Here is a 57,671-nt window from a genome sequence, read left to right on the forward strand (position 1 = left end):
GCCACGCTGTTCAGTCGGGTATCATACTGCAGACCGCCGCGCAGACCCCAGCTATCGGTCAGCTTAAGGTAGCTGTCTCCGGCCCATACCAGGCTGCCGGTGTTATCGTGGCGATCGATAGTGGTGGTTTCATCGCCGGTACGCGACGGTGAAAAGTAGTAAATCTGCCCGATAGAGGCGTTGAAGCGTTCGTTCTGCTCATCATCGTACAGGCGGGTCGTCAGGCCGGTGGTGACCTGATTGGCCGAGGCGATACGGTCCAGACCGCTGTAGCTGCGGTCGCGGAACAGGCCGGTATAGTCGGTCTGCAGCAGGGTGGCGTCGTAAGAGTAAATGTCGCTCTGGTCGCGGTACGGAATATACAGATACTGGGCGCGCGGCTCCAGCGTCTGGGTATAGCCGCTCAGCAGGGTGGCGTCGCGCTCAAAGATCATCTTACCGTCGATCTTAAACTCCGGCATCACGCGGTTGACGTTGTCCTTCAGCTGCGTCAGGTTACCTTGGCTGGGGACATCCTGCTGATAGTGGGTCGCCATCAGCTTCGCTTCTGTATTGATGCTCCCCCAGCGGTTGGACAGCGGCAGCGACAGGACCGGCTCGACGTGGTAGCGGTCGGCCCCGGGCAGGTAGACGTTGTCGTTGGTGAACTTGACCGCCTGACCGTACAGGGTGAAGTCGAACGGGCCCAGATCGTTTTTGTAGTAGTTCAGATCCAGCTGCGGTGCGGTGCGGTAGGCATTGACGTCCCCCGCGTTGGCGAATACCTGGAACTGGGTGGTCGAGAGCGTCGCATTCCAGTTGGTCTCGGCATAGCCCAGGGTAAATTTCTGCGTGGCGTAGCCGCTGGTGCTGGATCCATAGGAGGAGCTCAGGTCGGTGAAGTAGTAGGGATCGCTGACCTTGGTATAATCGACGCCGAAGCGCCAGTGGTCGAGTACGCCAGAGTGGCGCCAGTAGAACAGCCAGCGATCGCGGTTCTTCAGATCCTCCAGCTCCTGTCCGGTGATCCCCTGATTTTTACGATCCTGCTGGAACTGCCGGTCGTTGCCCAGCCAGTCAAATTCGACCTGACCCATACCAAATTCACTCAGATAGCGGAATTCGTTTTGCAGCTGCAGACCGCGTTTTTCCATGTAGTGCGGAGTAAAGGTCGCGTCAGCCTGCGGGGCGATGTTCCAGTACCAGGGCAGGGTAAACTCTATCCCATCGCCGTTGGAGTAGTTTACGCTGGGGATCAGAAAGCCGGAGCGGCGCTTGTTGCCAGTCGGAAACTGCAGATAGGGGCTGTAGAAGACCGGAACCGGCCCGATCTTAAAGCGGGCGTTCCAGATCTCGGCCACCTGCTCCTTACGATCCTGAATGATCTCGGAGCCGGCGATACTCCAGCTGTTGTCACCCGGCAGACAGGAGGTAAAGGTCCCATTATCCAGGATGGTGTAGCGGTTAGCGTCGCGGGTCTTCATCAGATCGGCATCGCCGCGCCCCTGGCGACCGACAAACTGATAGTCGCCGCGCCAGACGTTGGTATCTTTATTATTCAGGTTGGACCAGGCGCTGGGGCCCTGCAGCCGGATCTGACTGTCCGCGTAGTGTACATTGCCTATCGCGGTCACGGTGCGCAGCGGATTGGGCTGCCCCTGGATCGCTTTCTGATCCAGTTGAACCTTATCGGCGGTCAGGGTGCTATTGCCCTGCTGAATATCGACGTTGCCGTGGAACAGGGCGTTGTTCGGGTAGTTGGCTTCGCTCTGATCTGCGGTAATGTGCACCGGAAGGCTATTGATATCGCCGGAAACCAACGGTTTGTCATACACGGGAACGCCGATCAGGCACTGTTCGGCGAGGGAAGCCAGCGCATGCTGACTGTAAAGCGCTGACCAGACGAGGGTGGCTATCAGCGTGGGTATACTTTTTTTCATACGCGGTGTCAGGGATTCCGTCATCAGAGGCGTCTTGCCGCAATCGGTCAGAGACTATCTTACCCGTCAGCGTGGCGCTAGTGTTAAATTGTGGCTCAGCGTCGCTGCCATTAGGTGTCAGAATAAATGACAGGTATGATAAAGCAAATTATGTCCCACGACATGATGAATTGAGGACGATATGCGCTATTGGGGTAAATTCGTAGGGGTGTTGCTGGGGCTGATGTCCGGGATCGGTTTCTGGGGTGTTGTTCTGGGTTTTTTGATTGGTCATATGTTTGATAAGTCGCGCGCGATTAAGCGTCAGGGCTATTTTGCCAATCAGCAGCAGCGCCAGGGGCTGTTTTTCCGCACCACCTTTCAGGTTATGGGACATCTGACAAAGTCGAAGGGGCGGGTGACAGAGGCCGATATTCAGGTTGCCTCCATGTTTATGGATCGCCTGAATCTGCATGGCGATGCCAGGCTGATGGCGCAGCAGGCTTTCCGCGAGGGCAAGGAGCCCGGCTACCCGCTGCGGGAGCGCCTGCGCGAACTGCGCAGCGTCTGCTTTGGCCGTATCGATCTGATCCGTATCTTTTTGGAGATCCAGCTGCAGGCGGCGTTCGCCGATGGGCAGCTGCACCCGAATGAGCGGGCGGTGCTGTATGTGATCGCCGAAGAGCTGGGTTTTTCACATGCGCAGTTCGATCAGTTTCTGGGCATGATGGAGGGCGGGCGCCAGTTTGGCGGCGGCTACCATCAGGCGGGAGGACAGCAGGGGGGATTCTATACGCCGCCCCAGGGGCCGACGCTGGAGGATGCCTGTAAGGTGCTGGGGGTGGCGTCGAGCGCCGATGCGACCACGATCAAGCGTGCGTATCGTAAGCTGATGAGCGAGCATCACCCCGATAAGCTGGTGGCTAAAGGGCTGCCGCCGGAGATGATGGAGCTGGCCAAGCAGAAGGCGCAGGAGATCCAGGCTGCGTACGATCTGATTAAGAAAGAAAAGGGATTCAAGTAGCGTATAAGACGCCGCGTTTGCTGTTAGCTCACGATGATACGGCCCGCGAAAGCGGGCCGTATGTTTCTGGATACGGCTAAAAGTCCGCCTCGCAGCGGAAGTGCATCGGGGTGGTGAAGGCCGGATGCACGATGCGTAGCTCCTGGGCGTGCAGCAGCAGGCGGGAGGCTAACGCCAGCGCCTGCGGCGGTGCATAGAAGCCGTCGCCAAGGATCGGATGGCCGAGGGCCAGCAGATGGACGCGCAGCTGATGCGAGCGGCCGGTGATCGGCGTTAGCAGAACCCGGGCGGTACCGTCGGCGTCGTGCGCCAGCACCTGGTACTCCGTTTGCGCCGGTTTGCCCTGTTCAAAGCAGACCTTCTGTTTGGGGCGGTTGGGCCAGTCACAGATCAGCGGCAGGTCGATCACCCCCTGGTCCTGCGGTGGGTGTCCCCAGACCCGGGCGACGTAGTTCTTTTTCGGCTCACGCTCGCGAAACTGGCGCTTGAGCTCCCGCTCGGCGTCCTTGGTCAGCGCGACCACCAGTACCCCGCTGGTGGCCATATCCAGACGGTGTACCGATTCGGCGTCAGGAAACTGTGCCTGAATACGGGTAATGATGCTGTCCTGATGCTCGGGCAGACGCCCTGGCACCGACAGCAGTCCGCTGGGCTTATTAACCACTATGATATGTGCGTCCTGGTACAGTATGTGCAGCCAGGGCTCGCGCGGCGGATCATAGTGCTCCAGCGCCGGAGTGGCGCTGGGCGGGAGTGCGCCGCCTGCGGGAGTGCGTCGTCCCATTACTGGTGCGACACCACAATGAGGCGCAGGGCATCCAGACGCCAGCCGGCCTGGTCCAGCGTCTCCAAGACCTTACGGCGGGTGAACTCCAGGGTCTCCAGCTCATCGTCACGGATATTGGGGTTTACCGCCCTGAGCGACTCCAGACGTGCCAGCTCGGCGCTCAGCGCTTCATCGGCCTCACGCTTGGCAGCGTCGATCAGCGCCTGCGCCTGGTCTGCTATCAGCGCCTCTCCAGACTGCAGCATGGCGTGTACGTTGGGCTGTACCGCGTTGACCAGCTTGCTGGCGGTATGGCGGTTGACGGCGTTGAGCTGGCGGTTGAAGCTTTCGAACTCCACCTGAGCTGCCAGGTCGTTCCCCTTGGCGTCCAGCAGCATACGCACCGGCGTCGGCGGCAGGAAGCGGGTCAGCTGTAGCTGCTTCGGTGCCTGGGCCTCGACCACGTACACCGCCTCCAGCAGCAGCGTACCGACCGGCAGCGCCTTGTTCTTCAGCAGAGAAACCGCGCTGGAGCCGGTATCGCCGGAGAGGATCAGGTCCAGGCCGTTGCGCATCAGCGGGTGCTCCCAGCTGATGAACTGGGCATCTTCGCGCGACAGCGCCTGTTCGCGATCGAAGGTGACGGTGCAGCCATCCTGCGGCAGCCCCGGGAAGTCAGGCACCAGCATGTGATCCGACGGGGTCAGCACGATCAGGCTGTCGCTGCGATCCTCCTGATTTATACCGACGATATCGAACAGGTTCAGCGCAAAGTTGACCAGATTGACGTCGTTATCCTGCGCAGCGATGCTCCCGGCCAGCGCCTGAGCCGCCTCACCGCCGTTGGAGTGCATCTCCAGCAGGCGATCGCGTCCCTTCTCCAGCTGGATTTTCAGCGTATCGTGGTCGGTGCGGCAGGTTTTGATAAAGTCGTCAAAGCCATCCAGCTGAGCCGGTTTGGCCAGGAACGCCAGCAGGGTTTCATAGTAGCGGTCATAGATGGTCCGGCCGGTGGGACAGGTGTGCTCAAAGGCGTCCAACCCCTGATGATACCAGCGGATCAGTACGGATTGTGCGGTTCCCTCCAGACAGGGAACGTAGATCTGAATGTCGCGCGCCTGGCCGATGCGGTCCAGGCGGCCAATGCGCTGCTCCAGCAGATCCGGGTTAAACGGCAGATCGAACATCACCAGGTGGTTGGCAAACTGGAAGTTACGCCCCTCGGAGCCGATCTCCGAGCACAGCAGTACCTGAGCACCCTCTTCCTGCGAGGCAAAGTAGGCCGCGGCGCGGTCGCGCTCAATCAGCGACATCCCCTGATGGAAGACGGCGGCGCGGATCCCTTCACGCTCGCGTAGCAGCTGCTCCAGATGGATGGCAGTGGCTGCCTGGGCACAGATAACCAGCACCTTCTCGTCACGCTGGGTCAGCAGGAAGTCGAGCAGCCATTCGGCGCGCGGGTCAAAGTTCCACCAGGTGGCGTTTTCCCCTTCGAATTCCTGGTAGATCCGCTCCGGATAGAGCATATCGTTGGCCTGTGCCTCGACGCTCTTCTTGCTGCCCATAATGCCGGAGACTTTAATCGCTGTCTGATACTGCGCCGGCAGCGGCAGGGTGATCTGATGCAGGGTACGCTGCGGAAAGCCTTTAACCCCCTGACGGGTATTGCGGAACAGCACGCGGCTGGTGCCGTGGCGATCCATCAGCATACGCACCAGTTCAGCGCGGGCCTGCTGGCTGTCCTCGCCGTCGGTGTTGGCCGCTTTCAGCAGCGGTTCGATATCCTGTTCGGCGACCATCTCGCAGAGCATATTGAGCTCATCCTGCTGCAGATGACCGTCGTTCAACAGCAGGGTAACGGCGTCCGCCACCGGGCGGTAGCGCAGCTGCTCGGCGACGAACTGTGCGTAGTCGTGAAAACGGTTGGGATCCAGCAGGCGCAGGCGGGCAAAGTGGCTCTCCTGACCCAGCTGTTCGGGGGTGGCAGTCAGCAGCAGCACCCCGGGGATCTGTTCGGCCAGCTGCTCGATGACCTGGTATTCACGGCTGGGCGCCTGTTCGCTCCAGGCCAGATGGTGAGCTTCATCGACCACCAGCAGATCCCAGCTGGCGTCGGCCAGTTGCTCCAGACGCTGCCTGCTGCGGCGGACGAAGTCGAGGGAGCAGATAACCAGCTGTTCGGTTTCAAACGGGTTGCTGCTGTCCTGGGCGGCCTCCGCATAGCGCTCATCGTCGAACAATGCCACGCGCAGGTTAAAGCGGCGCAGCATTTCGACCAGCCACTGGTGCTGCAGGGTTTCCGGTACCACGATCAGTACGCGTTCGGCGCGGCCGGAGAGCAGTTGCTGATGAATAATCATGCCGGCTTCGATGGTCTTACCCAGACCCACTTCGTCCGCCAGCAGGACGCGTGGCGCGTGGCGTTGGCCCACATCGCGGGCGATATGCAGCTGGTGTGGGATCAGGCTGGCGCGCATGCCGCGCAGGCCGCTGCAGGGCAGACGGAACTGCTCGCTCTGGTATTTACGCGCGCGATAGCGCAGGGCGAAACGGTCCATACGGTCGATCTGGCCGGCAAACAGGCGATCCTGCGGTTTACTGAAGGTCAGACGGCTGTCGAGCAGCACCTCGCGCACCGCCACCGAGTTTTCACCGTTGTCGCAGCGGTTGCCGATATAGGTCAGCAGACCCTCATGCTCCTGTACCTCTTCAACGCACAGCTGCCACCCTTCGTGGGTGGTAATGGTGTCTCCCGGGTTAAACATCACGCGGGTGATGGGGGAGTCATTGCGGGCATACAGACGGTTTTCGCCGGTCGCGGGAAACAGCAGTGTCACCATGCGCGCATCCAGCGCCACCACGGTACCCAATCCAAGTTCGCTTTCCGTATCGCTGATCCAGCGTTGACCTAAAGTAAAAGGCATAGATTATCGACTCAACTCTTTGTTCTAGTTTACATAATGGTCTGGAGGCTATCTCAATGGGCTGTGTTGTCACCCGGGCCGATTGGGATAGGTTCCGTGGCGACCGCCGCGCAGCGGGCGCCTGCATAATTTGGGCATAAATCAGCCGCATCACGGCCTGTCGGCAGTGAGGTTGGCGTTGTATGGGGGAAAGGGCGATATGGTAATGGATGGCGATGCATTCGTCACCCCCTGAGTGGGAAGATTCTTATATTCCCCCGACGTTAAAACAGCCCCAGTTGACCGGTTAGCAGGGTCTCAAAGTCATCGCCGAGAAAGGGCAGAATAGCGTCGGCGACCGGCTGCAGCTGGCGTTCCAGATAGTGCTGATAGTCCGCTGGCGCATCGATACACTCCAGCGGCTGTGGGCCGCTGCGGGTGATGATATAGCTTATCCAACCGCCGTTCTGATACTGCAGAGGGCGTTCCAGCTGGTGGTTGTATTCATCGGCCAGGCGCGCGGCGCGGACGTGCGGTGGAACGTTGCGCTGATACTCGGCCAGTGGGCGCCGCAGGCGCTTGCGGTAGATCAGTTGGTCGTCAAATGCTCCCGCCAGCAGGCCGTCGGCGTAGCGGCGAATCACGTCGCGGTAGCTCTGGCCGAGAAACACCCGGCGATAGAGTTCCTGTTGAAACCGCTGCGCCAGCGGCGTCCAGTCGCTGCGCACCGTCTCCAGCCCTTTAAACACAAGTCGCTCGCCGCACAGCCCGGCATAGCGCTTTTTGCTGCCGAGATCGGCGCCGCGCAGGGTGGGCATCAGAAAACGGCGATAGTGGCACTCATACTCCAGCTCCAGCGCGCTCTCTAGACCATATTGCTGTGACAGGTGCTCGCGCCACCAGGCGTTGACCCGCCCAGCCAGCGTCTGGCCAATAGCTTCGGCCTGGGCCTCATCGTGCGGCTTACCCAGCCAGACAAAGGTGGAGTCGGTGTCGCCATAGATCACCGTATAGCCCAGTGCTTCGATCAGGCTGCGCGTCTGGCGCATGATCTCATGGCCGCGCAGGGTAATGGATGAGGCCAGGCGGGGATCGAAGAAGCGACAGGCGCTGGTGCCCAGCACGCCGTAGAAGGCGTTCATCAGGATCTTCAGGGCCTGCGCCAGCGGCGCATTGTCCAGGCGTTTGGCCGCCTCGCGTCCCTGCCACAGCTGGCGCACAATCTCCGGCAGGGCGTGGCGGGTGCGTGAGAAGCGGGCACCGAGAAAGCCGGGCACGCTGTGGGCGTCATCAGGCTGCTCTCCGCCGCTGGCCAGTCCGACGGGGTCGATCAGAAAGGAGCGGATGATCGCCGGATACAGGCTCTTGTAGTCTAATACCAGCACGGAGTCATACAGCCCCGGGCGTGAGGCCATGACAAAGCCGCCGGGGCTGGCCTGTGGCGCCACCTCGCCCAGGGAGGGGGCGACATACCCCAGCCGGTGCATGCGCGGCAGATACAGGTGGTAGAATGCGGCCACGGAGCCGCCGCTGCGATCGGGGGCCAGCCCGGTAACGCTGGCCCGCTCCAGCAGGAACGGCATTAGGGCGGTGTGTGCGAAGATGCGCGTCACCAGTTCGCAATCCCTGAGGTTATAGTGTGCCAGCGCCGGTTTGTCCTGACGAAAGTGCCGGGTGATCTCCGCCATGCGCCGGTAGGGGTCATCCAGCGCCTTGCCTTCGCCCAGCAGGGTCTGCGCCACGCTGTCCAGGCTGTAGGAGGGAAAGTGCCAGAAGGCGCTTTTCAGCGCCTCGATACCGTCGATGATCAACCTGCCGGGGGCGCTGGCAAAAAAATGGCCGGCGCGAAAGCCGTGCTCTCGCCACTCCAGCGGCGTCGCCGCGCGCCCCAGCAACAGAGGGACGCCCTCGCGCTCGGCGTGGCGCTGCAGGATCTGCAGATCGAACTGCACCAGATTCCAGCCGATGATGGCATCGGGATCGTGGCACGCCATCCAGCGGTTGAGGGCGTCGAGCAGCGCGGCGCGGCTGGCGACGTACTCCAGGGTGAAGTCCAGCGCCTGCGCGTCGCCGTTGGCGGGGCCCAGCATATAGACGATGCGTTGGTCGCAGCCATGCAGGCCGATCGAATAGAGCTCTCCCCGGGGGCTGGTTTCAATGTCCAGCGACACCGTACGCAGCGTCGGGCGGTAGTGAGGGTGGGGTTTAATCCGGGCCTCTGCGCCCCCTGCATCGCTGCAGAACCACAGCGGCGCATTGATAAAGCGTTCCATCAGGTAGCGGTCCGCGGGCCGGATATCAGCCTCCAGCAGCGGGATCCCCTGCGCCTTGAGGCGCCTTTCAATCTGCTGAAGCTGACGGTAGCCACGGCAGTATAGCGCCAGTACCGGCTGATGGTGGAAATCGCGCAGCGTCACCGGTCGCAGCTCGACGTCGGGAAAACCGCGCAGGAGATGCTGCGCGGCATCACGCTGTGCGGCGTTCATAAAGGCCACCGCCGGCTCCGGCGGCAGGGTAATGCAGCGGGGGCCGCGCTCCGTGGCCAGCCATAGCGTAACGCAGACGCCCTGTGGCGTATCTCGCCAGTGACGGGTGAGGATAAAGCCAGGTTGCGGCGTATTCACAGGGTGGACTCCCGGAGCAGAGGGCTGGCGGTGGCAAGATCATGACCCGGGCTGCATTCCGCTATGTGTTGAAAGCCGCAGCGCCGCACACCGTCGGGTTATTGTGCCGGGGATGGCGTTTTCTGTCCAACGCCGGGTGGTCTATTCAGTCAGTCCCAGCACCTCTCGTCCCAACAGACGCGCTGCGGCGACCGACCCCGCCAGCAGGGCGACGGTCGGACCGTCGTATGCGACACACCCATCGTCAATCACCAGGGTTCGCGGTGCGATGCACGCCGCATCGTCCAGGTTGTGCGACACCATCAGCAGGGTCAGCTGCCGCTGGCGGCAGATATCATCCAGCAGCGTGAGCATCTCAGCCCGCAGGGCGGGATCCAGGGCAGAGAAGGGCTCATCCAGCAGTAAAATTGGCTGACGACGCAGCAGGCAGCGCGCCAGCGCGGCCCGCTGACGCTGGCCGCCGGAGAGCTGGCCGGGCAGGCGCGGCAGGTAGTCGAGTATGCCGACCTGTCCGGCTATCTCTTCCAGTTGGCGGCGTTGGTCAGCGTTCAGGCGTAGGGCGGGGTTCAGCCCCAGTCCCAGATTTTGGGCGATGGTCAGGTGGGCGAACAGATTATGCTCCTGGAACAGCATCGATACCGGGCGTTGAGAGGGGGGCGCGCGGTGGCAGTCGATGCCATTGAGGTACAGATTGCCGCTGCTCGGCGCCAGAAATCCAGCGATGAGGCTCAATAGGGTACTTTTCCCTGCGCCGCTCGGGCCGAGGATGGCGATACGTTCGCCGACGGCAGCGTGCAGGCTGAAGCTCAACGTCTGTCGTTGATAGCGGTAGTTCAGATTATCCAGACGGATCATGGCGATTTTCTCCCGGTGGGCAGGCGCTCCAGCAGGCTGAAGAGGGTCAGACAAAACAGCAGCAGCAGCAGGGCGGTGACCGCGCCGTCGGCGCTGCGGTAGGCGCCGAGCTGTTGATAAAGATAAAAGGGCAGGGTGCGGAACTGTTCGCTGCCAAACAGGGCGACGACGCCAAAATCGCCCAGCGAGAGGACGCAGGCAAAGGCCAGCGCCTGCGCCAGCGGGCGGCGCAACGCGCGCAGCTCAATCCAGCGCAGGCGATTGAGGCCGCCGATGCGTAGCGACAGACACAGTGGGTCATAGCGTTCGGCCAGATCGCGCATGGGGTATTCGAGCACCTTCATCGCGTAGGGGATCGCCATCAGCGCGTTGGTCACCATCACTAACAGCCCTGGCGATGTGGGCAGGCCGATCGTGGCGTTGAGCAGCAGGAAAAAACCGGTCGCCAGCACGATGCCCGGCATGGCCAGGATCAGCATGCCGCATAGCTCCATTCCCTGCGCCCGCCAGCGCTGGCCACGCAGGATCAGCTCGCGGCTGCTCCACAGCAGCATCATAGTCAGCGAGACCGTCAGCGCGCCGGCGCCCAGTGCGATATACAGCGAGGTTCCCAGCGCCTGCCACAGGGCCGGCTGTCGCAGGACGCTGCCGAGCGCCTGGTTTAGCCCATCGACGATCACCGCCAGCAGCGGCGGCAGCAGCAGCAGCAGGGCGAGCCCTATCGTCAGCGTATCGCTGAGTTTCAGCCTCAGCGAGTCGCGTGTGTCGCGCCACCGCATACGCCGGGTGTGCCCGACCGGCAGGATGCCGGAAAGCCGTTGGCTGAGCACCACCAGCCCCAGGCAGCATCCCAGCTGTAGCAGGGCCAGCTGAGCAGCGCGCGCCGGGTCATAGTCGTAGCTGAGCGCCTGATAGATGGCCAGTTCGATGGTGGTGGCCTGGGGACCGCCTCCCAGCGAGAGCACCGTGGCAAAGCTGGAAAAGCACAGCATGAAGATCAGTGCCCCGGCGGGCGGCAGCTGGCGGCGCAGGTAAGGCCACTCGACGAAGCGCAGGATCTGGTGGGGCGACATGTCCAGCTGGGCGGCGAGCTGGCGCTGTTCAACCGGGATGGACTCCAGCGCCTGCAGCAGCAGGCGGGTGGCCAGCGGTAGGTTGAAGAACACGTGGGCCAGCAGGATCCCCTGCAGCCCGTAGGGGCTGAAGTGGTAGTCAATGCCCAGCGTCTGGCACAGTAGCGCCAGCCATCCCTGACGGCCATACACGCTCAGCAGCCCGAAGACGGCCACCAGCACCGGCAGCACCAAGGTCATGGCGCACAGGCGCAGCAGCAGCGCCCGCCCGGGAAAGCGGCGGCGGAATAGCGCCAGGGCCAGTGCGATGGCTGGCAGCAGCGACAGCAGCGTCGAGAGCAACGCCTGCCAGAAGCTGAAGCGAACCACATGCCACAGGTAAGCATCCTGCCACATCGCTACCGGCGCACCGGACGGCGCGCTGTGGTACAGCGCACCAAAGGCTAACAACGCAATGCTAAGCAGTAGTGCGGCAGCGAGTAGCCCCGGCCATAGCCAGCGGGGGATCAGCGGCTCAGGGCGCTTTGCCATGCGCGGATCCACTCAGCCCGGTGCTGTGCGACGTCGTCGGCGGTAAAGCTGAGTGTCTTCTGCGGCCTGGGCAGGGCGGCGAAGGCCGGCGGCAGCGGTACCGCTGTCGCCGGATACATCCAGTTGCCGGTCGGGATGGCATTCTGGAACGCCGGGGTGGTAATGAACTGCATAAACTGGTGCGCCAGCGCTGGCTGACGGCTGTGTTTTAGTATCCCGGCCACTTCGACCTGCAGATAGTGACCTTCGTCAAACATCGCGGTGGCATAACGATCATTATGCTCTTCTATGATGTGGTAGGCCGGCGAGGTGGTATAGCTGAGCACCATATCCGCCTCTCCCTTCAGGAATAGGCCGTAGGCCTCGCTCCACCCTTTGGTGACGGTGACGGTTTTTTGCGCCAGCTTCTGCCAGGCGGCCGGCGCCTGATCGCCATACACCTTCTGCATCCATAGCAGCAGGCCAAGCCCCGGGGTGCTGGTGCGCGGGTCCTGATAGATGACGCGCCACTTTTCCGGGCCCTCAACCAGCTGTTTCAGGCTGGAGGGCGGATTTTTAACCTGCTGGCGGTCATAGACAAAGGCGAAATAGCCGTAGTCGTAGGGGACAAAGGTGGCGTCGTGCCAGCCGCCGGGGATCTGCTGTCCGCGGGTGTCTATCTGGCTGGGGCTGAATAGCCCGCTGTGCCGGGCGGCGGTCAGCAGGTTGTTATCCAGCCCCAGCACGAGGTCGGCCGGGCTGTTTTTCCCCTCCATCCGCAGGCGGTTAAGGATAGCGACGCCGTCCTCCAGCGGGACCAGCCTGAGCTCACAGTGGCAGGATTGTTCGAAGGCCTGCTTGATCTTGGGCCCGGGTCCCCAGTCGGCGGCGAAAGAGTCATAGGTGTAGACGGTCAGGACAGGCTTGCCGGCCGCCTGCGCCAGCAGCGAGACCGTCAGTAGGGCCAGAATGGAAAACAGTTTTTTTAACACTTTGCACTCCCTTGGTGGCGGTGGCAAAGGTCTTTGAGCAGCAGCGGGCTCTCTCAAATCCCTCCGCCGGCATTAACCGGATCAGGTTCGACGGGTATGCTCTCAGCCCGGCGATCCGCCGGGCACCCCGTTGAGACGGTGCTTATTGTAAAGAGCGCGTGCGTGATTAGAAAGACGTTTGTTAACGGGAGGCGGCCGGAGGGGGCTACGGTGGGGCAAACCAGGCTGATTTGAAATCAAACCAGCCCAGCGTATTCATCCGTACCCCGCGGATGCTGTGCTGGCCGTGCAGCTTGAGCCAGTGATGAAACAGCGGATGCAACTGATGTCGCTGCACTAACTGCTGACTCCACTCCGCCACCGGCAGGCGCTGTTCACGCCAGCGGCGGGCCTCTCTGGACAGATCCAGCCCGGTGCAATGGCTCAGCAGCGGCAGCTCGAACAGCATGGCAAAAATGGAGAACTCCAGCGGCAGATAAAAGTTGGCGCTGCCCAGCCACAGATCGCTTTCGGCGGCACCGTCGTGCCAGCGGGGATACTCGATCTCCTGCATTTCCAGCGTGACGCCGTGCGCCGCCAGCAGCGGCTGTAGCGCCTGATAGAGGGCGTGGAACTCCGAATGCTCGCTGTAGAAGGTGATACGCAGGTGAGTCAGCTGCGGGGGCTTGGGGCGATCGCTGAGCATCTTGTTGTGGTGCCAGCGCGGCAGCAGGCCATAGGCTGGAGACCAGTAGCGCTGGTGCAGATGGCTGGCATTGTTCAATAGGGCTATGGGGTTGATCGTCTGACACAGCCAGGCGCGCACCGCCGGATCGCGCATCTGTGCGCTGCGCTGGTCGAACAGCATAAAATAGCAGCCCTCCTCCAGGCGACTCTCCAGCTCGTCACCGCCGCTGCCGTCGGCCTGCAGCTGCACGCCGGCGTGAACCAGCGCCTCGGCGATTTCCGGCAGTACCCAGATATTGACCTCATCGATCAGCGCCCGGTAGCCAAAGTAGCCGTCAAAGGCGCGGATCTTCAGCTGGCTTTGCGTATTGCGTACCACCTGATAGGGGCCGGTGCCGACGGGGAGACGGGCAAAGTCGCGCATCTCCTGCCACTCCTGCGGCAGGATCATGGCCGGGACGCTGCCGAGCAGCCAGGGGAGCCAGGCATCCTCCGCCAGCAGATGGATATCGATGACGTGCGGGGTGGGGGAGGCGACCTGCGCGATATGGCGGAACAGCGGCAGCGTGCGCAGGCGCTCCAGCGAGGCGATCACGTCGGCCATCGTCAGCTCGCGCCCGTGGTGAAAGTGGATCGCCGGGCGCAGATAGAAACGCCAGTGCAGCGGGGTCAGCGGCTGCCAGTGGTGGGCCAGATCCGATTCCAGTTCCCCGTTTTCCTCATTTATGCGGGTGAGGCCGCTGAAGATCTGTCGGGCCAGATGGGTCTCCGAGCGGCGTAGCGGCGAGGCGGGCTGTAGCCCGAGCAGCGGGCGGTAATAGAGGATTCGCAGGATATGGCGCCCCTGGCGGAAGCTACGCCCCAGCTGCGCCAGCAGCATCTGGCGCGCGCTGTCGCGATCGCCGACCAGCTGCACCAACTGCTCAAAGTGATCCTGCTCCATCAGCTCTTCGGCGCGCCGCTGCTGCACCTCAAGGGCGCTGCAGAGAAAGGCGAGGCGCGAGCGTTTTCCGCGTCCACTGGCGGCCTTCCAGCTCAACCAGCCTTGCTGCTGCATGGCGTTGAGCAGGGTGCGTACATGGCGACGTGAACAGTTTAGCGCTGCGGCCAACCCGGCTAGCGTGGTATCACAGCCGTTGCCCTGACAGTGTTGCCACAGGCGGATAAATTGATGCTGCAGGCGTGGAGTGGCCATAAATGGGGATCTCTTGTCTGAAAGGCATCTATTTTTCTTTCCCTATATTACGCAGATACTGTCGACAGAGGAAAGAGGGTATCTCTCCGACATCGAAGCGTGTTTCTGAGTAAAGGTGCTTTTCACCGGCCAGCGATCGTCGATCGCTGGTTTTTTCTGTTTTCAGTCGGTTGTGGCGGGAAAACAGGGTACTCTGTGGCGGCGTTGATGTGATAGCGCCCGCGCGGTGCTTCGGCTACGGCGTCGGCGTTCGCGCAGCGCGCGCGACCTGCGCCGGGCCGACGCGGCGTGGGCGGATTCCCACAGAGTAAGAGAAGAAAAGGATGGCACCCTATGGATAAACTGACGCCGTTAAAGCCCCTGCCCGCCCTGATTGCGCTGGCGATTACCCTGACCCTCTGGTTTATTATCCCGGCGCCGGCCGGCGTGAGCGCCAATGCCTGGCAGCTTCTGGCGCTGTTCGTGGGCACCATTGCCGCCATTATCGGTAAAGCGCTGCCCATCGGCGCGGTTTCGGTGGTGGCGATTGCGCTGGTGGCCCTGACCGGGGTGACCGCACCCGGAAAACCGGCGGCGGCGCTGAACGACGCCCTGAGCGGTTTTTCCAATTCGTTGATCTGGCTTATCGGCATTTCAATCATGGTCTCGCAAAGTCTGAACAAGACCGGGCTGGGGGAGCGGATCGGCTACTGGTTTATCGCGCTGTGCGGCAAACGCACGCTGGGTATTGCCTATGGCCTGGCGCTGGCGGAGACCTCTCTGGCGCCGGTAACCCCGAGCAATACCGCCCGCGGCGGCGGGATTATTCACCCGATCATGCGCTCGATCGCCGATAGCTTTGGTTCGTATCCGCAGCCGGGATCGACGGAGAAAATCGGCCGCTATCTGTCGCTGGTCAACTACAACATCAACCCGATCACCTCGGCGATGTTTATCACGGCAACGGCACCCAACCCATTGATTGTAAACCTCATCGCTAAAGGAACCGGCCATGACTTTGAGCTGACCTGGGGCGCCTGGGCGCTGGCGGCGCTGTTGCCGGCGCTACTCTCGCTGTTGCTGATGCCGCTGGTGGTCTACTGGCTTTATCCGCCGCAGATCCGCCATACCCCGGATGCCCCACGCTTTGCCCGCGAACGTCTGCGGGCGCTGGGGCCGATTTCTCTGGCTGAGAAGATCACGCTGGCGGTATTTCTGCTGTTGCTCGTGTTGTGGGCGGATATTCCGGCCTGGCTATTGGGCGATGGCTGGTCGGTCAATGCCACCACGGCAGCCTTTGTCGGCCTGGCCATCCTGCTGTGCAGCGGGGTGCTCAGCTGGGATGACCTGCTGAAGTGCAAAGGGGCGTGGGATACGGTGATGTGGTTCGCCGCGCTGGTGATGATGGCGACCTTCCTCGGCAAGCTGGGGCTGATAGCCTGGCTTTCCCAGAGCGTCAGTGTCCTGATCGATGGCATGGGGATGCACTGGGTCGGCGGTATGCTGCTGTTGACGCTGGTGTATGTCTACGCGCACTACTTCTTTGCCAGCACCACGGCACACATCACCGCCATGTTTGCCGCCTTCTTTGCCGCCGGCCTCGCGCTGGGCGTGCCGCCGGCGCTGTTTGCGCTGGTGCTGGCCTTCTCCTCCTCGCTGATGATGTCGCTGACCCACTACGGCACCGGCACCGCGCCGATTATCTTTGGCTCCGGCTATGTCACGCTCGGGGAGTGGTGGAAGACCGGGTTTATCTTAAGCGCGGTGAACCTGGCGCTGTGGCTCAGCGTCGGCAGCCTGTGGTGGCACTGGCTGGGCTATTGGTGATGTGCTTACCCGCCGCAGGTCTGCGGCGGGCGGCTTTTCCCTATTAGTCGTTGCCAATAAAGCCGCCGGTCTGGTGAGCCCACAGCCGGGCATAGATACCGTTTTGCTGCAGCAGTTCCCGGTGGCTGCCCTGGGCGACTATCCGCCCGTGGTCCATGACGATAAGGCGATCCATGGCGGCGATGGTCGAGAGGCGGTGCGCGATGGCGATAACCGTTTTCCCGGCCATCATCTGCGCCAGATTGTCCTGAATGGCGGCCTCGGCTTCGGAGTCGAGTGCAGAGGTTGCCTCGTCCATGATGAGAATCGGCGCATCCTTGAGCAAGACCCGGGCGATGGCGATACGCTGGCGCTGTCCACCGGACAGCTTGACCCCGCGCTCGCCGACCTGGGTGTCATAACCGCGATTGCCCACATCGTCCGCCAATTGGCTGATAAAGTCATGCGCCTCTGCCCGCCGACAGGCCGCGATCATCTCCGCCTCGCTGGCCTGCGGATTGCCATACATCAGGTTTTCGCGGATGGAGCGGTGCAGCAGGGCGGTATCCTGGGTGATCATGCCTATCTGACGGCGCAAAGAGGTTTGAGTAACCTCCGCGATATTCTGGGCATCAAGGGTAATGCTACCCGATTGCAGGTCATAAAACCGCAGCAGAAGGTGCATTAAACTGGATTTCCCGGCCCCGGAGCGGCCGACAAGAGCGACCTTTTCGCCGGGTCGGATGTGCAGATCCAGCCTATCGAACAGTATCTGCCCCGCGGGATAACCAAAGCATACGGTATTGAAGCGAATCTCGCCGTGCGTCAGGCGCAGCGGCGCAGCCCCCGGTTTATCGGCGACGTCGATGTCGTTGGCGACGGTATGGATGCTGTCGATGACCTGCCCGATGCTTTCAAACAGTGCGCGCACCTCCCACATAATCCACTTGGACATGCCCTGTAGACGCAGGGCAAGACTGATGCCGATGGCGATAACGCGCCTGCTGCTGCCACAGGGCGATAGACAGTGCCGCCAGGGAAAACAGCAGCAGATAGTTGATGACATCCACGCTGAACAGCAGCCCGGTCAGGGTGCGCATCTGACGGTATACCGTGGCCAGATAGCGCTGCATGGCGTGTCGGGCATAGTCGCTTTCGCGCTGATCATGGGAAAACAGTTTGACGGTGGTGATGTGGGTATAGGTGTCCACGATGGTGCCGCTCATCATGGACTGCGCGTTGGCCTGCTCACTGGCGATGCGCCGTAGGCGCGGCAGGAGATGGATCTGAATCAGGGTATAGGTCGCCAGCCACAGCAGTAAGGGGATCAGCAGTAGTGCATCGACGCTGGCGATCATGACCAGCACCGAGAGCAGATACACCAGAATATAGATCAGCAGATCGACCATTTTCATCACCACTTCGCGCACCGATTGGGCACTTTGCATCACCTTTGCCGCCACCCGCCCGGCAAAATCACGCTGAAAAAACGCGATGCTCTGACCGAGGAGATAGCGATGCACCTGCCAACGGACGGCCATGGGGTAGTTTCCCAGAATACTTTGGTGCAGCAGGTTTGAGTGCAGCCAGGCCAGTAAGGGCATGACCACCAGCACCAGAATCGTCATGCCTATCAGGCTGGGGCGTTGATCGGCCCAGAAGGTGGCGCGCTCGGCGTGGCTCAGCAGGTCGACCAGCTCGCCCAGGTAGCGTAACAGTATGACCTCGCAGACGGCGACGGCGGCGCTGAGCAGCGCCATGGCGCAGAGCGGGCGCTCAAAACCGCGGGTGTAGTGGCGGCAGAAACCGAACAGCGTCGCCGGCGGCTTTTGGGGATCCTGTGACGGAAACGGCTCCGTCAGTCGTTCGAACCAATGAAACATGGATAAACCCTGGATGGCACACAGAGTTGCCAAGTGGAAAAGGTGAATATAGAATGCAAATGATAATAAAAAAGGTTATCAATTGGTATTAATTCATCACAAGGGAATGCCATGTTTTCGCTAACCAACCTAGAGGTTGTGCGCGGGGGACGCGAGGTCCTGGTTATCGAACAGTTGACGATCCCAACGGATCGTCTGACGGTAATTCTGGGACATAACGGGTCCGGTAAATCGACGCTGGTCAGCCTGCTGGCCGGCCAGCTGCGCCCCGACGGCGGCCAGATCGCTCTGGATGGGCAGGCGCTGTCATCCCTCTCCGCCGGTGCACTGGCGCGGCGGGTGGCCTTTTTACCGCAGAAGCTGCCCACCAGCGCCGGGCTGACCGTGAGGGAGCTGGTGCGCCTGGGGCGTTTTCCATGGCGTGGCATGCTGGGGCGCTGGCGCCGTGAAGATCGGCAGCTCATCGACGCGGCGATGGCTGAGACCGGGGTGACCCCCTTTGCCGAAACGCTGGTGGATACGCTGTCCGGCGGGGAACGCCAGCGGGCGTGGGTCGCCATGCTGCTGGCGCAGGCCTCGCCGCTACTGATCCTTGATGAACCGACCTCGGCGCTGGATATCCAGCATCAGTACCAACTCATGGCGCTGCTATCGGCGCTGCCGCGCGGTGTCTTGGTCATTCTGCACGACCTGAATCTGGCGCTGCGCTATGCCGATCACGTGATTGCCCTGAAGCAGGGGCGCGTGGCCTTCGCTGGCCCGGCGGCGGCGTTGGCCGACGAGCGGCGCCTGTCCGAGCTGTACCAAACCCCGATCCGCCTGACGGATCACCCGCATCCTGCCCCCGGGGCGCCGCCTCATAAAGTTGCTATCGTATGTGCTTGATTTTTAATTTTATTTTTAGATTTTTTGCGCCGTTGGCGCTGCTGTTCTCCCTGTTTTCACCCAGCGCTCAGGCGCTGACGGTCAGCGACAGCCGCGGTACTCATCAGCTACCGGCCGTGCCGACGAGAGCCGTGGTGCTGGACTGGGATCTGCTGGAGCAGACCATTGAGCTGGGGGTGACGCCGCTGGCTGCCACCGATCTGGACAGCTACCGCGAATGGGTGGCACAGCCGCCGATACCGGCGCAGACGCAGAGCGTCGGCAGCCGTGAAGAGCCGAATCTGGAGCGCATCGCGGCGCTGAAACCCGATGTGATCCTCGCCAGCGAAATGCAGCAGGCGCTGCTGCCGCGCCTGATGCAGATTGCGCCGGTGCTGTATTACACCAATTTTTCCGCCGCGGACGATCACGCCGCGGTGGCGATAGCGCAGTTCCGCCAGCTGGCGCAGGCGTTTGGTCGTGAGGCGATCGCGGAGCAGAAGCTGGCCGCGATGCAGGCCCGCTTTCAGCATTTATCACGGGCGCTGCGCGCGGCGTTTCAGGGCCAGCTCCCCGCCGTCACGGTGATGCGCTTTGCCAGCACGACTTCAACCTACCTGTATACCACTAACTCGATGCCGGTCTATGTCCTGCGCCAGCTGGGGATCTCGCCTGCACTGACGCCGCCGCCGGCGCGCTGGGGGATTGTCCGGCAGCCGATCGCCGGGCTACAGCGGGTCGGCCAAGGCTACGTGCTCTACTTTTTGCCTTTTCATGACGCCGCGCGCCTGGATGCGATGCGGCTATGGCAGGCGATGCCGTTTGTCCGCGGGCAGCGGGTGAGCGCCGTCCGTCCGGTCTGGAGCTATGGCGGCGCGATGTCGTTACAGTATGCCGCAGAGGCGATGGCGGAAAGCCTGATGGCGCTGGCGGCGCAGAAATGAGCGGCGCAGTAAGGCTGGCGGCGCCGCTGCTGCTGTTGACGCTGGCCGTGGCATCGCTGCAGTGGGCGCAGCCGCTGACGCTGCTGCAGCAATGGCAGCTCTTGCTGGCCCCGCAGCAGGCGCAGAGTCTCGATGACATTCTGTGGCTGTACTCGCAGCTACCGCGTCTGGCGATCACGCTGTTGGTGGGGGCAACGCTGGGCCTGGCCGGCAGCGTGATGCAGCAGCTGACCCAGAATGCGCTGATGTCGCCGCTGACGATGGGCACCTCGTCGGGGGCATGGCTGGCATTGGTGCTGCTGGCGGCATTCTGGCCTGGGCAGCAGGCGCAGTGGGGGGCCCTTGCCGCGATGGGGGGCGCTTTGCTGGCCTTTGCCCTGATCGTGCTGATCGCCGGGCTGGACAACATGACCGGCCTGCCGATGGTCATCGCCGGCATGGTGATTAACATTCTGCTCGGTGCGCTGGCATCGGGGGTGCTGCTGCTACAGCACCCCTATGCGCAGAATATCTTCCTGTGGGGCAGCGGCGACTTGGCGCAAAGCGACTGGGGGTGGGTTCGCTGGCTGTTACCCCGCCTGACGCCGGCCCTGCTGCTGCTGCTGTTCGCCCCGCGGGTGCTAGAGCTGCTGCGCCTGGGGCACCAGGGGGCGCAGGCGCGCGGCGTCGCGCTGGTTCCGCTCTTTTTTGCGCTGATGCTGCTGACCATCTGGCTGGTCTCTGCGGCGGTGACGGCCGTCGGGCTGATCGGTTTTATCGGCCTGCTGACGCCCAACATCGTGCGGGCGCTGGGGGTGCGGACGCCGCGGGGCGAGCTGTATGCCAGCCTGCTGGGCGGAGCGCTACTGTTACTGCTGACCGATGCGCTGGCGCAGGGGGTGTCGCTGTGGCTGGGGCAGCTCTTGCCGACCGGCGTGGTGGCTGCCGCTATCGGCGCACCGGCGCTGATCCTGTTCAGTCGGCGTCGCCTGAGCGCGCCGGATGGCCTGGGGGCGCCCCTGATATCGGCCCGCGGGCGGGTTTCGGCGTGGGTCAGCGTGGCGTTGACGGCGCTTGCTGCGTTGGCGTTGCTCGGCTACCTGACCTACCAGCCAGAGGCGGCGGGCTGGCCCTTTGCCTGGCCACAGGCGTATCAGTGGGCGCTGCGCTGGCCGCGGGCGCTGGCAGCGTTGAGCTGCGGCGGGGCGTTGGCGCTGGCCGGCGTGCTGTTACAGCGTCTGATGTATAACCCGTTGGCCAGCCCCGATCTGCTGGGCGTCTCCTCCGGTGCCACGCTGACGCTGGTCTTGGCGATGCTGTGGTGTGGCCAGACGCTGACGGCCTTACAGCAGTGGGGCGTCGGCCTGGCGGGCAGCCTGGCGGTACTGGCGGCATTGATGGCGCTGGGGCGTCGCCAGCGTTACGCCCCGGCCAGTGTGATCCTGAGCGGTATCGCGCTGACGGCGTTGCTGCAGGCGTTGGTGCAGTTTTGCCTGGCGCAGGGAGGCCAGGACAGCTACCGCATTTTGCAGTGGCTGGCGGGCTCCACCTACCGGGTGACGGCCGCGCAGGCGCTGCTGCTCTCTGCGCTGACGGCGCTGCTGCTGCTGTTGGCGCTGTTTGTATCGCGCGCCCTGACGCTGCTCTCCATTGGTCGCGCCTTTTCCCAGGCCCGCGGATTGAACGGCGCTGGGGCCGCGGCGCTGCTGTTGGTGCTGGTGGCGCTGCTGTGCGCCATTGCGACGGCGGCGATAGGCCCGGTGGCCTTTGTCGGCCTGATGGCGCCGCACCTGGCGCAGATGCTGGGCGCGCGGACGGCCAGGGCGCAGATGGGGCTGGCCGCGTTGCTGGGGGCCGCGACGCTGCTGTGGGCAGACTGGTTGGGGCAGGTCTTACTGTACCCCCGTGCGATGGCAGCCGGGACGCTGGTCGCCATCGTCGGGGCCGCCTATTTCCTGCTGCTGCTGATCGCTGGCCGCCTGACGCGCCGTCGTCTTCAGCGCGTCGCGTAGCGGTACGATCCGCGGTGCGAACCCACGCAGAGAGCACGGAATTTTGGCTTATTTTTACGTAATGGTTGTAAAAATCATTTTTATTTTTGTTTTATTTACATAAGGGAAATTATGTCATCACTGCGTTTATCCCACATGGGCGTGGGGCTGTTGGGCGCAATCTCGCTAGGCTGCACGTCTGCTGCGATGGCGGAGGAGAGCGCCCGCCCGGCGGATGAGATCACGGTCAGCGGCTCGCAGGTCGCGCTGGGCGACAGCTATGAGGGCGGGCAGGTCGCGCGCACCGGGCGGCTGGGCATGCTGGGCAACAGTGATTTTATGGATGCCCCCTTTATCCTGACCAGCTACACCTCGGCGCTGATTGAGCAGCAGCAGGCGGCCAGCGTGGCCGATGTGTTACAAAACGATCCCACCGTGCGGGTGGCCAAGGGATTCGGTAACTTCCAAGAGCTGTATATGATCCGCGGTTTCCCGGTGTACTCCGATGATATGACCCTGAACGGGGTCTACGGGATTTTACCGCGTCAGTTTGTCGCCGCCGAAATGCTGGAGCGGGTTGAAGTGCTGCGCGGTGCCAATACCTTCCTGAACGGCGCGGCGCCCGGCGGCAGCGCCGTCGGGGGGATGGTGAACCTGGTGCCGAAGCGGGCGGGTCATACACCGTTGACGCGGGTCACCGGCGGTGTGCAGGGGGATGGCCAGGGCTACGCGGCGTTGGATGTGGCCCGGCGCTTCGGTGACGATGAGGCCAACGGCGTTCGGGTTAATCTGGTCGGACGGGATGGTAAGAGCGCGGTCGCCCGAGAGAAACAGCGCCTCGGCGCGCTATCCGTCGGTTTCGATCATCGCCGTGACCGGCTGCAGCTGTCGGCGGACATCGGCTATCAGGATCACCATATCGATGCGCCGCGCCCCAGCGTTACGCCGGGGGGGCCACGCTGCCTGCAGCGCCGTCGGCCAGTAAAAACTATGCCCAGGACTGGACCTATGCCGATGAGAAGCAGCTGTTTGGCGTCGTGCGCGGTGAGTATTTACTGAACGACAACACCCGTGTCTGGCTGGGGGCGGGGGCGCGGCAGGGTAAAGAGCATAACCTGCTGGCTAACCCCACGGCCGATGGCGATGGGGGGCTCTCGGCCTTCCTGTTCGAAAACGTCAGGCAGGATAACGTGTTGTCTGCTGATGTCGGTGTACGTCACGATCTGATCACCGGCAGCATCAATCATACGCTGACGCTTTCTGCGGCGGCGTATCAGCTGCGTTCAAAGAACGCTTGGGCCATGTCGTCCACGTTCAGTGGTTTTGGGACGCTGAATGATATGTGGTCGGTTGCCCGCCCGGAGGCAACTTTCTTTGGCGGATCGCTCAGCGATGCGCGGGAGACGGAGCGTAACAGCAGCCACAGTGTGGCGCTGGCTGATACCCTGGGCATGCTGGAGGATAAGATTAAGCTGACGCTCGGCGGCCGCTGGCAGCGTCTGGAAACCCGTTCTTATGACTATGATAGCGGCGCCCTCAGCGCTCGCTATGGGAAAAACGCCCTGACGCCTTTCGTCGGTGCGCTATATCAGCCCTCTCTGGAGGTGGCGCTGTTCGCCAACTACGCCGAGGCGCTGCTGCCCAGCGGGGTGGCGCCGGCAACCAGCAATGGCGTCACGGTAAGCAATGCCGGCCAGGTCTTTGCGCCGTTCCGCGCCCAGCAGATCGAGGCGGGGGCCAAGTATGACAATGGCATGTTTGGGGCATCAGTCAGCCTGTTCCAGATTACCCGCCCGGAGTTTCGCCTGGACGGTACCACCTATACCGATAATGGCGAACAGCGTAACCGCGGGATTGAGCTGACATTGTTTGGTAAACCCCATGAGCGCGTCACGATGCTGGGGGGCGTAACGCTGCTGGATGCCCGGCAGCAAAAGAGCTCGCCCGGCGGTCAGGACGGGAAGCGGGCGATAGGCGTACCGGCGGTTCAGGCAAACCTGAACCTGGGGTGGGAGACGCCGTTTATCGACGGACTGGCGCTGGAGGGGCGCGCGGTCTATACCGCCTCACAGTATGCGGATGCCGCCAATACCCTGTCTATTCCGGCGTGGGTACGCGTCGATCTGGGGGCACGCTATGCGCTGAAGCTCGACGGTCATGACGTGACGCTGCGCGCGCGGGTCGAGAACCTGAGCGATAAGCGCTACTGGTCGTCCGTCGGCGGTTATCCGGGCAGTAACTATCTGGTGCAGGGCAACCCGCGCACCGTTATCGTCTCTGCCAGCTACGACTTCTAACCCAACGGCGGCCGGGTGATGCCCGTGCCGCCGCGGTCGTTAACGCAGAAACGCGGGTCGACGCGCTTCGTAGTCGTCGATCGCCGACGCATGCCGCAGCGTCAGGCCAATGCTGTCCAGGCCGTGGATGAGACAGTGGCGGCGGAACGGGTCCAGCGTAAAGGTATAGCGCGTGTCGCCCGCCTGCAGCGTCTGCTGCTCTACGTCCACGCTAAATGCGATGCCGGGCGATGCGCTGACCAGGGTAAACAGCGCCGCTATCTGTGCCTCGTCGAGGATAATGGGCAGCAGCTGGCTGTTAAACGCATTGCCGTAAAAGATATCGGCAAAGCTGGGGGCGATAACCACACGGAAGCCGTAGTCGGTCAGCGCCCAGGGCGCGTGCTCACGCGATGAACCACAGCCAAAGTTTTCCCGCGCCAGCAGAATACTGCCCTGCTGGAACGGGGGTTGATTCAGGACGAACGCCGGGTTGGGCCGCTCCCCAGCCTCGTCCAGAAAGCGCCAGTCGTGAAACAGGTGGCGGCCAAATCCGCTGCGTGTCACCTTCTGCAGAAACTGCTTGGGAATAATGGCATCGGTGTCCACGTTGGCGGCGTCCAGCGGGACGACGATACCGGTATGGCGGGTGAACTCAGTCATGGGCAGGCTCCTGAAACTGACGAATATCGGCAAAGTGGCCGCAGACGGCGGCGGCGGCGGCCATGGCCGGGCTGACCAGATGAGTACGCCCGCCGCGCCCCTGGCGTCCTTCAAAATTGCGGTTGCTGGTTGAAGCGCAGCGTTCACCGCTGCCCAGGCGGTCATTATTCATCGCCAGGCACATGGAGCAGCCCGGCAGGCGCCATTCAAAGCCGGCCTCGGTAAAGATTTTATCCAGCCCTTCGGCCTCGGCCTGCGCCTTGACGGGCCCTGAGCCGGGAACCACCATGGCCTGCACGCCCGGCGCGACCCGGCGCCCGCGGGCGACGGCGGCGGCGGCCCGCAGATCCTCAATGCGGGAGTTGGTACAGGAACCGATAAAGACCCGATCGATGGCGACGTCGCTCATGCGCGTCCCCGGCTGCAGATCCATATAGGCCAGCGCCTTGTGGGCCGAGGCGCGGGCGATGGGGTCGGACAGCGACGCCGGCGAGGGAATGGGCGTATCGATGGCGATAACCTGGCCGGGGTTAGTCCCCCAGGTGACCTGAGGGGCAATGTCATCGGCCTGCAGGGTCACGGTGCGATCGTAGCGCGCATCCGCATCAGAGCGCAGAGTGCGCCAATGGTCGACGGCCTGCTGCCACTGTGCGCCCTGTGGGGCAAACGGCCTCCCCTGAAGATAGGCGAATGTCGTCTCGTCCGGCGCGATCAGGCCGGCCTTGGCACCCAGCTCGATAGCCATGTTGCACAGCGTCATGCGCCCTTCCATGGACAGCGCCTCCACCGCCGGGCCGCAAAACTCCACCACATATCCGGTGCCGCCGGCGTGGCCGAGGTGCCCGATGACCGCCAGCACGATGTCCTTGGCGCTGATCCCCTCGGCGCATCTCCCCTGGATGACGACCTGCATCGTACGGGCGCGGTCCTGCTTCAGCGTTTGGGTCGCCAGCACATGTTCTACCTCTGAGGTGCCGATACCGAAGGCCAGAGCGCCGAAGGCGCCGTGGGTGGCGGTATGGGAGTCGCCGCAGACGATGGTGCTCCCCGGCAGGGTCATGCCTTGCTCCGGGCCGATAACGTGGACGATCCCTTGGTGAGGGTGGTGCAGATCGTACAGCTGGACGCCGAACTCACGGCAGTTAGCCATCAGGGTTTCCATCTGAACCCGGGCCATCTCGCCGCAGGCGTGGATGTCGCGACTCTGGGTGGAGACATTGTGATCCATGGTGGCAAAGGTATGCTCCGGCCGACGTACCCGGCGCCTCTGGGCGCGCAGCCCGTCGAAGGCCTGCGGTGAGGTGACCTCATGCACCAGGTGACGATCGATATACAGCAGCGGGGTTTCGCCGGGCGTCTGATGGACGATATGGGCGTCATACAGCTTTTGATACAGTGTCTTGCCCATGCTCAGGCCTCCTGTGTAATCAGTCGGGCGATGGCGTCACCCATTTCGTCGGTGGAGACCGCCGGCGCACCGGCTGCCAGATCCGCGGTCTTAATGCCTTGGGTCAGCGCCTGGTTGACGGCGCGCTCAATCGCCGCCGCGGCGGTCTCGGCGGACAGGCTGTGGCGCAGCAGCAGCGCCAGCGATAGGATCTGGGCTATCGGGTTGGCCAGATTCTGACCGGCGATGTCCGGCGCCGAGCCGCCCGCCGGCTCATACAGGCCGAATCCCTGCTCATTCAGGCTGGCGGAGGGCAGCATCCCCATGGAGCCGGTCAGCATGGCGCACTCGTCGGAGAGAATATCGCCGAAGAGGTTGCTGCACAGCAGCACGTCAAACTGGGCGGGATCTTTGATCAGCTGCATGGTGGCGTTGTCGATATACATATGGTTCAACGTCACTAAGGGATAGTCCTGCGCTATCTCGCTGACCACCTCGCGCCACAGCAGTGAGCTTTGCAATACATTGGCCTTGTCGATGGAGGTCACCCGCGCGCGGCGGGAGGCTGCGGCCTCAAAGGCCAGGCGGGCAATGCGCTCGATCTCAAAGCGGTAGTAGACTTCAGTGTCGAAGGCGCGCTGATGCATGCCCTGTCCCTCACGCCCTTTGGGCTGGCCGAAGTAGATACCGCCGGTCAGTTCGCGGACGCACAGAATGTCGAAGCCGCGGGTGGCGATATCGGTGCGCAGTGGGCACAGGGACTCCAGCCCTGGGTAGAGCCGCGCCGGTCTCAGATTGCTGAATAACTTGAAGTGCTTGCGCAGCGGCAGCAGGGCGCCCCGTTCCGGTTGACTGGCCGGCGGCAGGTGCTCCCAGCGCGGCCCGCCGACGGAGCCGAACAGAATCGCATCGGCCTGCTCGCAGCCGCGTAGTGTGGCTTCTGGCAGAGGGGTGCCGTGGCGATCGATGGCGATACCGCCGATGTCGTATTCGCTGGTGGTGATACGCAGCCCAAAACGGCTGCGCACGGCGTCCATGACCTTATTGGCCTGCGCCATGATTTCCGGGCCGATGCCGTCGCCGGGCAGTACGGCAATGTGATGGGGGTGGCTCATAGTAACAGGGCTTCCTTTAATGGGTAGATGACGTTGATATTGACGGAACGGGCGAGTGCAGCCGCTGGCGTTCCTGCTCGACCTGACGGGCGCGCCAGATATGGTTCAGCACATGGATCAGCGCCTGGGCGGAAGACTCGACGATATCGGTCGTCAGTCCCACGCCGTGAAAACGTCGGCCTTGATGTTCGGCGACGATGTCCACCTGACCCAGGGCATCACGCCCCTGTCCTTTGGCCGATAGCTGATACTTCACGATATCGACCGAGATGTCGGTGATGCGACTGATGGCCTGATAGACCGCGTCGACCGGTCCGTTGCCGGTCGCGGCCTCGGCACGGGTTTCAGCCCCGCAGATCAGTCGCACGGAAGCGGTGGCCATGACGCTGCTGCCGGACTGTACGCTGAAGTATTCCAGACGGAAATGGTCCGCCTCTTCCTGCTGGCGATCGATAAAGGCCAGCGCCTCCAGGTCGTAGTCAAACACCTGACCTTTTTTATCGGCCAGGCGTAAAAAGGCCTGGTACAGACGCTCCAGATCAAAGTCGTTGCCCTCGCAGTAGCCCATCTCCTCCATGCGGTGTTTAACCGCGGCGCGCCCGGAGCGGGAGGTCAGGTTCAGCTGTGTCTGCGGCAGGCCGATGGACTCCGGCGTCATGATTTCGTAGTTTTCACGGTTTTTCAGCACCCCGTCCTGGTGAATCCCCGAGGAGTGGGCAAAGGCATTGGCGCCGACCACCGCCTTATTGGCCGGTATCGGCATATTGCACAGCTGACTGACCAGCTGGCTGGTGCGGTAGATCTCCTGGTGGCGAATGCCGGTGTGCACCCGCAGCAGATCCTGGCGGGTACGGATCGCCATGATCACCTCCTCCAGCGCACAGTTACCGGCGCGTTCGCCGATGCCGTTCAGGGTTCCTTCCACCTGGCGTGCCCCGGACTGGATGGCGCTGATTGAGTTGGCGCAGGCCATACCCAGGTCATCGTGGCAGTGTACGGAGATAACGGCCTTATCGATATTGGGCACCCGTTCAAACAGGGTGTGGATAATGCCGCCGAACTGATAAGGGGTGGTATAGCCCACCGTATCCGGAATGTTGACGGTCTTGGCGCCGGCGTCGATGGCGGCTTCGACGATGCGGCACAGGTTATCGATGGGGGTGCGTCCGGCATCTTCGCAGGAGAATTCGACGTCGTCGGTGTAGCGGCGGGCGCGCAGAATCGCGTGTCGGGCCATCGCGATGGCGTCATCGAATGAGCGGCGCAGCTTGGACTCCAGATGCAGGGTGGAGGTGGCCAGAAAGGTGTGAATGCGGAAGGCGTCGGCCGCGCGTAGCGCCTCGGCCGCGGCATCGATATCGGCATCGACACAGCGGGCCAGCGCACACACCCGGCTCTGCTTTACCCGTTGGGCAATGGCGCGTACCGAAGCGAAGTCGCCGGGGGAGGAGATGGGGAACCCCACCTCCATCACATCGACGCCCATACGCTCCAGTGCCAGGGCTATCTGCAGTTTTTCCTTCACGCTCAGGCTGGCCTGCAGGGCCTGCTCTCCGTCGCGCAGCGTTGTATCGAAAATAATTACCTGTTGCTTCATCGTTCCATTCCTCGGCGTCGTTCCCTGTGTGATGCGCTGCGCGGTATTTTGCTAAAAAAAAACCCGCGCTATTGCGCGGGCTTGTGGAGTCTGTGGGTGAATTCTAGCGGTAACCTCCACCCATACGCCATCCGCGCAGTGCCTCTGCGAGAATAATAAGTAGTAGGTTCTGGCGTATGAACATCATGGGCGTATCCGTCATATAATCACCGTTGGTTATAAAGTGATACTGGATAGTTTTTAGTTTGTCAACAGGCAATGACGTATAGCGTGGTAGCAATCAGCGCTGCAGCTCGATAGTATATATTGAATAAATTGTCTAAATTAATATTATCTATTGCTTGAGGTTTTTAACTACCCCGAAAAGGGTAAGTTGAGTGATGGGTGTTTAAAAGAATGGGATTGGCTTATATTATTATTTTTAAATATTTAATATAACTTCTTTAAAAATTAAGCACAGCTACATTATTAATCTGTAAAATATTTATGCTGTAAGGCATTGTGCCTATTTCTTTTATGTCACGAATCTATATTTATAAATTTATATAATGAATTTTTGTTTTTGATAATTTTAGAGAATGTATTTACCGACTGTCAACGCTGACAGGATCAGGCTAAACACGCAGGGAGGTTATAATGACAGAACGGCATGAACATCCGATGATACCGGCGGAGTCCCAAAGCAGCGCGGAAAATAACCTGCGCAACGTCGATCTTAACCTGCTGACGGTCTTTGATGCCGTAATGCAGGTGCAGAGTATTACCCGTGCGGCACGATCTCTGAATATGACGCAGCCAGCGGTGAGCAATGCGGTGGCGCGTTTAAAACTGATGTTTAACGATGAGCTGTTTATGCGCTATGGGCGCGGTATTCGCCCGACCAATCGTGCCTATCAGCTGTTTGGGCCGGTACGCCAGGCGCTGCAGATTGTGCGCAATGAGTTGCCTGGAGCCCGATTTAAACCGGAAAGCAGCGAGCGAGTATTTAATATTGCGATTACCAGCCCACTGGATATATTGCTGACAGCGAAGCTGTTACAGCAGATAAAGCAGTATGCGCTACATGTTCAGGTGAGCTTCGACTCACTGGTCAACGAACATATAACGCGGAAGTTACGCTATCAGGAAAGCGATTTTCTTATCGACTATCAGGATATCAGCGGCGATGAGTTTTGTTGTGAAGCGCTGTTTGATGATGAGTTTGTACTGGCGGTCGCCGGACAGCATCCGCGTATCGGTGATACGTGCTCACTGCGCGGACTATTGTTGGAGTCTCATGCGGTGGTCAGTATTAATCAGTTTTCCAGCGTTAGCCGCTTTTTTTATGCCCATTCGGATCTGATCCGCCAAATAGCCTATCAGGGTACGGACTTAAGCAGCGTATTAAGCATGGTCTCTAAAACTGATATGGTTGCCATCGCGCCGCGCTGGATGGTGGAACAATATGCCGCCTACTTGCAGCTTCGGGCCGTAACGCTGCTGGATCTGGAGAGTCGGCGGACCTGTTTTTTCAACTGGCATCGGGCCTCTGAGCGTGATAGCGCCCACGTATGGCTGCGTCAGCAGCTGAGTGAGTTTGCCCAGCAGGGACGTTAAGGCGAGGCGGCAGCTGTTATAGCTGCCGATGTCCGATTATGCAGGGGATTATTTCACTCGTCCGATGGTCTGTTCAAAGGGTTGGCGGGTGAGAATATAGTGAAAATATACGGTAGCGCACACTTTTCCTCTCAATAACGATTGATTCATGCACAGGAAACGGTAGACTGCGCGCGAAATTAGTGCACAGCTGTACGCTGAAAATGGGTGTGCGGGTGGGCAAATGTCGCGGCATATACCGCGTTCTTACGATGAATGGACGAATGATCAAAGCGTTAGATAATTACCATCTGGTAACTCGTATTCAGGGACAGATTGCCAATTCACCTAGCCGCGTGGCGCTGCGCGACTGGTCGCCGACGGCGGATGTCGTGTACTGCTGGCATGAGATCGGGGAGCAGGTTTCCCGGCTGGCCTGTGCGCTGCTGGCGCTGGGCGTAGAGGTACAGGAGCGGGTGGCCATCTTTGCCCATAACTCTGTGGCCTGGTCGCTGGCCGATCTGGCGATCCTGCATCTGCGGGCGGTCACGGTGCCGGTCTATGCGACCAATACGGCGGCTCAGGCAGCCTATATCCTCAATGATGCCAGCGTTCGCATCCTGTTTGTCGACGGTCAGGCTCAGTATGACGCCGCGTTGGCTCTGCGCGATAGCTGTCCGCAGTTGACCCGTATCATTGCGCTGTCGGATGGTATCGATCTGCGCGGCTGTGCGATTGCCTGTCACCTTCACGGGTTCGCGCACGACGGCGATAGCGCCAGTCTCGCACGGCTGGCACAGCTGGCACAGCGTATCGATGAGGCTTCCCTAGACGATCTGTTTACGCTTATCTATACCTCCGGCACCACCGGTGAGCCAAAAGGGGTGATGCTGGACTACCGAAATCTGGCCGCTCAGCTGTATCTGCACGATGCCCGCCTGAACGTCAGTGAACAGGACGTCTCTCTATGCTTTCTGCCGCTCTCCCATGTGTTTGAGCGTGCCTGGAGCTTTTATGTGATGCACAGCGGTGCGCAAAACGTCTATCTGCACGACACCAACCTGGTGCGCGAAGCGATGCAGGCGGTGCGTCCGACCATGATGTGCGCGGTTCCCCGTTTTTATGAAAAGATTTTCAGCGCGGTACAGGCTAGGGTCGCCCAGGCGCCATGGCTGCGTCGCCAGCTGTTCCACTGGGCGCTGTGGTGCGGCAAGCAGCGTTTTTTGAACGAGCGAGTGGGGCGTTCCCAGGGGCGTCTGATGACGGCGATGCACCGTTTGGCCGATCGGCTGGTGCTCTCTAAGTTGCGTGCGATTTTAGGTGGCCGGGTACGCTTCTTACCGGCGGCCGGTGCCAAACTGGATGACCATGTGATCCTGTTTTTTCAGGCGCTGGGGTTGAACATCAAGTATGGCTATGGCATGACGGAGACCTGCGCGACGGTCTCCTGCTGGGAAGAGCAGGGCTTCCGCTTTGGGTCTATTGGCCGCCCCTTGCCCGGGGTCGAGGTGCGCATCGGTGAGTCGAATGAGATCCAGGTGCGCGGGCCTATCGTGATGCGTGGCTATTTCAATAAGCCGCAGGAGACAGCACAGACCTTTACCGCAGACGGATGGCTGAAGACCGGTGACGCCGGTGCGCTGGATGCGCAGGGACACCTGTTTATTACCGAGCGGCTGAAGGATCTGATGAAGACCTCCAACGGTAAGTACATTGCCCCCCAGCTGGTGGAGGGGACGCTGGCACGCGATCGTTTTATCAAGCAGGTGGCAGTGATTGCCGATGCGCGTAAGTTTGTTTCTGCGTTGATCGTTCCCTGCTTCGACTCGCTGGAAGAGTATGCGCGCTCTATTAACCTCAAGTATCACGATCGTCTGGATCTGCTGCGCCATAGCCATATCGTTGCGCTGTTTGAGCAGCGTTTGACGGAGATGCAAAAGGAGCTGGCCAAGTTTGAGCAGGTCAAGCGCTTCACGCTGCTGCCGCAGGCGTTCTCTATGGAGCTGGGTGAACTGACGCCAACGCTGAAGCTGCGCCGTAAGATTATCCTGAGCCGCTATCATCAGGAGATAGAGTCCATGTATCTGGAACGATAGGGCTTACCTGGCGCGGGGCGCGTTTTTTCGTGCGCCGCGTTGAGCGTGCCTGAAGCGCCTGCAGGCGTAGTGCTCATGATTAACCTCTGAATTTTTCCTGCTTCCAATCATAAGCTGGTGACGCTTCGGCTAGCTTTCAGTTTTTTATCCGCCAGATATTGCCAACCGCAGTTTTCTCTCTACCTCAGTGCTTTTTTCTCCCCTCCGGAGGTTTGCTCCATTGGAGAAGTGACGTTAATGTAACCAGACAGCGGGCGACATCCTGCCGTACCGTGCGGCCCTGCGCCGCCTTGGTGGAGCCATACATAAGGAGGTAAAGTCTATGGAGATGTTATCAGGCGCCGAGATGGTGGTGCGATCGCTGATCGATCAGGGCGTCAAACACCTTTTTGGCTACCCGGGCGGTACCGTGCTGGATATTTATGACGCCCTGCATACGGTTGGAGGGATTGAGCATATTCTGGTTCGGCATGAGCAGGGGGCGGTACACATGGCTGACGGCTATGCGCGGGCCACCGGGCAGGTGGGTGTCGTTCTGGTGACCTCCGGTCCGGGGGCGACCAACGCCATTACCGGTATCGCGACAGCCTATATGGACTCCGTCCCATTGGTGGTGCTGTCGGGGCAGGTACCCACTTCGCTGATCGGTAATGATGCTTTTCAGGAGTGCGACATGGTGGGGATCTCCCGTCCGGTGGTCAAGCACAGCTTCCTGGTGAAGCAGACCGAAGATATTCCCTGCGTACTGAAGAAGGCCTTTTACCTGGCCAGCAGCGGCCGTCCCGGACCTGTGGTGGTTGATCTTCCCAAAGATATCCTTAATCCCGCGCAGAAATACCCGTATGCCTATCCGCAGCAGGTGAGCATGCGTTCCTATAATCCGACCTGTCAGGGGCACAGGGGACAGATTAAACGAGGTCTGCAAGTATTACTGGCCGCCCGGCGTCCGGTGATCTATGCCGGGGGCGGGGTGATTGGTGCGGGCTGCCATGAGGCGCTGCGTGCGCTGGCGCAGCAGCTTAATCTGCCGGTGACCACCTCGCTGATGGGGCTGGGCGCCTTTCCTGCATCACACCCACAGAGCCTGGGGATGCTGGGGATGCACGGCACCTATGAAGCCAATATGGCGATGCACAATGCCGATGTCATTTTTGCTGTTGGTGTCCGCTTTGACGATCGTACCACTAACAATCTGGCAAAGTATTGTCCCGATGCAACGGTGGTGCATATCGATATCGATCCCAGCTCGATCTCCAAGAATGTCACGGCTGATATACCCATCGTCGGCGACGCCGGCGACGTTTTGGGGGTGCTGCTCTCCCTGCTGGGGCAGGGTGATTCTCGGCAGGATTTTGATAGCCTGCGCGACTGGTGGCAGCGTATTGAGGTCTGGCGTGATCGCCAGTGTTTGCGCTACATCAGTGACGGTCAGCGGATCAAACCACAGCTGGTGATCGAAACCTTGCACCGCCTGACGGGAGGCGAGGCCTATGTGACCTCCGACGTCGGTCAGCATCAGATGTTTGCCGCGCTCTATTACGGCTTCGACCGTCCGCGCCACTGGATAAACTCCGGCGGGCTCGGCACCATGGGTTTCGGCTTGCCCGCTGCGCTTGGCGTACGCCTGGCGCTGCCGCAGGCCACGGTGCTGTGCATCACCGGCGATGGCAGCATTCAGATGAATATCCAAGAGCTGTCGACGGCGCTGCAGTACGATCTTTCCATTGTGGTGGTCAACCTGAACAACCGGTTTTTGGGTATGGTGAAGCAGTGGCAGGATATTATTTATGCCGGGCGCCACTCTCACTCCTATATGCAGTCCCTACCGGATTTTGTGCGGCTGGCTGAGGCGTACGGTCACGTCGGTATCGCCATTCGCAGCGTCGATGAGTTGGAAGTGAAGCTGCGTGAGGCATTGAGTATCCGTGACCGGCTGGTGTTTGTCGACGTGACGGTAGATGAGGAGGAGCATGTGTATCCGATGCAGATCCGCGGCGGGGCAATGGATGAAATGTGGCTGAGTAAAACCCAGAGGAGCTGATCATGCGGCGGATTTTATCGGTGTTACTGGAAAATGAATCCGGCGCGCTGTCGCGGGTTGTGGGGCTGTTTTCCCAGCGTGGTTACAATATTGAGAGTTTGACGGTGGCACCGACGGAGGACGCCACGCTATCGCGGATGACGATCCAGACCAAAGGCGATGCCAAGGTGTTGGAGCAGATAGAGAAGCAGCTGCACAAGCTGGTGGATGTTCTGCGCGTCAGCGAGCTGGTATCCGGGGCACATGTGGAGCGCGAGATCATGCTGGTCAAGCTGCGTGCCAGCGGTTACGGGCGGGAGGAGGTCAAGCGCAGCACCGATATTTTCCGTGGGCAGATAGTCGATGTGACGGCATCGCTGTATACGGTGCAGCTGGCCGGTACCAGCGATAAGCTGGATGCCTTTTTGGCGGCGGTTCGCGAGGTTGCTGAAATTGTTGAGGTCGTGCGTTCGGGGGTGGTCGGTGTAGCCCGTGGAGATAAAATAATGCGCTGACAGACATTGAGTGTATGCGGTGTGACCGCGTAAGGGCCCGGCTATGTGCCGGGTCTCTTATTTTTCCGTTTTTGCTGACCCCTTTCAGCTAAATCGGTTGCTCCATCGCTGTTTATGCGCTTAGATCGCACTATATAGCCTAGACAGCCAGGCCGAAGTATTGGCTGTCATTGTAAAGCGATTGCCTGTAAGGAGGATAATGTGAAACTGGATGAAATCGCGCGTCTTGCAGGTGTCTCGCGGACTACCGCCAGCTATGTGATCAACGGTAAAGCCAAGCAGTACCGCGTCAGCGATAAGACAGTTGAGAAAGTGATGGCTGTCGTACGCGAGCACAACTACCATCCTAACGCAGTGGCCGCTGGGCTGCGTGCGGGGCGAACCCGCTCCATCGGTCTGGTGATCCCGGATCTGGAGAATACCAGCTATACCCGTATCGCTAACTATCTGGAGCGCCAGGCGCGCCAGCGCGGCTATCAGCTGTTGATCGCCTGTTCTGAGGATCAGCCGGACAACGAGATGCGTTGTATCGAGCATCTGTTGCAGCGTCAGGTCGATGCGATTATTGTATCGACGGCGCTGCCGCCGGAGCACCCTTTTTACCAGCGTTGGGCCAACGATCCGTTGCCGATTATCGCGCTGGATCGTGCGCTCGATCCGGAGCACTTTATCAGCGTGGTAGGCGCCGATATGGACGATGCCGAGATGTTGGCTGCCGAACTGCGGCGCTTCCCGGCCCAGTCGGTCCTGTATCTGGGGGCGCTGCCGGAGCTCTCCGTTAGCTTCCTGCGTGAGCAGGGGTTCCGCAAGGCGTGGCAGGGGGACGAGCGCCCGGTAAGTTATCTGTATACGAACAGCTATGAGCGGGAGGTGGCGGCGGCGGCGTTTAGCCAGTGGCTGCAGCATAATGAGATGCCGCAGGCGTTATTTACCACCTCCTTTCCACTGCTGCAAGGGGTACTGGATGTCACGTTGAAAAAGTACGGTCATCTGCCGAGCGATCTGGCCGTAGCGACCTTTGGTGATAATGAACTGTTGGATTTCTTGGACTGCCCGGTGCTGTCTGTCGGCCAGCGGCACCGTGATATTGCCGAACGGGTGCTGGAGCTGGTATTGGCCAGTCTGGATGAGCCGAGAAAACCGAAACCGGGGTTAAGCCGGATGCGGCGAATTTTGTTGCAGCGTGGGCGTCTAAGCCGGCAGTAAATAAGGTAAAAAGCCGGGGGAACCCGGCTTTTTTATCTTTGGATACGGGGCATTGACTGGAATTGTTTAAAGGGGTGAGCTTTGTATCCACTTCTTACTGTTAATGAAAAGTTTTGAAGCACGGTTAGATTCTGGTTCTTTTCGCTATATTTATTAGGTGACTTCAGACTTATCACTTAATTTTTGATATTATATGGCGTCGAATTTTTCGGTAACTTAAGGTGGAACACTCCGAATCCACATTTCTCAGCGCGAAGGTTTGTCGAGCTGAGAAAGAGGATTGTCTTATTTTTCAAAATATTTTAGGAATAGTCTTAGAAAAATAGCGCTATTGCCTAAAAGTAGCGCCAGTATGCTTTTTACGTAAATTCTGTTTTTAGTAAAACGGTGTAAGTTAAAATAGGGAATACAGTCGATATCCCGACGTTATTTTATTAATCCACGGGAAAAGGGCTGAAAAATTTAGAAAAATATTTGGCTGAGAAAGACATTATTATTTCGCATAAAACAATATGAAATCTGTGCCAATAAAACATGTCATTCATGTTAGAATTTAACCAATTGAAACTTATAAGTATTTATAATTACTCTTCTTGAGGTTTTTAGGCAGATTATTCTGTTGTTATAGTCGTTTGCAGATGATCTATTTGCATTCGTGTTGGTTGAAATGAGAGCTATATTGCAAAAAGTGAGTAAGTTTTAACATTTGGTTGTGCTGGTGGCTTTTCTGTTATTTTGTATGGAATGTTTAAATTTCCTCTAATTTATCATGGTGTTAATTTCTACCTTTAGCACCCGGAATTCTCTTGCCTATTTTGTTAAAACCCTGCATCGATAAAAATATTGCCAAACCGCGCCCGCTCTGGCTTGACAAGGTTTTCCTCCCCTCCGTAAACTTCTTAGTGTGGGAATTTGTGGGGTAAAGTGGTGATGTGGGGCATCAAGGAGTCACTCCGGCATGTTTCGAGGCGCAACAAACATCAATCTCGACAGTAAGGGACGTCTGGCGGTGCCTATCCGCTACCGGGACTTATTGATTGAGGAAGCGCAAGGTCACATGGTATGTACCATCGATCTCCATCACCCCTGTCTGCTGCTTTATCCTCTGTCACAGTGGGAAGTGATCGAACAGAAGTTATCCCGTCTGTCGAGTATGAATCCTGCCGAACGTCGGGTTCAGCGTCTGCTGCTGGGTCATGCCAGCGAATGTCAGATGGACGGTGCAGGACGCCTGCTGATTACTGCAACGCTGCGGCAGCATGCGGGGCTCCATAAACAAGTGATGCTGGTGGGCCAGTTCAATAAGTTTGAACTGTGGGATGAAGAGACCTGGTATCAACAGGTCAGGGAAGATATTGAGGCTGAACAGTCCGCAACGGAGATCCCCTCCGAGCGTTTACAGGATTTGTCGTTATAGTCATGTCTGAAAATTTTCAACACAAAACCGTGTTGCTTGATGAGGCGGTAGCAGGCCTTAATCTGCGCAGTGACGGTATTTACATTGATGGCACCTTTGGTCGCGGTGGTCATTCCCGTCTCATTCTCTCCCAGTTGGGAGCGGAGGGACGCCTTATTGCCATCGATCGCGATCCGCAGGCCATTGCTGCCGCCGCGCAGATTGACGATCCGCGCTTCTCCATCATCCATGGGCCGTTTTCGGCGCTGGCAGACTATGTGCAAGAGATGGGGCTGAGCAGCAGGATTGATGGCATATTGCTCGATCTGGGCGTCTCTTCGCCCCAGCTCGACGATCCCGAGCGGGGGTTTTCTTTTATGCGTGATGGGCCGCTGGATATGCGTATGGACCCGTCACGCGGTCTCTCTGCCGCACAGTGGCTGATGCAGGCAGAAGAGGATGATATCGCCTGGGTGCTGAAGACCTTCGGTGAGGAGCGCTTCGCCAAGCGTATCGCCCGCGCCATCGTGGAGCGAAACCGCACGGAGCCACTGAGCCGTACCCGTGAGTTGGCAGCATTGATTAGCGATGCCAGCCCGTTTAAAGAAAAACATAAGCATCCGGCAACACGCAGTTTTCAGGCCATTCGCATTTACATCAACAGCGAACTGGATGAGATTGAGCGAGCGCTGGAGGGCGCGCTGGTCGCGCTGGCGCCTCAGGGACGCCTGTCGGTGATCAGCTTCCATTCGCTGGAGGATCGCTTGGTTAAACGCTTTATTCGCCAGTACAGCCGTGGACCTCAGGTGCCCAAAGGGCTGCCGCTGACGGAGGCGCAACTGCAGGCGCAGGGTGGTCCACAGTTGAAGGCGTTGGGGAAACGGATGCCGGGTGAGCGCGAGGTGGTCGATAACCCCCGGGCGCGTAGCTCGGTGCTGCGGGTGGCGGAAAGGATCGCGAGATGATTGGCAATGAGCGCCATTCGCTGATTTCCATCATCGGTGGCGATCTGCTGCGTCATGGTAAATTGCCGGTGCTGCTGTTTATCGCCGTGTTGATCTCCGCGCTGTTGGTGACGACGACGACCCATAAAACGCGTCTGCTGACTGCAGCGCGCGAACAGCTGGTTTTGGAGCGGGATGCACTGGATATCGAGTGGCGTAACCTGATTCTGGAGGAGAATGCGCTGGGCGATCACAGTCGCGTTGAGCGCATTGCGACGGAAAAACTACAGATGCAGCACGTGGATCCCTCTCAGGAAAATATTGTGGTCCAACAGTAAGATAATTGACCGATGACGGGCAGGTAATCAAGGAATCAATGAAAGCAGTGCGATCTGGGAAGATACGGCGTCAAGAAGAACAGGCCAGCTTTGTTAGCTGGCGTTTTGCGTTGTTGTGCGGCTGTATCTTATTGGCGCTGCTTGGGTTGCTGGCACGCGCCGCCTACCTGCAGGTGATCAGCCCCGAACACTTGGTGCGGGAGGGAGATGCCCGCTCCCTGCGTACGCAATCGATCCCGACCGCGCGCGGTATGATCAGGGATCGTGCCGGGCGCCCTCTGGCGGTCAGCGTGCCGGTGAATGCAATCTGGGCCGACCCGAAAGAGGTGAATGAGCACGGCGGCATCACGCTGGACACGCGCTGGCAGGCGCTGGCCGATGCATTGGAAATCCCGTTGGATAAAATGGCCGCGCGGATTAACACAAACCCCCGCGGGCGCTTTGTCTACCTAGCTCGCCAGGTGAATCCGGCGATGGGCGAGTACATTCACAAGCTTCGCCTGCCAGGGATCTACCTGAAGCAAGAGTCGCGTCGTTACTATCCTGCAGGGCAAGTGACCGCTCACATTATCGGTGTGACCAATATCGATGGCCAGGGGATTGAAGGGGTTGAAAAGAGCTTCGATCGCTGGTTGACCGGGCAACCCGGGGAGCGCACCGTGCGCAAGGATCGCTTTGGCCGGGTCATCGAGGATATCTCCTCGGTCGATAGCCTGGCTGCTCACAACCTGTCGCTGAGCATCGATGAGCGTCTGCAGGCGTTGGTATATCGTGAGCTGACCAATGCGGTGGCATTCAACAAGGCCGAGTCAGGTACCGCGGTGTTAGTGGATGTTAATACCGGGGAAGTGCTGGCAATGGCCAATAGCCCCTCCTATAACCCGAACAATCTTACCGACACGCCTCAGGAGGCGATGCGTAACCGCGCTATCACCGATATCTTTGAGCCGGGATCGACCGTGAAGCCCATGGTGGTGATGACAGCCCTACAGCGCGGCATCGTGCGGGAGAGCAGCGTGCTGAATACGCTGCCTTACTATGTCAACGGGCATGAGATTAAGGATGTGGCACGCTACGCCGAGCTGTCCATTACCGGTATTTTACAGAAGTCGAGTAACGTCGGTGTTTCCAAGCTGGCGTTAGCGATGCCGTCCTCGGCGCTGGTGGAGACTTACTCCGGCTTCGGGTTCGGAAGACCGACCAATTTGGGGCTGGTCGGGGAAAGCAGTGGCATATATCCAAAAAAACAACGGTGGTCCGACATTGAGAGGGCCACCTTCTCTTTCGGATATGGGCTAATGGTAACGCCGTTACAGTTAGCTCGTGTCTATGCAACCATCGGCAGCATGGGGATTTATCGCCCACTGTCGATTACCAAGGTGGATCCGCCGGTGTCCGGCGAGCGGGTGTTCCCGGTTGCGCTGGTACGTAGTGTGGTGCACATGATGGAAAGCGTGGCGCTGCCCGGAGGTGGCGGTGTCAAAGCGGCAGTAAAAGGTTACCGGGTCGCCGTTAAGACCGGTACGGCCAAGAAGGTTGGGCCTGACGGGCGCTATGTGAATAAATATATCGCCTACACAGCCGGTATTGCGCCGGCCAGCAATCCCCGGTTTGCCCTGGTTGTGGTGATTAACGATCCACAGGCGGGGAAATATTACGGTGGTGCGGTATCTGCACCGGTCTTTGGCGCCATCATGGGCGGCGTACTGCGCACCATGAACGTTGAACCGGATGCGTTGCCCACGGGTGATAAGAGCGAATTGGTGAACAACAAAAAAGAGGGTTCAGGTGGCAGATCGTAATTTGCGCGCGCTTTTGGCTCCTTGGGTTACACAGGCCCCGGAGCGCGCTTTGCGGGACATGACTTTGGACAGCCGCGTGGCGGCTGCAGGCGATCTGTTTGTGGCCGTTGTCGGCCATGCGGCGGATGGACGCCGTTTTATTCCGCAGGCCATTGCGCAGGGCGTTGCCGCCGTTATCGCTGAGGCTGAGGGCGAGGCCGAAGATGGCAGCGTACGCGAGCTGCACGGCGTTCCGGTAGTGTATCTCAACCGTCTCAACGAGCGTCTTTCTGCGCTGGCAGGGCGTTTCTACGGTCAACCGGGTGCCGATCTGCGTCTGGTGGGTGTGACCGGCACTAACGGTAAAACGACGACCACCCAGCTGTTGGCACAGTGGGCGCAGCTGTTGGGTGAAACCGGCGCCGTGATGGGGACTGTCGGCAATGGCCTGCTGGGGCATGTTTATCCCAGTGAGAACACCACAGGATCAGCTGTCGACGTACAGCACATGCTGCGCACGCTGGCCGATGACGGCGCAACGCTGGTAGCGATGGAGGTCTCCTCCCATGGTCTGGTGCAAAACCGGGTGCTGGCGCTGCCGTTTGCCGCGTCGGCCTTTACCAACCTGAGCCGCGATCACCTGGATTACCACGGTGATATGGAGCACTACGCACAGGCGAAGTGGCGCCTGTTCTCGACCCATCACAGCGGTGAGAAGATCGTCAATGCTGATGATGAGATGGGGCTCCTCTGGCTGGATAAGCTACCGGATGCGGTGGCGGTGACTGTCACCGGTGTACTGCCCGAAGGTTGGGCGGGCCGCTGGCTGGCCGCGTGCTCGGTGGCGTATCACGACGGCGGCGCGACGATTGCGTTCGACTCCAGCTGGGGAGAGGGTACGCTGAACAGTCGCCTGATGGGCGAGTTTAACGTGAGTAATCTGCTGGTTGCGCTGGCGACACTGCTGGCGCTCGGCTATCCGCTGGCGGCGCTGTGCGCTGCGTCTGTCCAGCTGCAGCCGGTCTGTGGGCGAATGGAGGTGTTTCAGGCGCCCGCTAAGCCTACGGTGGTTGTCGACTATGCCCATACGCCGGATGCGTTGGAAAAAGCGCTGCTGGCTGCGCGTTTGCATTGCCAGGGGCAGCTGTGGTGCCTATTTGGCTGCGGCGGGGATCGCGATACGGGCAAACGTCCGCTGATGGGGGCGATTGCCGAACAGTATGCCGACCGGGTAGTGGTGACAGACGATAACCCGCGCAGTGAAGAGCCGCGGGCGATCATCAATGAAATTCTCAGCGGTATGCTGGATCCGGGGTTGGCGATGGCCATCCCCGGGCGTGCAGAGGCGGTGACCGCCGCCGTGATGCAGGCGGCCCCGCAGGATGTGATCTTGGTGGCCGGTAAGGGGCATGAGGATTATCAGCTGGTCGGCAACCGCCGTCTGGACTATTCCGATCGGGTGACGGTAGCCCGTCTGCTGGGGGTGGTAGCATGATCGCCACGACGCTGCAGACCCTCGCCGATGCCATCGGCGCGACGCTTATTGGTGCTGATGGCCCAGTGACGGCGGTGACAACCGATACCCGTAAGCTAACGCCGGGGTGCCTGTTTGTCGCGCTGCAGGGCGAGAGCTTTGACGGACATGACTTTGCCGCCCAGGCGCTGGAAGGGGGCGCCGGCGCGTTGCTGGTTAACCGCCGTCTGGCGCTGGATGTACCGCAGCTGTTGGTAGCGGACACCCGTTTGGCGCTGGGACAGCTGGGTGCATGGGTGCGTCGTCAGGTTCCGGCTCGGGTGGTGGCGCTGACCGGATCGTCGGGCAAAACCTCGGTAAAAGAGATGAGTGCGGCGATCCTCGGCCTGTGTGGCAACGTGCTGTACACCGCCGGTAACCTGAATAATGACATCGGCGTGCCGCTGACCCTGCTGCGCCTTGAGCCGCAGCATGACTTTGCGGTGATCGAGCTGGGTGCCAATCACGTCGGAGAAATCGCCTATAGCGTGGCGCTGACGCGTCCGCACAGCGCGCTGGTCAATAATCTGGCGGCGGCGCACCTGGAAGGGTTTGGCTCATTGTCCGGGGTCGCCCGGGCCAAAGGTGAGATTTTTGCCGGTCTGCCGCCGCAGGGAACGGCGATCGTGAATGTCGACAGTAACGATTGGGAAAGCTGGCAACATGCGCTGACAGAGCAGCGCGTGTGGCGTTTTTCCCCGCAGGCGGGCGCTGGCGTAGACTTCTACGCCAGCGCCGTGCGCAGCGATGCGGCGGGAACCCACTTTACTCTGCATACCCCCGTGGGACAGTGTAATGTGCTGCTGCCGCTGCCCGGCCGCCATAACATCGCCAATGCCCTGGCGGCCGCGGCGCTGACTATGTCAGTGGGTGCTTCGCTGACGCAGGTACAGCAAGGACTGGCCGGGCTGCAGGCGGTGCCGGGGCGGCTGTTTCCCATCCGTCTGGGCGAACAACAGCTGCTGCTGGATGACAGCTATAACGCCAACGTCGGTTCAATGAGTGCTGCCGCAGAGGTTCTGGGCAATATGCCGGGTTACCGGGTGATGGTAGTCGGCGATATGGCCGAATTGGGTACAGAGGCCGAAGCCTGCCACCGTCGCGTCGGTCAGGCGGCCCGCGCGGCGGGGATCGATAAGGTGTTGAGCGTCGGCGGACTAAGTCGGCTGATCGGCGAGGTCAGTGGTTGTGGCGAACATTTCATGGATAAGGAAGCGCTGCTTGAGCGCTTGAGGCATCTGTTATGCGAGCATGCGGCAATCACCATTCTAGTAAAAGGCTCACGTAGTGCCGCAATGGAGCAGGTAGTACGAGGCGTATCTGTGCAGGAAATGCAGGAGAATCAATCATGTTAGTCTGGCTGGCCGAACATTTGGTCAAATACTTTTCTGGCTTTAACGTCTTCTCCTATCTGACGTTTCGCGCCATCGTCAGTTTGCTGACCGCCCTGTTTATCTCACTGTGGATGGGGCCACGCCTGATCGGCTGGCTACAGAAGCTGCAGATTGGTCAGGTGGTGCGTAATGACGGGCCAGAGTCGCACTTTAGCAAGCGCGGCACACCGACCATGGGCGGTTTGATGATCCTGACATCGATTACCATTTCGGTTCTGATGTGGGCCTATCCCTCTAACCCTTATGTCTGGTGTGTGCTGTTTGTGCTGCTGGGCTACGGCATCGTGGGTTTTGTCGATGATTACCGTAAGGTGGTGCGCAAGAATACCGATGGACTGATCGCCCGTTGGAAGTATTTCTGGCAGTCCGTGATCGCGCTGGTGGTGGCTTTCACCATGTACTGCATCGGTAAGGATACGCCAGCCACCCAGCTGGTGGTTCCGTTCTTTAAAGACATCATGCCGCAGCTGGGGCTGTTGTACATCCTGCTGAGTTATTTCGTTATCGTCGGTACCAGCAATGCGGTCAACCTGACGGATGGCCTGGATGGCCTGGCCATTATGCCGACCGTTTTCGTGGCCGCGGGCATGGGACTGGTGGCCTGGGCGACCGGTAATGTCAATTTTGCCGCGTATCTGCATATTCCCTACATTCGTCACGCCGGTGAACTGGTGATTGTCTGTACTGCTATTGTTGGCGCCGGGTTGGGATTTCTGTGGTTCAACACCTATCCGGCGCAGGTCTTTATGGGGGACGTCGGTTCCTTGGCGTTGGGCGGTGCGCTGGGCACCATCGCTGTGCTGCTGCGCCAGGAGTTCCTGCTGGTGATCATGGGCGGTGTTTTCGTCATGGAGACCCTGTCGGTGATCCTGCAGGTGGGCAGTTTTAAGCTGCGCGGCCAGCGTATTTTCCGCATGGCGCCCATCCATCACCACTACGAGCTGAAGGGCTGGCCGGAGCCGCGTGTCATTGTGCGCTTCTGGATTATTTCGTTGATGCTGGTGCTTATTGGACTGGCAACCTTGAAGGTACGTTAATATGGCTGACTATCAGGGGAAGAGGGTCGTTATCATTGGGCTGGGGCTGACGGGCCTCTCCTGCGTCGATTTCTTTATGGAGCGTGGTGTGGTACCGCGGGTGATTGACACCCGTGCAACGCCACCGGGGCTGGATCAGCTGCCGGCGAGCGTCGAACGTCACCTGGGAAGCATTGAACAGTCATGGCTGATGGACGCCGATCTGATCGTTGCCAGTCCTGGCATTGCCCTTTCGTCGCCGGCGCTGGATCAAGCGGCACAGGCGGGCGTGGAGATCGTCGGCGATATCGAGCTGTTTTGCCGCGAGGCACAGGTGCCGATCGTGGCGATCACCGGCTCTAACGGTAAAAGCACCGTGACGACGCTGGTCGGTGAGATGGCCTGTGCCGCAGGTTGGCAGGTCGGTGTTGGTGGCAATATCGGGGTGCCCGCCCTGTCGCTGCTGAAGCATGAGTGCCGCCTGTATGTCCTGGAGCTCTCCAGCTTTCAGCTGGAGACCACTGCCAGCCTGAGGGCGGCGGCAGCGACCATCCTGAACGTCAGCGAAGATCACATGAACCGCTACCCGCTGGGACTGCAGCAGTATCGGGCGGCCAAGTTACGCATCTATGAAAACGCCCGGGCCTGCGTGGTCAACGCGGATGATGCGCTGACCATGCCGATCCACGGCGCCGATACGCGCTGCGTCAGCTTTGGTGTCGACGTGGGCGACTACCATCTCAACCGCCAGCAGGGCGAGATCTGGCTGCGGGTTCGCGGTGAAAAGATTTTGAATACCAAAGAGATGCAGCTCACCGGCATCCATAATTACACCAATGCCCTGGCAGCGCTGGCGTTGGCGGATGCTGTCGGCCTGCCGCGTGCTTCCAGCCTGCGGGCTCTGACGACGTTCCGTGGCCTGGCGCACCGTTTTCAGCTGGTGCTGGAACACAGCGGTGTACGCTGGATTAACGATTCGAAAGCGACCAACGTGGGAAGCACTGAGGCGGCGTTGAAGGGGCTCCACCTGAACGGTACGCTGCACCTGCTGCTGGGCGGTGATGGTAAGGATGCGGACTTTACGCCGCTGCTGCCTTATTTGCGGGGCGATCGTATCCGCCTGTATTGCTTTGGTCGCGACGCCGGACCACTGATGCTGCTGCGACCTGAGGTTTCACGACGCTTTGATACCATGGAGCAGGCGATGCGTGCTTTGGCGCCGCTGACGCGTGCAGGGGATATGGTGCTACTTTCACCAGCCTGTGCCAGCTTGGATCAATTTAAAAACTTCGAACAGCGCGGCGATGAGTTTGCCCGCCTGGCGCGGGAGTTCGGCTGATGCGCTTGCGTCTCGCACTGCCTCGTCCCCGCCTGCCGCATCTGCGTCTGCCGCGCTTTTCCCTGTCGCTGACGGGAGGTGTGTTGCGCCTGCGCGACTGGGTGATGGGTGCAGGCGAAGCCGATAGTACAGGGGTGATTCTGTATGACCGGACGCTGCTGTGGCTGACCTTTGGGCTCGCGGCGATGGGTTTTATCATGGTGACGTCGGCGTCGATGCCCATCGGCCAGCGCCTGGCCGACGATCCCTTTCTGTTTGCCAAGCGCGATGCGCTTTACCTGGCGCTGGCTTTTGGCCTCGCCATGGTGACCCTGCGCATTCCTATGGAGTTTTGGCAACGCTGGAGCAATGCAATGCTGCTGCTGTCAGTAGCTATGCTGCTGGTAGTGTTGGTAGTCGGCAGTTCGGTTAACGGTGCTTCGCGCTGGATCGCGCTGGGACCACTGCGTATTCAGCCTGCGGAGTTCTCTAAGCTGTCGCTGTTTTGCTATCTCGCAAGCTATCTGGTGCGCAAGGTCGATGAGGTGCGTAATAACTTCTGGGGCTTCTGTAAGCCGATGGGGGTGATGGTGGTGCTGGCGGTGCTACTGCTGGCGCAGCCGGATTTGGGCACTGTGGTGGTACTGTTTGTGACGACGCTGGGACTACTGTTCCTGGCAGGGGCGAAACTGTGGCAGTTCCTGGCGATCATCTGCTCGGGGATCTTTGCGGTGATCCTGCTGATTATCGCCGAGCCTTACCGTATGCGACGCGTAACGTCGTTCTGGAATCCGTGGGCCGATCCGTTTGGCAGCGGCTACCAGCTGACCCAGTCGCTGATGGCGTTTGGGCGCGGCGAGTTTTGGGGACAGGGGCTGGGAAACTCGGTTCAGAAGCTGGAGTATTTGCCTGAGGCGCATACTGACTTTATTTTCTCCATCCTCGGCGAGGAGCTGGGCTATTTCGGTGTGGTTCTTACGCTGTTAATGGTATTCTTCGTCGCTTTTCGGGCGATGTCCATCGGGCGGCGCGCGCTGGAGGCTGATCAGCGTTTTTCCGGTTTTCTGGCCTGTGCCATTGGCGTCTGGTTCAGCTTTCAGGCATTAGTTAACGTCGGTGCGGCGGCCGGTATGCTGCCGACCAAAGGGCTGACTCTGCCGTTGATAAGCTACGGCGGCTCCAGCCTGCTTATTATGTCTACAGCGCTGGTATTCTTGCTGCGCATTGATTATGAAACCCGCCAGGCGAATGCCCAGGCGGTAGTTAAGGGGTCACGATGAGCGGTGCGGCTAATCATCAAGGTAACAAACGGCTGATGGTCATGGCCGGCGGTACCGGAGGACACGTGTTCCCTGGGTTGGCGGTGGCGCACTATCTTCAGGCGCAGGGATGGCAGATCCACTGGCTGGGTACCGCGGATCGCATGGAGGCGCAGCTGGTTCCACAGCACGGCATTGAGATCGATTTTATCCAGATTTCGGGCCTGCGCGGCAAAGGGATCAAGGTTCTGCTTGGCGCACCGTTTCGCATTGTGCGAGCGGTGCTGCAGGCTCGTCGAATTATTAAGGCTTATCGTCCCGATGCGGTACTGGGGATGGGGGGCTATGTCTCCGGTCCGGGTGGGCTGGCCGCCTGGATGTGTGGCGTTCCGGTAGTGCTGCACGAGCAGAATGGGATCGCCGGTTTGACCAACCGCTGGCTGTCCAAGATCGCGAAACGGGTACTGCAGGCGTTTCCCGGGGCTTTTCCTCATGCACCGGTAGTGGGAAATCCGGTGCGTGAGGATGTGCTGGCGCTGCCGGCGCCTGCGCAGCGTATGGCCGGGCGCACTGGCCCCGTTCGGGTGCTGGTGGTCGGCGGCAGCCAGGGCGCCCGGATCCTGAACCAGACGCTGCCCGCAGTGGCGGCGCGTCTCGGGGAGCAGGTGACCCTGTGGCATCAGACCGGGAAAGGGGCCCAGCCGTCGGTCGAGGCGGAGTATCAGCGCCTGGGGCTGCAGGATCACCAGGTAACCGAGTTTATTGACGATATGGCGGCGGCCTATGCCTGGGCCGACGTCGTCGTATGCCGCTCCGGTGCGTTGACGGTCAGTGAGATCGCCGCCGCCGGTTTACCTGCGCTATTTGTGCCCTTTATGCACAAGGATCGTCAGCAGTACTGGAATGCGGCGGCGCTGGCACGTACCGGTGCCGCCAGAATTATTGAACAGCCCGATTTTAGCGTCGATGCGGTGGTGGAGACGCTGGCGGGCTGGGATCGCCCTACGCTGCTATTGATGGCGGAAAAGGCCCGGGCGGCGGCGATCACCGATGCGACCCAGCGGGTCGCCGAGGCGATCTGCAACGTAGCGCGTTAATATCAACCCGGGTGGGGAGACCGACCCGGACAGTGAAAATGGATTAAAGTGAACAAGACAGTGAATACTCAACAGCTCGCTAAACTGCGTACCATGGTGCCAGAGATGCGCCGTGTCCGGCACATTCACTTTGTCGGCATCGGCGGCGCTGGCATGGGCGGTATTGCAGAGGTGTTGGCCAACGAGGGTTATCAGATCAGCGGCTCCGATTTGGCGCCCAACGCGGTGACCCAACAGCTGAGCGAGCTGGGTGCGCAGATCTATTTTAACCATCGCCCGGAAAACGTACGCGATGCCAGCGTCGTGGTTGTGTCAACTGCGATCGCTGCCGATAACCCGGAGATTATCGCCGCCCGTGAGGCGCGTATTCCGGTGATCCGTCGCGCGGAGATGCTGGCGGAGCTGATGCGTTTCCGCCACGGTATCGCCATTGCCGGAACCCATGGCAAGACCACCACTACGGCGATGGTCTCCAGTATTTATGCAGAGGCCGGGTTGGACCCGACCTTTGTTAACGGCGGTCTGGTGAAAGCGGCCGGCACGCACGCCCGCCTGGGATCCAGCCGCTACTTAATCGCCGAGGCCGATGAGAGCGATGCCTCGTTCCTGCATCTGCAGCCGATGGTGGCGATCGTTACCAATATCGAAGCCGACCATATGGATACCTATCATGGTGACTTCGAAAACTTGAAGCAGACCTTTATTAACTTTCTGCACAACCTGCCGTTCTATGGTCGGGCGGTGTTGTGCATCGACGATCCGGTGATCCGCGAGCTGCTGCCGCGTGTCGGGCGCCAGGTGACCACCTATGGCTTTAGCCAGGATGCCGATGTCCGTATTGAGGAGTACCGCCAGTGCGGCGCCCAGGGAACCTTCTTCCTGTGCCGTCAGGATCGTCCGCGCCTGGCGGTGACCCTGAATGCGCCGGGACGCCACAATGCCCTGAATGCGGCCGCGGCGGCGGCGGTGGCCAGCGAAGAGGGGATTGACGATGAGGCTATTCTGCGTGCGCTGGATAGGTTCCAGGGCACCGGGCGTCGCTTTGACTTTCTGGGGGAGTTTAGTCTGCAACACGTCAACAACAGGCCGGGTAGGGTGATGCTGGTGGATGACTATGGACATCATCCGACGGAGGTTGATGCCACCATCAAGGCTGCCCGCGCCGGTTGGCCGGATCGCCGCCTAGTGATGGTTTTCCAGCCGCACCGCTTTACCCGTACCCGCGATCTGTATGATGACTTCGCCAATGTACTGTCGCAGGTGGATGTCCTGCTGATGCTGGATGTGTATCCCGCCGGTGAGCATCCGATCCCTGGTGCAGACAGTCGTTCGCTGTGTCGGAGTATCCGCGGGCGCGGTAAGCTGGATCCGGTCTTGGTGTCGGATCCGGCGACGTTGGCGCAGACGCTGGCGCAGTTCCTGCAAGAGGGGGATCTGATTCTGACGCAGGGCGCCGGTAATATTGGCCGGGTGGCGCGGGTGCTGGCGGAGTGCCGCCTGCAGCCGTCCGCGATAACGGAGTAAACGACGATGGCAGAAAAAGTAGCGGTATTGTTGGGCGGCACCTCTGCTGAACGCGACGTTTCGCTGCTGTCGGGGCAGGCGGTACTGAATGGTCTGAAACAGGCCGGTATTGATGCTTATCCGGCTGATACAAGGCGCTTTCCTGCAACACAATTACGAGAGGCCGGTTTTGAACGGGTATTTATCGCTCTGTACGGCCGCGGCAGCCTGCAAGGGGTGCTGGAGTTTCTGCAGCTGCCCTATACCGGCAGCGACGTGATGGCATCGGCGTTGACCATGGATAAGTTGCGATCCAAGCAGGTATGGCAGGCCGCCGGGCTGCCTGTGGTGCCCTATGTCGCCATCAGTCGCGAACAGTTTGACGAAGGGCTGACCATGGATACGCTGCACGAGATTAATGATCTCGGCCTGCCGCTGATCGTGAAACCCAGTCGCGAGGGCTCCAGCGTCGGCATGAGCAAAGTCAGCGAACCGTGCGAGTTCGATCCGGCGCTGGTTGAGGCGCTGCGCCATGATGATGAGATCCTGATCGAAAAATGGCTTTCCGGTCCAGAATACACCGTGGCCTTCATCGGCGATGAAATTTTTCCGTCGATCCGTATCCAGATGGCCGACGCGTTCTATGATTATGAGGTCAAGTACTTATCGGATAAGGCTGAGTACTTCTGTCCCAGCGGATTGAGCGATGAACAGGAGCAGGCGCTGGTGGCGCTGGTACGCAGGGCCTATAAAGCACTGGGTTGTAGCGGTTGGGGGCGGGTGGATGTGATCCAGGATACCTCCGGTGAGTTCTGCCTGTTGGAGGCCAATACTGCACCGGGTAGCCACAGTCTGACTCCGATGGCTGCCTGTCAGGCCGGGATGAGTTTTTCACCGTTGGTGGTACGGATTTTGGAGTTAGCGGATTGATATGTCTCAGGCAGCCCTGAACTCGCGGGAACCGAGCGGTTCACCCCGTAGCCGCACCCGTCTGAGGCGCAACAACGGGATGCGTCTGGCAGGGATGCTGTTTCTGCTGTTGGTGCTGGCCGGTATCGGTTGGGGGGGCTGGCTGGTAGTCAATTGGATGAAAGACGCCAGCCGGATGCCGATGTCCAAGCTGGTTGTGACAGGGGCGCGCCATTTTACGCGCAACGATGATATTCGCCAGGCGATCCTGGCGCTGGGGCCACCGGGGACGTTTATGACCCAGAATGTGGATGTGATCCAGCAGCAGATAGAGCGTTTGCCGTGGATTAAACAGGCCAGCGTACGTAAGCAGTGGCCGAATGAGCTGAAGATCCACGTGGTGGAGTATGTCCCCGTGGCGCGCTGGAACGATTTACGTCTGGTGGACAACAACGGTAAGTCGTTCAGCGTTCCGGCCGACAGAACCGGCAAACGGTCATTACCGCTGCTGTATGGGCCGGAGGGCAGTGAAATGGATGTCCTGGAGGGCTATCGCGCGATGAGCAAGACGCTGGCGAAGGATAACTTTACGCTGAAGATGGTGGCGATGAGTGCCCGTCACTCATGGCAGCTGGGGCTGGGTAACGATATCCGCCTGGAGCTGGGGCGCGAGGATGTCGCCGGGCGGTTGGCCCGCTTTGACGAACTCTATCCTGCGCTGCAGCAGCAGGCCCAGGCTACACATCAGCGTGTCAGTTATGTGGATCTGCGTTATGACAGTGGCGCTGCGGTAGGCTGGGCGCCGGCGTATATCGATACGCCGCCGGTCGGTGCGAATCAGCAACAGAATCAGCAACAGAATCAGGCACAGGCTAAACAACAATGATCAAGTCGACGGACAGAAAACTGGTAGTTGGGCTGGAGATCGGTACGGCAAAAGTCGCTGCGCTGGTAGGGGAGGTTCTGCCCGATGGCATGGTCAATATTATCGGCGTGGGCAGCTGCCCGTCGCGCGGCATGGACAAGGGCGGCGTTAACGATTTGGAGTCGGTGGTGAAATGCGTGCAGCGCACCATCGATCAGGCGGAGCTGATGGCGGATTGCCAGATATCTTCCGTGTATCTGGCGCTGTCTGGTAAGCATATCAGTTGCCAGAATGAGATCGGGATGGTGCCGATTTCGGAGGAAGAAGTTACCCAGGAAGACGTGGAAAATGTGGTGCATACCGCAAAATCGGTACGAGTTCGCGATGAACATCGGGTTTTACATGTAATTCCCCAAGAATATGCCATTGATTATCAGGAGGGGATTAAAAATCCTGTGGGGCTGTCCGGCGTGCGGATGCAAGCCAAGGTTCACCTAATCACCTGCCATAATGATATGGCGAAGAATATTGTGAAGGCGGTAGAGCGCTGTGGTCTGAAAGTGGATCAGCTGATTTTTGCCGGTCTGGCCTCCAGCTATGCGGTGCTGACGGAAGACGAGCGTGAGCTGGGCGTCTGCGTGGTGGATATCGGTGGCGGTACCATGGACATGGCTGTCTATACCGGTGGTGCGCTGCGCCATACCAAGGTGATCCCCTACGCGGGTAACGTGGTGACCAGCGATATCGCCTACGCCTTCGGCACGCCGCCAACGGATGCCGAAGCGATTAAAGTGCGCTACGGCTGCGCGTTGGGTTCGCTGGTCAGTAAGGATGAAAGCGTTGAGGTTCCGAGTGTGGGGGGACGTCCGCCGCGCAGTCTGCAGCGCCAAACGCTGGCCGAGGTGATCGAGCCGCGCTACGCCGAGCTGCTGAATCTGGTCAACGATGAGCTGCTACAGCTGCAAGAACAGCTGCGCCAGCAGGGGGTGAAGCACCATCTGGCGGCAGGCATTGTCCTGACCGGCGGCGCGGCGCAAATAGAGGGGCTTGCCGCCTGCGCTCAGCGTGTATTCCATACCCAGGTACGCATCGGGCAGCCGCTGAACATTACCGGCCTGACGGATTATGCCCAGGCGCCGTACTATTCCACGGCGGTTGGGTTGTTGCATTACGGCAAAGAGTCGCATCTGAGCGGTGAGGCTGAAGTCGAAAAGCGTGCCTCAGTTGGCAATTGGTTTAAGAAGATCAATGGCTGGTTGAGAAAAGAGTTTTAATGTTTGAAAAAAGGGATCATTCTACGCGTTAATGATTCCGTAGCGACAGGCACAAGACGGAGAGAAACTATGTTTGAACCAATGGAATTAACCAATGACGCGGTGATTAAAGTCATCGGCGTCGGCGGCGGCGGCGGCAACGCCGTTGAACACATGGTGCGTGAACGCATTGAAGGCGTTGAGTTTTTTGCGGTGAATACCGATGCACAGGCTCTGCGCAAGACGGCCGTTGGCCAGACGATACAGATCGGCAGCGGCATTACTAAAGGACTGGGTGCAGGTGCTAACCCAGAGGTCGGACGCAATGCGGCGGAAGAAGATCGCGAAGCGCTGCGCGCTGCGCTGGATGGGGCCGATATGGTCTTCATCGCTGCCGGCATGGGCGGTGGCACCGGTACTGGCGCGGCGCCGGTAGTGGCTGAAGTGGCAAAAGAGCTGGGTATCCTGACGGTTGCCGTTGTCACCAAGCCGTTTAATTTTGAAGGCAAGCGTCGTATGGCGTTTGCTGAACAGGGTATCGCCGAGCTGTCCAAGCACGTCGATTCTCTGATTACCATTCCCAACGATAAGCTGCTGAAGGTGCTGGGGCGCGGTATCTCTCTGCTGGATGCCTTCGGCGCGGCCAACGACGTGTTGAAAGGGGCAGTACAGGGTATTGCTGAGCTGATCACCCGTCCGGGCCTGATGAACGTCGACTTTGCCGACGTACGTACTGTGATGTCTGAAATGGGCTACGCCATGATGGGTTCCGGTATGGCCAGCGGGGAAGACCGAGCGGAAGAGGCTGCCGAGATGGCTATTTCTTCTCCACTGCTGGAAGACATCGATCTGTCCGGCGCCCGCGGCGTACTGGTTAACATCACCGCGGGCTTTGACCTGCGTCTGGATGAGTTTGAGACCGTCGGTAACACCATTCGTGCCTTTGCCTCTGATAACGCGACGGTGGTTATCGGTACCTCTCTCGACCCGGATATGAACGATGAGTTGCGCGTAACCGTGGTGGCTACCGGCATTGGTATGGACAAGCGTCCGGAGATCACCCTGGTGTCCAATAAGCAGGGGCAGCAGCCAGTGATCGACCAGCGCTACCAGCAGCATGGCCTGTCGCCGCTGCCGCAGGAGAGCAAGCCGGCAGCGGCTAAAGTGGTTAACGATCAGAGCGTGCCGAACGGGAAAGAGTCTGACGACTACCTGGATATTCCGGCCTTCCTGCGTAAGCAGGCCGACTGAGTGTTGGGGTTCTCCGCTCTTTGTGCTATACTATCTTGCCGCCTTTAATGTATAATAATTATCATTTAGAGGTGGTTGGACGGATAAACATTGCGAGATAACACGATGATCAAACAACGGACCATAAAACGTATCGTTCAGGCGACGGGCGTCGGGTTGCATACCGGCAAGAAAGTCACTCTGACCATGCGCCCGGCTGCGGCAAATACCGGGATCATCTATCGTCGCACTGACTTGAATCCTCCGGTCGATTTCCCGGCTGATGCTAAATCGGTGCGTGACACAATGCTTTGTACGTGCCTGGTTAATGAGCATGATGTGCGTATTTCTACCGTAGAGCACCTGAATGCTGCCTTGGCGGGGTTAGGGATCGATAACCTGGTTATTGAGGTCGATGCGGCTGAAATTCCAATCATGGACGGCAGCGCCGCACCGTTTGTTTTCCTGCTGCTGGATGCCGGAATCGATGAGTTGAAGTGCGCCAAGAAATTCCTGCGTCTCAAAGAGGCTGTACGGGTCGAGGACGGTGATAAGTGGGCCGAGCTGGCGCCGTATAATGGCTTTAGCCTGGACTTCACCATCGACTTCAATCATCCGGCCATTGATGCCAGTACGCAGCGCTATAGCCTGGACTTCTCTGCCGACGCGTTTGTGCGTCAGATTAGCCGTGCGCGTACTTTCGGCTTCATGCGCGACATTGAGTATCTGCAGTCCCGTGGCCTGTGCCTGGGCGGCAGCTTTGACTGCGCCATTGTCGTGGATGATTACCGCGTGCTGAACGAAGACGGCCTGCGTTTTGAGGATGAGTTTGTGCGCCACAAAATGCTGGATGCTATCGGTGACCTGTTTATGTGCGGGCACAATATTATCGGCGCCTTTACCGCGTTCAAGTCCGGCCATGCGTTGAACAACCGTCTGCTGCAGACCGTGTTGGCGAAGCAGGAAGCGTGGGAGCTGGTGACCTTTGAAGACGGTGAGGAGATGCCGCTGGCGTTCCGTGCTCCGTCAGCCGTTCTGGCCTGACGAACGGGCTCAGGAGCGACGCTTCTTATCACGACTGACTGTGTCGGTACTCTCTCCGGCCAGCGCAGCCAGTCGTTCCAGTTTTTTCCGCAATCCATCCGGACTTTGAGTGGCTAGCCAGCGTAGCTGCTGTGCGCTTGCTACGCTCAGCGTGCGCATTACTGTCTCCTCCTGTGCGCTCTCCTGCCTTTCCTGTGCGAACGACTGCGCATTTTTCCCACTCTGACACATCAGGGCGGGATTAATCCTGATGTCGATCGATGACAATGATGGTAAAATCTCTCCCCTAAGTGCGGAAAGTAGACTGCTCTGCTCATAGCGCAGGCGCATCAGCCAACTGGCGTTGGCGACTTCCAGCACCAGAATGCCCTGACGAAAGTTGGCGACGTGGCAAAACGGTTTCAGCGGCGCCGGCAGCAGGGCCTGTACTGCCCGATCGAGTCGGAGTAATGCCACTGCGCGTTGCTGAACGTTTTTGAGAATGCCGTCAACGGCGGCGTTGTCATCCAGCAGGGTATCCAGGGATTGTGGGCGACTATCACGCATAAATACGGCTCCGCGGCTATTAGGGCTATTGATTCGGTACGGCATGTGATTGGTATTCTAAAGCGTTGGCGACAGTTTGGCAGACGTTATTTTTGGCCGCATCTCCTGTGGGGGATGGTGGCGGCGACGCTTGGCATTCCGTCGCTGGCCAACGCTGAGCAGCCGCGTCCCTCTGTGCAGACCATTACCCTGCAGCGGCTGATCGCCGCACATCACAGCCACGTCTCCCTGCAGCTGATGTCCAGTAAGCGCCGGGGACAGGGCATTGACTACTGGCATCAGTATGCGCTGCGTATCGCCATCCGTCAGCTGAGTAGTCGTCTGGCGCCGTCGCACGCCCAATACAGCCTATCTGCAGAGCAGCAGCGCCAGCACCTGGTGCTGCTCAACTCGCTCAGCTCACTGCTGACCCGTCAGCCTACGCTCTATGCTACGCCGCTGTACCTGCGGCCGTCGCGCTACGCACCGTCGTCCCATGGGCATCTCCCGGCGCTGTGGCTGGCCCGGGTTCAGGGGATCCGCGCCGGTCCCGCTGTCGCCGCCTGAGTTTACCTTTTCCCTTTTTGTCCGCGTTTTGACCCGGGTGGTTTGGGCCATCCATGAGAGATTGTATAACTATGTTAATTAAATTATTGACCAAGGTTTTTGGCAGCCGTAACGATCGTACCCTGCGCCGTATGCGTAAAGTGGTTGAGCAGATTAACCGCATGGAGCCGGAGATGGAGCAGCTCAGCGATGAGCTGCTGAAGGCGAAGACCGTCGAGTTCCGTGGACGCCTGGCGCAGGGCGCCGCGTTGGACAGCCTGCTGCCGGAGGCGTTTGCCACCGTCCGTGAGGCCAGCAAGCGCGTGTTTGGCATGCGTCACTTTGACGTGCAGCTGCTGGGCGGCATGGTGCTGAACGAGCGCTGCATCGCAGAAATGCGCACCGGCGAAGGTAAAACCCTGACGGCGACCCTGCCGGCCTACCTGAATGCCCTGACCGGTAAAGGGGTACACGTGGTGACCGTCAACGACTATCTGGCCCAGCGAGACGCCGAAAACAACCGCCCGCTGTTTGAGTTCCTCGGACTGAGCGTCGGCATCAACCTGCCGGGTATGGCAGCGCCGGCCAAGCGCGCCGCCTATGCGGCCGACATCACCTACGGTACCAACAACGAATATGGTTTTGACTACCTGCGCGACAATATGGCGTTCAGCCCAGAAGAGCGCGTTCAGCGCAAGCTGCACTATGCGCTGGTGGATGAGGTGGACTCCATCCTGATCGATGAGGCGCGTACGCCGCTGATCATTTCCGGTCCGGCAGAGGACAGCTCCGAGCTGTACATCAAGGTCGACAAGCTGATCCCGCACCTGAAGCGTCAGGAAAAAGAGGATTCCGATACGTTCCAGGGCGATGGACACTACTCTGTCGATGAAAAGACCCGTCAGGTTAACCTGACGGAGCGCGGTCTGGTGCTGATTGAAGAGCTGTTGGCCGACGTCGGGATTATGGATGAGGGCGAATCGCTGTACTCCCCTGCCAATATTATGCTGATGCACCATGTGACCGCGGCGCTGCGCGCCCACGCGCTGTTTACCCGCGATGTGGACTACATCGTGAAAGAGGGGGAGGTCATCATCGTCGATGAGCACACCGGTCGTACCATGCAGGGGCGCCGCTGGTCAGACGGTCTGCATCAGGCGGTGGAGGCCAAGGAAGGGGTCCAGATCCAGAACGAAAACCAGACGCTGGCCTCCATTACCTTCCAGAACTACTTCCGTCTGTATGAGAAGCTGGCCGGGATGACCGGTACCGCCGATACTGAAGCCTTCGAATTCAGCTCTATCTATAAGCTGGATACCATTGTGGTGCCGACCAACC

45 protein-coding genes and 1 riboswitch (2 of these 46 cut by a window edge) are annotated in these 57,671 nt (G+C 59.9%); of the genes, 30 read left to right on the forward strand and 15 right to left on the reverse strand.

The annotated features are described in order from the left end of the window. Positions 1–1,943, reverse strand: the 5' portion of a protein-coding gene (gene lptD, locus EIEH_RS12040; RefSeq protein WP_015870114.1) for an LPS assembly protein LptD. It extends 445 nt beyond the left edge of the window; only the first 1,943 of its 2,388 coding nucleotides appear in the window; the start codon lies at positions 1,941–1,943; its stop codon lies beyond the left edge, outside the window. A 157-nt stretch (positions 1,944–2,100) separates the two neighbouring features. Between lptD and djlA the strand changes: the two genes are divergently transcribed. Next, on the forward strand, positions 2,101–2,922 hold the full coding sequence (gene djlA, locus EIEH_RS12045; protein WP_015870115.1) for a co-chaperone DjlA: 822 nt from the start codon (positions 2,101–2,103) through the stop codon (positions 2,920–2,922). 76 nt (positions 2,923–2,998) lie between these two features. Here djlA and rluA read toward each other — a convergent pair whose 3' ends face one another. From rluA to sgrR, 7 genes are all read right to left on the reverse strand, one after another. Next, entirely contained in the window at positions 2,999–3,706 is a 708-nt protein-coding gene (gene rluA, locus EIEH_RS12050; protein WP_015870116.1) for a bifunctional tRNA pseudouridine(32) synthase/23S rRNA pseudouridine(746) synthase RluA, read from the reverse strand. Further along, a complete protein-coding gene (gene rapA, locus EIEH_RS12055) occupies positions 3,706–6,612 on the reverse strand; it encodes an RNA polymerase-associated protein RapA (RefSeq protein ID WP_035609697.1) in 2,907 nt (968 codons plus the stop codon). The genes rluA and rapA overlap by 1 nt, the downstream gene beginning before the upstream one ends. A 263-nt stretch (positions 6,613–6,875) precedes the next feature. Next, positions 6,876–9,215, reverse strand: coding sequence for a DNA polymerase II (locus tag EIEH_RS12060; RefSeq protein WP_015870118.1), 2,340 nt, complete (start codon positions 9,213–9,215; stop codon positions 6,876–6,878). A 141-nt stretch (positions 9,216–9,356) separates the two neighbouring features. Continuing rightward, positions 9,357–10,070 carry a thiamine ABC transporter ATP-binding protein ThiQ gene (thiQ, locus tag EIEH_RS12065; protein WP_015870119.1) on the reverse strand — a complete coding sequence of 238 codons (714 nt, stop codon included), beginning with the start codon at positions 10,068–10,070 and terminating at the stop codon, positions 9,357–9,359. Next, on the reverse strand, positions 10,067–11,674 hold the full coding sequence (gene thiP / locus EIEH_RS12070) for a thiamine/thiamine pyrophosphate ABC transporter permease ThiP (protein ID WP_015870120.1): 1,608 nt from the start codon (positions 11,672–11,674) through the stop codon (positions 10,067–10,069). Before thiP ends, thiQ begins: the two co-directional genes overlap by 4 nt. Next, positions 11,650–12,645 (reverse strand): thiamine ABC transporter substrate binding subunit, encoded by a 996-nt coding sequence (thiB, locus tag EIEH_RS12075; RefSeq protein WP_015870121.1) that lies wholly within the window; start codon positions 12,643–12,645, stop codon positions 11,650–11,652. Before thiB ends, thiP begins: the two co-directional genes overlap by 25 nt. Positions 12,646–12,685: 40 nt before the next feature. Then, a riboswitch (TPP riboswitch) is annotated at positions 12,686–12,785 on the reverse strand. Positions 12,786–12,850: 65 nt separating this feature from the next. After that, complete coding sequence (sgrR, locus tag EIEH_RS12080) at positions 12,851–14,506, reverse strand: HTH-type transcriptional regulator SgrR (RefSeq protein WP_015870122.1); 1,656 nt, start codon at positions 14,504–14,506, stop codon at positions 12,851–12,853. Between the two features lie 333 nt (positions 14,507–14,839). Between sgrR and EIEH_RS12085 the strand changes: the two genes are divergently transcribed. Next, complete coding sequence (locus EIEH_RS12085; RefSeq protein WP_015870124.1) at positions 14,840–16,312, forward strand: DASS family sodium-coupled anion symporter; 1,473 nt, start codon at positions 14,840–14,842, stop codon at positions 16,310–16,312. Positions 16,313–16,355: 43 nt separating this feature from the next. On the opposite strand, the gene EIEH_RS19965 is transcribed toward EIEH_RS12085, so the two are convergent. Beyond that, positions 16,356–17,246, reverse strand: a complete 891-nt coding sequence (locus EIEH_RS19965; protein ID WP_269751116.1) for an ABC transporter ATP-binding protein — start codon at positions 17,244–17,246, stop codon at positions 16,356–16,358. Continuing rightward, on the reverse strand, positions 17,206–18,174 hold the full coding sequence (locus EIEH_RS19970; protein ID WP_015870126.1) for an ABC transporter transmembrane domain-containing protein: 969 nt from the start codon (positions 18,172–18,174) through the stop codon (positions 17,206–17,208). The genes EIEH_RS19965 and EIEH_RS19970 overlap by 41 nt, the downstream gene beginning before the upstream one ends. 111 nt (positions 18,175–18,285) lie before the next feature. On the opposite strand from EIEH_RS19970, the gene EIEH_RS12095 reads away from it, so the two are divergent. The 5 genes from EIEH_RS12095 to EIEH_RS19740 all read left to right on the forward strand — a co-directional run bounded on the left by EIEH_RS12095 (position 18,286) and on the right by EIEH_RS19740 (position 24,249). Then, a complete protein-coding gene (locus EIEH_RS12095; RefSeq protein ID WP_015870127.1) occupies positions 18,286–19,059 on the forward strand; it encodes an ABC transporter ATP-binding protein in 774 nt (257 codons plus the stop codon). Continuing rightward, positions 19,050–19,982 (forward strand): iron-siderophore ABC transporter substrate-binding protein, encoded by a 933-nt coding sequence (locus EIEH_RS12100; RefSeq protein WP_015870128.1) that lies wholly within the window; start codon positions 19,050–19,052, stop codon positions 19,980–19,982. The genes EIEH_RS12095 and EIEH_RS12100 overlap by 10 nt, the downstream gene beginning before the upstream one ends. Then, complete coding sequence (gene fhuB, locus EIEH_RS12105; RefSeq protein ID WP_015870129.1) at positions 19,979–21,973, forward strand: Fe(3+)-hydroxamate ABC transporter permease FhuB; 1,995 nt, start codon at positions 19,979–19,981, stop codon at positions 21,971–21,973. The genes EIEH_RS12100 and fhuB overlap by 4 nt, the downstream gene beginning before the upstream one ends. A gap of 111 nt (positions 21,974–22,084) precedes the next feature. Continuing rightward, complete coding sequence (locus EIEH_RS19735) at positions 22,085–23,011, forward strand: TonB-dependent receptor plug domain-containing protein (RefSeq protein WP_239642632.1); 927 nt, start codon at positions 22,085–22,087, stop codon at positions 23,009–23,011. Beyond that, entirely contained in the window at positions 22,978–24,249 is a 1,272-nt protein-coding gene (locus tag EIEH_RS19740; RefSeq protein WP_338107195.1) for a TonB-dependent receptor, read from the forward strand. The genes EIEH_RS19735 and EIEH_RS19740 overlap by 34 nt, the downstream gene beginning before the upstream one ends. A 39-nt stretch (positions 24,250–24,288) precedes the next feature. On the opposite strand, the gene leuD is transcribed toward EIEH_RS19740, so the two are convergent. Genes leuD through leuA form a run of 4 tightly spaced genes read right to left on the reverse strand, consistent with a single transcriptional unit; the run spans position 24,289 to position 28,990 of the window. Further along, the gene (leuD, locus tag EIEH_RS12115; RefSeq protein WP_015870131.1) at positions 24,289–24,891 is read right to left on the reverse strand and encodes a 3-isopropylmalate dehydratase small subunit; all 603 of its coding nucleotides are present in this window, start codon (positions 24,889–24,891) and stop codon (positions 24,289–24,291) included. Further along, positions 24,884–26,299: a 3-isopropylmalate dehydratase large subunit gene (leuC, locus tag EIEH_RS12120; protein ID WP_015870132.1), complete on the reverse strand. Its 1,416-nt coding sequence runs from the start codon at positions 26,297–26,299 to the stop codon at positions 24,884–24,886. Before leuC ends, leuD begins: the two co-directional genes overlap by 8 nt. Before the next feature lie 2 nt (positions 26,300–26,301). Further along, positions 26,302–27,393 carry a 3-isopropylmalate dehydrogenase gene (gene leuB / locus EIEH_RS12125; RefSeq protein ID WP_015870133.1) on the reverse strand — a complete coding sequence of 364 codons (1,092 nt, stop codon included), beginning with the start codon at positions 27,391–27,393 and terminating at the stop codon, positions 26,302–26,304. Positions 27,394–27,409: 16 nt separating this feature from the next. Beyond that, complete coding sequence (gene leuA, locus EIEH_RS12130) at positions 27,410–28,990, reverse strand: 2-isopropylmalate synthase (protein ID WP_015870134.1); 1,581 nt, start codon at positions 28,988–28,990, stop codon at positions 27,410–27,412. Between the two features lie 636 nt (positions 28,991–29,626). On the opposite strand from leuA, the gene leuO reads away from it, so the two are divergent. The 21 genes from leuO (at position 29,627) to lpxC (ending at position 55,262) form a co-directional block, all read left to right on the forward strand. After that, the gene (leuO, locus tag EIEH_RS12135; RefSeq protein WP_015870135.1) at positions 29,627–30,586 is read left to right on the forward strand and encodes a transcriptional regulator LeuO; all 960 of its coding nucleotides are present in this window, start codon (positions 29,627–29,629) and stop codon (positions 30,584–30,586) included. 263 nt (positions 30,587–30,849) lie between these two features. Continuing rightward, positions 30,850–32,661: an AMP-dependent synthetase/ligase gene (locus EIEH_RS12140; protein ID WP_015870136.1), complete on the forward strand. Its 1,812-nt coding sequence runs from the start codon at positions 30,850–30,852 to the stop codon at positions 32,659–32,661. 322 nt (positions 32,662–32,983) lie between these two features. Continuing rightward, positions 32,984–34,702: an acetolactate synthase 3 large subunit gene (gene ilvI / locus EIEH_RS12145; RefSeq protein ID WP_015870137.1), complete on the forward strand. Its 1,719-nt coding sequence runs from the start codon at positions 32,984–32,986 to the stop codon at positions 34,700–34,702. 2 nt (positions 34,703–34,704) lie between these two features. Beyond that, on the forward strand, positions 34,705–35,196 hold the full coding sequence (gene ilvN / locus EIEH_RS12150; protein WP_015870138.1) for an acetolactate synthase small subunit: 492 nt from the start codon (positions 34,705–34,707) through the stop codon (positions 35,194–35,196). A gap of 201 nt (positions 35,197–35,397) precedes the next feature. Continuing rightward, positions 35,398–36,402: a catabolite repressor/activator gene (cra, locus tag EIEH_RS12155; RefSeq protein WP_015870139.1), complete on the forward strand. Its 1,005-nt coding sequence runs from the start codon at positions 35,398–35,400 to the stop codon at positions 36,400–36,402. A 958-nt stretch (positions 36,403–37,360) separates the two neighbouring features. Further along, positions 37,361–37,819: a division/cell wall cluster transcriptional repressor MraZ gene (mraZ, locus tag EIEH_RS12160; RefSeq protein ID WP_015870141.1), complete on the forward strand. Its 459-nt coding sequence runs from the start codon at positions 37,361–37,363 to the stop codon at positions 37,817–37,819. A 2-nt stretch (positions 37,820–37,821) separates the two neighbouring features. Further along, positions 37,822–38,763, forward strand: a complete 942-nt coding sequence (gene rsmH, locus EIEH_RS12165) for a 16S rRNA (cytosine(1402)-N(4))-methyltransferase RsmH (protein ID WP_015870142.1) — start codon at positions 37,822–37,824, stop codon at positions 38,761–38,763. Beyond that, complete coding sequence (gene ftsL / locus EIEH_RS12170; protein WP_015870143.1) at positions 38,760–39,080, forward strand: cell division protein FtsL; 321 nt, start codon at positions 38,760–38,762, stop codon at positions 39,078–39,080. Before rsmH ends, ftsL begins: the two co-directional genes overlap by 4 nt. Positions 39,081–39,118: 38 nt before the next feature. Then, complete coding sequence (locus EIEH_RS12175) at positions 39,119–40,882, forward strand: peptidoglycan glycosyltransferase FtsI (RefSeq protein WP_015870144.1); 1,764 nt, start codon at positions 39,119–39,121, stop codon at positions 40,880–40,882. Further along, positions 40,869–42,356, forward strand: coding sequence for a UDP-N-acetylmuramoyl-L-alanyl-D-glutamate--2,6-diaminopimelate ligase (gene murE / locus EIEH_RS12180; RefSeq protein WP_015870145.1), 1,488 nt, complete (start codon positions 40,869–40,871; stop codon positions 42,354–42,356). The genes EIEH_RS12175 and murE overlap by 14 nt, the downstream gene beginning before the upstream one ends. After that, positions 42,353–43,729 (forward strand): UDP-N-acetylmuramoyl-tripeptide--D-alanyl-D-alanine ligase, encoded by a 1,377-nt coding sequence (murF, locus tag EIEH_RS12185; protein WP_015870146.1) that lies wholly within the window; start codon positions 42,353–42,355, stop codon positions 43,727–43,729. Before murE ends, murF begins: the two co-directional genes overlap by 4 nt. Next, positions 43,723–44,805 (forward strand): phospho-N-acetylmuramoyl-pentapeptide-transferase, encoded by a 1,083-nt coding sequence (gene mraY, locus EIEH_RS12190; RefSeq protein ID WP_015870147.1) that lies wholly within the window; start codon positions 43,723–43,725, stop codon positions 44,803–44,805. The genes murF and mraY overlap by 7 nt, the downstream gene beginning before the upstream one ends. Before the next feature lies 1 nt (position 44,806). Further along, positions 44,807–46,123, forward strand: coding sequence for a UDP-N-acetylmuramoyl-L-alanine--D-glutamate ligase (gene murD, locus EIEH_RS12195; protein ID WP_015870148.1), 1,317 nt, complete (start codon positions 44,807–44,809; stop codon positions 46,121–46,123). Then, positions 46,123–47,382: a cell division protein FtsW gene (gene ftsW / locus EIEH_RS12200; RefSeq protein ID WP_015870149.1), complete on the forward strand. Its 1,260-nt coding sequence runs from the start codon at positions 46,123–46,125 to the stop codon at positions 47,380–47,382. Before murD ends, ftsW begins: the two co-directional genes overlap by 1 nt. Beyond that, positions 47,379–48,458, forward strand: a complete 1,080-nt coding sequence (gene murG / locus EIEH_RS12205; protein ID WP_035609702.1) for an undecaprenyldiphospho-muramoylpentapeptide beta-N-acetylglucosaminyltransferase — start codon at positions 47,379–47,381, stop codon at positions 48,456–48,458. The genes ftsW and murG overlap by 4 nt, the downstream gene beginning before the upstream one ends. Before the next feature lie 60 nt (positions 48,459–48,518). Continuing rightward, the gene (gene murC, locus EIEH_RS12210) at positions 48,519–49,982 is read left to right on the forward strand and encodes a UDP-N-acetylmuramate--L-alanine ligase (RefSeq protein WP_015870151.1); all 1,464 of its coding nucleotides are present in this window, start codon (positions 48,519–48,521) and stop codon (positions 49,980–49,982) included. A 6-nt stretch (positions 49,983–49,988) separates the two neighbouring features. Next, on the forward strand, positions 49,989–50,891 hold the full coding sequence (locus EIEH_RS12215; protein WP_015870152.1) for a D-alanine--D-alanine ligase: 903 nt from the start codon (positions 49,989–49,991) through the stop codon (positions 50,889–50,891). A 1-nt stretch (position 50,892) separates the two neighbouring features. After that, positions 50,893–51,756 (forward strand): cell division protein FtsQ, encoded by an 864-nt coding sequence (ftsQ, locus tag EIEH_RS12220; RefSeq protein ID WP_035609708.1) that lies wholly within the window; start codon positions 50,893–50,895, stop codon positions 51,754–51,756. After that, positions 51,753–53,009, forward strand: a complete 1,257-nt coding sequence (gene ftsA / locus EIEH_RS12225; protein ID WP_035609711.1) for a cell division protein FtsA — start codon at positions 51,753–51,755, stop codon at positions 53,007–53,009. Before ftsQ ends, ftsA begins: the two co-directional genes overlap by 4 nt. A 69-nt stretch (positions 53,010–53,078) precedes the next feature. After that, entirely contained in the window at positions 53,079–54,239 is a 1,161-nt protein-coding gene (gene ftsZ / locus EIEH_RS12230; RefSeq protein ID WP_015870155.1) for a cell division protein FtsZ, read from the forward strand. Positions 54,240–54,344: 105 nt separating this feature from the next. Continuing rightward, a complete protein-coding gene (gene lpxC, locus EIEH_RS12235; RefSeq protein WP_015870156.1) occupies positions 54,345–55,262 on the forward strand; it encodes a UDP-3-O-acyl-N-acetylglucosamine deacetylase in 918 nt (305 codons plus the stop codon). 9 nt (positions 55,263–55,271) lie between these two features. Here lpxC and EIEH_RS12240 read toward each other — a convergent pair whose 3' ends face one another. Further along, complete coding sequence (locus tag EIEH_RS12240) at positions 55,272–55,808, reverse strand: DUF721 domain-containing protein (protein ID WP_015870157.1); 537 nt, start codon at positions 55,806–55,808, stop codon at positions 55,272–55,274. Between the two features lie 45 nt (positions 55,809–55,853). On the opposite strand from EIEH_RS12240, the gene secM reads away from it, so the two are divergent. Together secM and secA are read left to right on the forward strand one after the other, a co-directional pair. Beyond that, positions 55,854–56,354 (forward strand): secA translation cis-regulator SecM, encoded by a 501-nt coding sequence (secM, locus tag EIEH_RS12245; RefSeq protein WP_015870158.1) that lies wholly within the window; start codon positions 55,854–55,856, stop codon positions 56,352–56,354. 71 nt (positions 56,355–56,425) lie between these two features. Further along, on the forward strand, positions 56,426–57,671 hold the 5' portion of the coding sequence (secA, locus tag EIEH_RS12250; RefSeq protein ID WP_015870159.1) for a preprotein translocase subunit SecA. 1,463 nt of this gene lie beyond the right edge of the window; 1,246 of the gene's 2,709 nt are visible here — the first part of the coding sequence; the start codon lies at positions 56,426–56,428; its stop codon lies beyond the right edge, outside the window.

This window comes from Edwardsiella ictaluri ATCC 33202 (assembly GCF_000264785.1).
GTDB lineage: Bacteria > Pseudomonadota > Gammaproteobacteria > Enterobacterales > Enterobacteriaceae > Edwardsiella > Edwardsiella ictaluri.

Coding starts and splice junctions, on each gene's coding strand:
- rluA (WP_015870116.1), bottom strand. CDS start 3,706: ATGGGACGACGCACTCCCGCAGGCGGCGCACTCCCGCCCAGCGCCACT.
- EIEH_RS12140 (WP_015870136.1), top strand. CDS start 30,850: ATGATCAAAGCGTTAGATAATTACCATCTGGTAACTCGTATTCAGGGA.
- EIEH_RS12240 (WP_015870157.1), bottom strand. CDS start 55,808: ATGCGTGATAGTCGCCCACAATCCCTGGATACCCTGCTGGATGACAAC.
- EIEH_RS12085 (WP_015870124.1), top strand. CDS start 14,840: ATGGATAAACTGACGCCGTTAAAGCCCCTGCCCGCCCTGATTGCGCTG.
- EIEH_RS12175 (WP_015870144.1), top strand. CDS start 39,119: ATGAAAGCAGTGCGATCTGGGAAGATACGGCGTCAAGAAGAACAGGCC.
- EIEH_RS12100 (WP_015870128.1), top strand. CDS start 19,050: ATGTGCTTGATTTTTAATTTTATTTTTAGATTTTTTGCGCCGTTGGCG.
- thiP (WP_015870120.1), bottom strand. CDS start 11,674: ATGGCAAAGCGCCCTGAGCCGCTGATCCCCCGCTGGCTATGGCCGGGG.
- leuC (WP_015870132.1), bottom strand. CDS start 26,299: ATGGGCAAGACACTGTATCAAAAGCTGTATGACGCCCATATCGTCCAT.
- EIEH_RS12095 (WP_015870127.1), top strand. CDS start 18,286: ATGTTTTCGCTAACCAACCTAGAGGTTGTGCGCGGGGGACGCGAGGTC.
- fhuB (WP_015870129.1), top strand. CDS start 19,979: ATGAGCGGCGCAGTAAGGCTGGCGGCGCCGCTGCTGCTGTTGACGCTG.
- ilvI (WP_015870137.1), top strand. CDS start 32,984: ATGGAGATGTTATCAGGCGCCGAGATGGTGGTGCGATCGCTGATCGAT.
- leuB (WP_015870133.1), bottom strand. CDS start 27,393: ATGAGCCACCCCCATCACATTGCCGTACTGCCCGGCGACGGCATCGGC.
- EIEH_RS19970 (WP_015870126.1), bottom strand. CDS start 18,174: ATGTTTCATTGGTTCGAACGACTGACGGAGCCGTTTCCGTCACAGGAT.
- leuA (WP_015870134.1), bottom strand. CDS start 28,990: ATGAAGCAACAGGTAATTATTTTCGATACAACGCTGCGCGACGGAGAG.
- EIEH_RS19735 (WP_239642632.1), top strand. CDS start 22,085: ATGTCATCACTGCGTTTATCCCACATGGGCGTGGGGCTGTTGGGCGCA.
- ilvN (WP_015870138.1), top strand. CDS start 34,705: ATGCGGCGGATTTTATCGGTGTTACTGGAAAATGAATCCGGCGCGCTG.
- ftsL (WP_015870143.1), top strand. CDS start 38,760: ATGATTGGCAATGAGCGCCATTCGCTGATTTCCATCATCGGTGGCGAT.
- EIEH_RS12215 (WP_015870152.1), top strand. CDS start 49,989: ATGGCAGAAAAAGTAGCGGTATTGTTGGGCGGCACCTCTGCTGAACGC.
- thiQ (WP_015870119.1), bottom strand. CDS start 10,070: ATGATCCGTCTGGATAATCTGAACTACCGCTATCAACGACAGACGTTG.
- djlA (WP_015870115.1), top strand. CDS start 2,101: ATGCGCTATTGGGGTAAATTCGTAGGGGTGTTGCTGGGGCTGATGTCC.
- mraY (WP_015870147.1), top strand. CDS start 43,723: ATGTTAGTCTGGCTGGCCGAACATTTGGTCAAATACTTTTCTGGCTTT.
- rsmH (WP_015870142.1), top strand. CDS start 37,822: ATGTCTGAAAATTTTCAACACAAAACCGTGTTGCTTGATGAGGCGGTA.
- leuO (WP_015870135.1), top strand. CDS start 29,627: ATGACAGAACGGCATGAACATCCGATGATACCGGCGGAGTCCCAAAGC.
- ftsQ (WP_035609708.1), top strand. CDS start 50,893: ATGTCTCAGGCAGCCCTGAACTCGCGGGAACCGAGCGGTTCACCCCGT.
- sgrR (WP_015870122.1), bottom strand. CDS start 14,506: ATGGCCACTCCACGCCTGCAGCATCAATTTATCCGCCTGTGGCAACAC.
- murD (WP_015870148.1), top strand. CDS start 44,807: ATGGCTGACTATCAGGGGAAGAGGGTCGTTATCATTGGGCTGGGGCTG.
- murF (WP_015870146.1), top strand. CDS start 42,353: ATGATCGCCACGACGCTGCAGACCCTCGCCGATGCCATCGGCGCGACG.
- murG (WP_035609702.1), top strand. CDS start 47,379: ATGAGCGGTGCGGCTAATCATCAAGGTAACAAACGGCTGATGGTCATG.
- ftsW (WP_015870149.1), top strand. CDS start 46,123: ATGCGCTTGCGTCTCGCACTGCCTCGTCCCCGCCTGCCGCATCTGCGT.
- ftsZ (WP_015870155.1), top strand. CDS start 53,079: ATGTTTGAACCAATGGAATTAACCAATGACGCGGTGATTAAAGTCATC.
- lpxC (WP_015870156.1), top strand. CDS start 54,345: ATGATCAAACAACGGACCATAAAACGTATCGTTCAGGCGACGGGCGTC.
- ftsA (WP_035609711.1), top strand. CDS start 51,753: ATGATCAAGTCGACGGACAGAAAACTGGTAGTTGGGCTGGAGATCGGT.
- rapA (WP_035609697.1), bottom strand. CDS start 6,612: ATGCCTTTTACTTTAGGTCAACGCTGGATCAGCGATACGGAAAGCGAA.
- leuD (WP_015870131.1), bottom strand. CDS start 24,891: ATGACTGAGTTCACCCGCCATACCGGTATCGTCGTCCCGCTGGACGCC.
- mraZ (WP_015870141.1), top strand. CDS start 37,361: ATGTTTCGAGGCGCAACAAACATCAATCTCGACAGTAAGGGACGTCTG.
- EIEH_RS19965 (WP_269751116.1), bottom strand. CDS start 17,246: ATGTCCAAGTGGATTATGTGGGAGGTGCGCGCACTGTTTGAAAGCATC.